A 57,671-nucleotide genomic window follows, 5' to 3' on the forward strand; every position below is an offset into this window, starting at 1 on the left:
CTTCACCAATAGTTAGCGAGCAACCATCTAAACCGATGTAACCTTTCGCTAATACATATTTCATTGATTCTTGCGGCAGTTGGAACCAAGTCGTGCGGTTATTGGGCGTATCGATGATATCGACAATATCTGCCGTCAAACTAATATGACCAGACATGCTATGCCCGCCTATTTCGTCACCAAACTTAGCCGCGCGCTCAATGTTTACGCTATCCCCTTCCACCAGCTGACCTAAATTAGTAAGAGCCAATGTCGCTTGCATTAAATCAAAACTGATAAGGTTGCCTTCGATCTTAGTCACAGTTAGACAACATCCGTTGTGTGCAACGGATGCACCAATTTCTAACCCTTTACAAAGTTCATCGCTTAACTCGACAACGTGCGTTTGAAAGCGTTCTTTTTTATCAATTTTAACGACCTTCGCCGTACCCTGAACTATTCCTGTAAACATTTCTTTTTACCTATTGATTTAATACCAACTGTAGTCGAAGACTAAGCCCTAAACACTGCGCTACAGGTCGGAAATAAAGACCGCAGACGATAAAGCAACGGCTTAATGAACACTGGTTTGTTCTCATGCATGCTTCAACATTACCATGATTCGCTGCTGTTCTCAGTAAAAGCGTATCCTTAGCGTGGAGAGCGTCCAGTCACTGTTATCGACTATTCACTACCTAGCTATGGAATATAAACATACAATTGTTTATCATTTGCGCGGAGTTTCTCCGAGGCATTTTTTCACCTTATCGTGACTAAAATCAACCATCAGATCCGTTCACCACATCTTTTGCCCTCGAGTACTCTCATTCTTTCAACTTATTGTTCCGCTCTGGAGTATTTTTCGTGCATCGCTATAAAGAAGAAGCATCAAGTCTTATCAAATTGGCGACCCCGGTATTGATCGCATCTGTCGCTCAAACTGGTATGGGGTTTGTTGATACCGTAATGGCTGGCGGCGTTAGCGCCACCGACATGGCTGCGGTTTCTGTCGCTTCAAGTATTTGGCTACCATCCATTTTGTTTGGGGTGGGTTTATTAATGGCATTGGTCCCTGTTGTCGCACAGTTAAATGGCTCTGGTCGTCGAGTGAAAATACCGTTTGAAATTCAGCAAGGCGTCGTTTTGGCATTGCTGATCAGTGTGCCGATAATTGCAGTCCTGCTTCAAACCCAGTTTATTCTCGGGCTGATGGATGTTGAAGCACTGATGGCTGAAAAAACGGTGGGATACATTCATGCCGTTATATTAGCAGTACCCGCTTTTTTACTTTTCCAAACGCTTAGAAGCTTTACGGATGGTATGTCATTGACGAAACCGGGAATGGTTATTGGCTTTATCGGTTTGCTGCTCAACATTCCTCTAAACTGGATTTTCGTGTACGGCAAGTTTGGTGCACCTGAATTAGGCGGTGTTGGCTGTGGTGTAGCAACCACGATTGTTTACTGGGTCATGTTTGCCATGCTATTGCTGTATGTGATGACATCAGAGCGATTGAAAAGCATCAACCTATTTGGAGAATGGCATCGCCCACAATGGAAAGCGCAAGTTCGTCTATTCAAGCTCGGCTTTCCTGTTGCAGCAGCGCTGTTTTTTGAAGTGACATTGTTTGCTGTTGTTGCACTGCTCGTTTCACCACTGGGTCCTATCATTGTGGCAGCGCATCAAGTCGCGATTAACTTCTCCTCGTTGGTATTTATGCTACCAATGAGTATTGGTGCAGCAGTAAGCATTCGTGTCGGCCATCGACTTGGTGAAGAAAACGTAGATGGCGCGCGCGTAGCGTCACGAGTCGGCATTATGGTTGGTCTAGCATTGTCCGTTCTCACAGCGATTTTAACCGTCTTGTCTCGTGAGTGGATCGCCGAGCTTTATACTAGCAACCCAGAGGTAATCACTCTAGCGATGCACCTGCTCGTGTTTGCCGCTGTTTATCAATGTACGGATGCGGTTCAAGTGATCGCAGCTGGTGCATTACGCGGCTATAAAGACATGCGAGCCATCTTCAACCGTACTTTTATTGCTTATTGGATTCTTGGGCTGCCAATTGGTTACGTCCTTGGCCGTACAGACTGGATTGTCGAGCCAATGGGAGCACAAGGCTTCTGGCTTGGTTTTATCATCGGCCTATCTTCTGCGGCCTTTATGTTAGGCGTCAGAATGCGTTGGATGCATCGCCAAGAGCCAGAAGTGCAATTGAACTTTTCAGTTCAATAAAAAGTAAAAAAAGCCAGCATCCGCTGGCTTTTTTGATCGAATAATCACACGGTTGAGTATACTTATAACAAGATTGCGAAGTGGTTGATTTTGCTCTCTAGACAACGGATACGAAGTTATAAAAAAGGATATTTGTGCGGTCTATTTTATTGTTCTTAATCTTGATTCTTAATGGTTGTGATAACTGGTTCAATCCAGAGAACGCCATGTTTGATAAGTATCATCAACGTGTAGCCAATGTATTGGACGTTCCTGCTATTCCAATAGAATTACAGTCTACGGTAACGATTCCTGCGAAACGCGTTTTGTTCGAGCCATTGCCAAGGCTATCTATTGGCCTGCTAGAGAGCTATCAATTACGACAATGCGGACTCTTTAATTTACTTGCCGAGAAAAACTCACAACTTGGAAAGGTGCAGGATGCCTTTCATGATTTTGATTATCAAACTGCCCTTTTAAGAGTCATAAATCGATGTTTATCCGAATTTCCACTTAGCGATGAAGAACGCGCGACATTGACAGAGCTTTACTCAACCAAGTGGCAACATCTAGACATTCATCTCGACAACTTACTACTCGTAAGTGATGCCATGCAAAAGCAACTAACAGCCTCTGATTGGCTATCTCAAAATACGACGAATGATATTGCACGCATTAACGATGTCTATCGTATTTTCAGCGAAATGTATGATTTACCCCACCGCGCGGTCTCACGTCTACCCGATGTGGAAGTTACTCAATATCAAGAAGAGTTAGAGAAATCTCGTTTACTCGGACGACTTTACTATTCAATGGTAAATACATCCCTTTGGTTAAAAGCGACAACTCAGCTACTTGAGCAGAACCAGAGCAATGTATTGTGCGGGCCGAACAGAGACACCACCCAGTTCCGCTACTTAAGAAATGTCTTTCAATCCATTTACGTTGAAGAAGTGCAACCTTATTTGGCTTATTTAGACAGCACCTATCAACAACTTAATGATGGTGCCACTTTGGTGGAGAACCGTATGCAACTCCATGGTCACCAGTATGGCATCATTGAGGCACATAGGACATTTAGGCAAGAAACCCTAAACCACGTTCAGTTTTGGCAGGGTCTCTTCAAACGATGTGGCGTAACCGTTGGCAACTAGTAAGTGCAGAGCGTTCTATTCCTTCAACCTTTCACGCAAGAATCGAGCAAAACGTGGTTTACCAGTATGTGTAAAACCGTTATATCTAAATGTAATGGTTGAACCAATTTTCGGAGGCTGGCGACGCACTTCATCGGTAAATCCGCTACCGATGTAAAACTCAATGCCATTTGGTAAGCGAACTAACATTGCTCCCATCATACCTAATAAGCGCCCTGTTCCTGGCTTATAACCCACAACTAACGCTTCATCATCTGCGTATCGTTTAAGTTTAAGCAAATCACTACCGCGTCCAGCCTGATAGCGGCTTGATACCTTCCGCAACATCACCCCTTCACCGTCGGATATTGAAATTTTATCCAACTGTGTAAACAGATGAGCTTCATTTTGAATGGCTCGGTGCTCGACATATTTGATATGAGGCTGGTCGACTTCAAGCACTAAATCTTTGATGTTGTAATAACGCTTCCGATAATCACCAGCGGAATATGGCATATCAAAGATCATAAAGTCGATGTGTCGCCAAGCAGACTCTACAGGAGTTTTATCTAATACCGTTTGCTGAACAAGATGGAAGTTACCTCTCCCAGCCCAAAGTTCACCGTCCAACGGATAATCAGGCAAAGGTCCTGTAAACCAATCTGGGGCGTAGATTCGATTACCATTTCTCGTCACGAGATGTTGCCCAGTCCAATAAGCGCGAACACCATCAAGTTTTTCGCTATACCAATATTCAGACACATCAATGCCATCCTGATAGCTTTGTGCAAGAGAAACTGGTGGTGCGAAAGACGTATCCGCTTGAGGCTGTGAAGACGCTGCCATAACAGCCAGCGCAATTAATGTCATTTTTAATGGCATAAGAAGACCTTGTACAAAAAATCGCCTTTATTGAAACGTAAGTCCTCTCGATGACCTATTTATTACTAGTTATTCTTCGACTCATAACAATCAACATTAGTAATAATTTGCAAAGATAATCATAAACTTTAGACAGGTTTTGCATTTAGTCGTTACACATTATTCTCGTATGGCGGATGGTTCGTCAATCGAGTTGGAATCTAATCATGACGTGCCTCCCCCGGTCTAACGACTTCTTTCGGCTCAAAACCTCTTATAAGCAAACCATTTCTCTGTGCGTTTTTGATTCTCAATTTGAGAATCAGTCCTTTCTCAAATTGAACAATATAATTAACAATATTTAACTGTTTGATTTTTCATTAATTTCAAATTGGCACGTTACCTGCTCTATATCCAATTAGAAAAACAAACGGAGACAGAGTCATGGAATTACGCAAACTAGAAATCAATCAAGACAAGTTAGCCATTGAGTTTTTTGGTGACTTAGACGCAAGTGGCTGTCGACAAGCACAACATCACATTGATGAAGTAATTCACAACAATCATCACAAAGAAGTCGAAATTAACCTACAGCACGTCCAATTTCTTGATTCTTCAGGGATTGGTGCCATTGTTTACTTATATAAGCGTCTAGTTGAACGTGAAAGAAGCATGAGTATTGAAAACGTATCAGGCCAACCTTTAGAAATCATGAGCTTGCTTCGTATCAACCATGCCATTCCCGTTAACTCAAAAGGACACTAAAAATACCGGTTTAAACGGAGGTTGGCATGGTAAATCTTTTACGACGATATGCAGTAAGCGGTCTTGTTGTCGGCATGTTTGGTTGTTCGTCGTTTGACTACCCAGAACACGGGAAAGGTGGCTTGGCGGAAAGCTATCAAGATATCTCGATCGAGAATTATCAGTTTTCCCCAGTAATGCCTGACGAGCCTTTAGGTCCAGAACATGGGTTAAGGTTTGATTGGCAATTGACCAAGTTACATCTAGACGCACTAATCCAAGAGGGCGCGCGCTGGTGTTTTCCTGCGGCAGTTGTTCAGGCCCTTGAAAAACAAAATAGAATTGCGCGCGAGTTAGAAGGTGGGCTTTTACTCGACGCTGCCAACGACCTTGTGATTCAGCGTCGACGCTTAAACCAGCTCGAACAACAACTCGACTACGTACTGAGCCAAACAACTTGCACACCGCCCGATGATATTGAAGCACTACGTAGCGACCTAAACATAGTCTCGGATATCTATGCACTACTTAATATCGACAACCAGTTTGCTGTCGATTCAGCAGAAATCAACCCGAAGTACATGGGACATTTGGCAGAAGCAGCCTACATTTTACGTGACCACCCCAACCTATCTCTTGTAGTAACGGGGCATGCGGATGCAACTGGAACACCCGATTACAACCAGAAACTTGCTCAAGCGCGTGCGGAACAAGTAAAGCGTTACCTAACCGTATTTGGTATCACTTCAGAGAGAGTCACTACCAAATCTGTCGGAGATAACCTGCCACTCTATGAAGGTGAAACATCCGCCGTGCGTTTAACTAATCGTCGAGTAAGCATCGAGGTTATTAGCCCTAATTCAGATAGCGATACCTCAATAAACCGCAACTCAACGGCAGGAGGCGCGCTATGAACACGATGAAACCATTTATCCTCTTAATGTTGTTGTGTCTGGTTGCGTGGGTACCTTCTTCCATAGCGGATGAGAGCAATACTGTTAAGGTCGGTGATTTAATACAGATTAACTTACCCGGAGAGGCGTCGTTAAACCAAGGGTTTCAGGTCGATCGTCGTGGACGAATTAATTTACCAGAAGTCGGCCCTGTATTAGTGGCCGGCTACAATGAACAACAACTCCAAGACGTGATTATCGACAGGCTAAAGACCGTTTATCGTGACGTTAACAACGCTCGAGTTTTTATTAAACAGCAACAGTTGTTAGTGTCCGTTCAAGGCTACGTGGTCAAACCCGGTGAATATACCTTACCTTCTGGGTCCAACATTCAAATGTTTGTGTACGAAGCTGGCGGCCTGCGCGCAGGGGCTCAGCTTGATAAAATGATCGTGAAACGTGGAAATAAAAACATTGAATTTGACTACAAACGCTTCCTTGATACGGGGGACAATAGCCAACTGCCAAAACTAGAATCACTGGATGTCTTATTTGTCCCCGCTTCCCCACTCGTAGGGAATATTGAGCAAGAGTTTGATGCAGCAAAACTCGCGAATTCAGGTGACAGCGCAGATTCCGCTCGTGCAATCAAAGTCTTTGGTGAAGTCAACGCACCTGGCTCGTTCTCATACAAGCCAAACACCACGCTAGTTGATGTCGTAATGCGAGCTGGCGGCGTGACACGATATGCCAGTGTTGAGCAAATTCGCGTGATAACAAACAATAACCCAACCATGTTTAACCTGAAAAAGTACCTTGATACTGGAGACCAAAGCCTACTGCCGGAGATCCTGCCAGGTGCCACCATCTTTGTCCCAAAACAGGAAGAAGAAATCAAAGCAGGTGCAAATGTGGTTTACGTGATGGGTGAAGTCGCCCATCCTGGGGCATACGAAGGCAAGCAAGGCGCTAGCTTCATGGATATCCTCGCCAACGCTGGCGGGCCCACTCGCTACGCAGAATCTCGCCAAATTCGCGTTATAAAAGCCGATGGCAAAGTCATCAAATTCGATCTTACCGCGCATACAGAAGGACTATCTTCAGCCAGACCACCAAATGTTGGACCAGGAGACGCGATTTTCGTGCCGGAGAAAACCGATTTCAATGAGAAGTCTTGGTTAAAAGTAGCACCTAGTCGAGCGGTCGCAGTGATGGGAGAAGTTGTTCGCCCTGGACGCATCGAGTGGTCAGACGAAATGGATTTGATTGATCTGCTTGCACACGTTGGTGGCCCAACTCGACGAGCTGATACCACCAAAATTGAAGTCGCCAATAACGGTCAAATGACACAATTTGACTTAGACCAATACATTCTGGATGGCTCGCCAACATCAAGCCTACCTCGAGTTTCCGCTGGTACAGTCGTAAGGGTACATGCATTGCCTGACGACCCATCCGATAATAAATCGCAATGGGTAAGCCAAAGCTCTGACGCATCAATATACGTTTTCGGGCAAATCAATGCACCTGGGCGCTATCGTTTCACCGAAGATATGCATTTTCTGGATATTTTGTCTGCCGCCGACGGACCGACAATGGATGCAGATATTCACAACATCCGTGTCACACACCGAGGCCTAGGTTATGCCAAAGTGAGTAAATTGAATTTATCGATGTACTTTGAAACAGGCGATGAGTCAATTCTGCCCCACGTTCGTCCTGGTGATACCATTTACATTCCAGAAAAAAACAAAAACTGGTTAGACCGTTCAAAAGAGTCCACGGTACGCGTATTAGGTGAAGTAAGAGACCCAGGGCGATACGTATTCAATGACAACATGACTGTGCTTGATCTGTTAGCGGAAGCAGGAGGACCAACTGACAATGCCTACCTTGAAAAGATCAGTGTGGTCAATATGTCTTGCTGCCAGGGCCAAGCCCGAACATTTGATTTGGTGAACTTTAGTAAAACAGCCAACATTTATGAGCTGCCAGTCATTCGCGCAGGCGACACGATTTACATTCCCCATAAAGACGAAAGCTTTGTTGAAAAAGCGAGGGCCGGATTAAGAGATATTTTACAAATCACCACAACCATCGTGTTAATAGGAGCGTTGTAATGACTATTCCTGCAACTCACGCTGAGATTGAGCAAATTTATCTTCAGAGTGAACAGAAAGGCCACAAAACGATTTGTGTTGTGGGTTGTAAATCTGAAGATGGTGTCACTTCCGTGGCGTCATCTCTTGCAGAGCGCTTGGTTTTAGCAGGCCACAATACTTTGTATGTAGACCTTAACTTATTCAAACCCGCTTATCACACTGTTCACGAATTTGATGATGACGAGAAGGTTGGCCATTTGATCACACGAGAGAATACACATCAAACTTTAGTCGGCCTCCCAGCTCCATCTCTCGCCAGCACTCAGTTAGCGTACCGAGACCCAACAATGCTGAAACGAAACATTGCACAATGGTTAACGCAGTACGAGCGCGTCGTGATAGATACATCACCACTTCTCAGTGTCAACCGAAGCAATATTGCGCCTCAAGTGATTGCTGGCGTATGTGATGCTACTTTGTTAGTAGCGCATTATGGTTCTACGACTGCAACCCAGCTCGAGCAAGCCAAAAAGATACTCGATGCTAGCGATGCGAGCTTGATTGGTTCTGTACTGAACATGAAGCACACTCCAAGCCTGAAAGATGAGTTAATCCGCCAAGTTTCCAAGCTGCGTTTCTTACCAAAAAAGTGGAAAGAAAAACTGTCTCAGCAAATTAAAAAAAGCGAACTGTTTATGTTATAGGGAGCGCTATTATGACGATAAATAATACATTGACTATCGAGCAAGAATTAGTGGATGAGCATATTCTTCAGCAAATGATCAAAGATACGTGCGCCGAAATCATCCCTACCTTGATTGATCACTATGTCGAAGAGTCACGCGATCGCATGGAGAAAATAGAGCAAGCATTAAGCACAAAAGACCTTCAAACATTAGAGTTCGAGGTTCACACACTGGGCAGTTCTGCTCTCGCTTTAGGCAATCGAACGCTTTCAAGACAAGCAAGAATGATTGAGAAGTACTGTGTCGAAGGAAAAATACCAAAAGCATTGGAGCTTTGTGAAACACTTCCGCAACTCGCCAATGAATCGTTTGATGCGTTAGAAAAGCGAAAAGCTCAAGGGTTTGAGTAGTATCAGTGTCTTACTCCCTAGCGAAGCATCGCGTTTGATAAAGCGCGATGCCGACATCATCTCAGAAATTTAGGCTCCAAATTCAATCACCCTCGCCAAGCCACACACCTTTAAATTATTTGGGCATAACTTAATCAATTAAAAAGTATGGATTTTTCGCAAATTTCCTACCTTGTGCTAATACTTAAATAACGCTTTTCTCAAATTGAGAATTTTCAGCACTAGAGAGCTATAAACCACTCATAATGCCAAATAGTAGTGCTGACAAAAATCATAAAAAATGAAACAAACTACGTTGGGATGGGACTATGAGACCAAGGGTGTTACTGGTAGAGGACTCTACTTCACTAGCCATACTTTATAAGCAGTATGTGAAAGACGAACCTTATGACATTTTTCATGTCGAGACAGGTCGCGAAGCGATTCAATTTATTGAAAGAAGCAAACCTCAGCTCATCATTCTCGATTTGAAACTGCCCGACATGTCTGGCGAAGACGTGTTGGATTGGATCAACCAGAATGACATTCCTACGTCCGTTATTATTGCTACGGCACACGGCAGCGTCGACTTAGCCGTTAATCTAATTCAAAAAGGTGCGGAAGATTTCTTAGAAAAGCCCATAAACGCTGATCGCCTAAAAACATCAGTCGCATTGCACCTCAAACGCGCCAAATTGGAAGATTTGGTGGAAAATATTCAGTCCAAGTTTGATCGCCACAACTATCACGGATTCATCGGTTCAAGCCTCCCGATGCAGGCGGTATACAAGACCATTGATGCTGTTGCGCCAACTTCTGCCAGTGTGTTTATTGTGGGAGAAAGCGGCACAGGTAAAGAAGTTTGTGCTGAAGCCGTCCACCGCCAGAGCGACCGTAAAGACAAGCCTTTTATTGCAATTAACTGTGGGGCTATTCCACGAGATTTGATGGAAAGTGAGATTTTTGGTCACGTTAAAGGGGCCTTTACTGGAGCAACAACAGATCGAAAAGGTGCGGCGACGCTGGCACATGGTGGTACGCTTTTTCTTGATGAGCTGTGTGAAATGGAACTTGAGATGCAAAAGAAGTTGCTCCGTTTTCTACAAACGGGCACTTACACCCCTCTTGGTGGCACTCGAGAAATGAAAGTAGATGTGAGAATCATTTGTGCCACTAACCGAGATCCATTAACAGAAGTAGAAGAAGGTCGTTTTCGTGAAGACTTATACTACCGTGTGCACGTTATACCTATCGATATGCCCCCATTACGTGAACGAGGAAGTGACATCGTCACGCTTGCCAAGCACTTCTTGACCACTTACGCCAAACAGGACAAAAAGAAATTCTCAACAATCGACAGTGAAGCTCAACATATCATCAAGCATTACGAATGGCCGGGTAATGTAAGGCAACTACAAAACATCATACGTAACATTGTGGTGCTTAATAACGACGAAAAAGTCACGGTGAGCCACCTACCCGCTCAACTTACTAAAAAGTCTAAAGTGACGAAAACAACGACGCCTGCGCATGTTGCTCAAGAGTCAACAAACATTGCACCAATCACACCACCACCTGTTTATACTGAGGAACTTTCACCTTCTGCGGTCGAACCGTCGATTACCGCAGCGGAGCTGCCTGGTACACCGTCCTCTGCTGCTACCTCACCGTACTTTAACGCTGATGGAACCATTCGTCCTATGTGGCAAGTAGAGCGTGAAGCAATTCAAAACGCAATCGCGTACTGTGATGGCAACGTCCTCAACGCCGCTGTCATGCTGGAGTTAAGCCCATCTACGGTTTACCGAAAAAAACAAGCGTGGGAAGCGGATGAAATTAATCTCGAACAATCTTGATAAACCTGCCATTGGTGAAATTTGGATCTTGCTTGATAGCCGTCTATTCGGCGGCATTGAAAGTCACGTTATCGAGCTAGCTCGGGGATTAATCGCCTTTGGAAACAAAGCTCGAGTTGTGCTAACCACTGAGTATTCGCCAGCCGCTCAGATTGTACAGAAGGCAAAAGAAGCCGCGATCCCTGTGAGTTACTTAAACTATTTGTCTGGCGAGCCCAATAAAGCTTTAAAAATTAAACACCTAACAAGCGCCGTCGCCAATCACCAACCCTCAGTGGTTCACTCCCATGGTTATAAAGCGTCGATTTTGTCGCGCTGCGCCAAACTGCTCACCCGTACGTTTCCTCGTTTGATTTCAACTTATCATGCTGGTGAATCGTCCTCAGGGAAACTATGGCTATACGATTGGCTTGATAGAAGCTCAGGCAGCCTATCTGACTATTGCTCTGCTGTCAGTCCAAGTATTCAGCGCAAAGTTTTTTGTTCTTCAGAACTGCTGAATAACTTTGTTTCGATTCCCAACAGTCAACTCAACTATCAGGAGATCGCTTTTGTCGGCCGATTGAGCCAGGAAAAAGGTGCCGATCAATTTATTGAGGTAGCGAGGCTCTGTCCAACATTACAGTTTAGTGTGTACGGTGATGGCCCGGAAAAAGAGTCGCTTAATCAAGCTGCCCCTCCAAATGTGACTTTCTTCGGCCATCAAACCGATATGGAAGGTGTTTGGGAAAATATCAGCGTACTTATTATCTCTTCTCGTTATGAGGGTCTTCCAATGGCGGCGCTTGAAGCCATGTCGAGAGGCATTGCCGTGATGAGCTTACGTGTAGGTCGTCTTCCAGATATTATCCAAACGGGTAAAAATGGTTTTATCGTCGAAGACATTCCCTCTCTTGCTAAATGTCTTCATGACTGGATGTCGATTGGTGAAGCGCAACAATCACTCATTCGCCAGAATGCTCGACAAACCATCATTGATGATTTCTCAGCGCAAAGTGTGATTCCCGTATTGCTACAAAAATATCAAATTGAAACGGATCACTAATCCATATTGGTTCTCAATATGAGAATGATGAGTTCCAAACATAAATATCATATAAGATTCAATCACATAAACTAATGGCATATTTTGGCATCTCTATTGCAGCTCAGCAGTTAACGCAGATTAATGATGAGACAGAGGTGACTTATGACTACGCCAAAACGCATTCTATATGTTCATTATGGTGATAATTGGATTCGCGGCAGTGAAGTGGTACTTCTGGATCTCATCTCAGGGATTGACCGTGATAAGTTTGAGCCATTCGTGTGGTCAAACTGCCAGCCACTAATCGATAAGTGTCAATCGCTCGGAATTGAAGCGGAACATTCTGTTTTCAATCTCGTTGGTGGCTGGAGTGCACCTCGCTGGGATATTAGCGGGTGGAATAGCCTTATCAAACAAGGCTCAGCTTTGATCGAAAAGCACAGCATCGACTTGGTACACGTCAATAGCGGCGGCCCTTGTCAATGGATGTGTTTGGCTGCTCGCATGAATCATATACCACTTGTCACGCAACTTCATTGCCATTATACATTGCGCGATCGCTTCTCTCTCGGACTTCACCTCGCTCCAAAATTGATTTGCGTTAGCAAAGATGTTGGACGCGAAATTCTTCAGGACGGCTACCCACAAAACCAACTTCATGTCGTACACAACGGCGTGTCACTTCAAGGCGTGGATACACCCATCGACATTAAAGATCGCCTCGGAATCCCATCACAGGCCTTTACCTTTCTGTCGGTGGGTTCGCTGATTAAGCGCAAAGGATTCGACCGCCTTATTCGCGCAATGCGCATGCACAACTACCACCACCACAACCCTCACCTTGTTATTGTTGGTGACGGCGAAGAAAGAGAAGCATTGCAACAGCTTGCCGCGGATCTTGGTATCCAAGAACGAGTGCACTTTGTCGGGGAGCAACACAATGCCGGAGCGTGGATGTGTGGTAATGCAGACGCTTTTATTAGCGGCGCCTATGAAGAGGCCTTTGGTCTCGTACTCGGGGAAGCGGCTTTAGCTCAACTGCCTATCGTGGCTCCTAAAACGGGAGGCATTCCTGAGTTGTTCGAGCATAATCACTCTGCATTGCTGTACCAGAACAGTGGAATGGCGAGCCTGTTAAACGCGATTCAACAAGTCATGCAAGACGCGGCATTAAGAAACAAGCTGGCGGAAAACGCTTACCTACATGCTAGCCAGAACTTAACGACGACTGCATCTATCAACGCTATTGAACGTATTTACGAAGGTGAACTTAATAACAACGCCATTACACCAATGCCAATGACTCACTGCATGAAGCCTCTTTCACGCTGGTTGAGCATCAATTGAGGAGCCCGGTCATGAAACGTGTATTGATGTTCGACGCCATCCCAATGCAAGGTGGATCCAAAATCGCGAATGCAGAGCTCCTTAAGCAGTGCGATAAGCTGAACGTGATTGGTTATCTACTCACTACAAATCCAGAGCATTGGGCGTCACTGCTTAGTGATACACCGCGTGTGCAAGTTATAAAAATAAAACCATCACCATTTAACTCGACTCATGGACTGACCTACTGGTTGATGAACGCTTACTACTTTCTCCAACTTCTCTACGCGTGCATGAAGCTGCCAAAAATAGATAGCTTTTTGGGCCTATCTTGCCCAAGTAATGATATGCCTTTGTACTTACTACGATTAATTTGCAAAAAGCCTGTGGTACAGATGGTTCATGGCCCTATTGGACGATCGAGATCTGCTGGCTACTGCTTAGTAAAAGCATCGGCAATTTACTACTTGGCAAACACCCGCGAATCAATGGTAGAAGCATTACAGGCCTACCTCAAAACAGAGAAGCCAGCCACCGAACGCTATTGGTGTGGTTTGAATACATCTACGTTTGTTAATGGATTATCGAAAGATCGCTGGCCAAAACAAGCGAATCCGATTTCAAGCCGCGTTTTCTGGGCAGCTAGCTTACTAAAATGGAAGAACATCGATCTTTTGCTTGATGCTTTAACACTTGATGAGTCGAAAAAGATCAAATCCACCGTGTGTTACATCAAACCTAACGTGGCAGGTGTGGAATATTCAACACCGGACTTCAACACACAAGGTGTTGAATGGCATGAGTGCCCAAACAACTTAGATGAATTGCGTTCACAGTGTGGTGTGTTTGTTTCCACCAGTCTCAACGAACCTTTTGGGTTATCTATTTTGGAGGCGCTCGCTGCAGGTATGTGTGTCGTCATTCCACATGATGATAGTTATTGGGACCGCGTGTTAACTCACGGCCGAAATTGTATTAAATACACGCCTAACAATGTGGCTTCGTTACACAACGCAATTCGCCTTTTGAATGAATCGCCGTGGATGAAAGTAACGATGGGTATCGAAGCACTCAATGTTTCTCAACTATACACAGCCGAACGTTGTTATTTGCCAATCGCCCAGCACCTTGCTGCCGAAATTGCTACCAACAATGATTGCACACTCAAGACACCGCGAGACATCAAAGGATATGATCATGTCTAAAGCAATGACCAACATGACGCTATTTGCTATCGCCTTAGTGATCAATAAAAGCATCAGCCTAATCATGCTGCCTGTATTGCCCCACTTTCTCTCACCAGAGCAAATGGGCAAGCTTGAGCTTCTAACAACCTTTGGTGTTGTTACGACCTTGTTTGTCAGTTTCTCTTTGCATGAAGCGCTGTATCGATTCGTCGGCGTTGAAAAGGATCAAAATACGCGCACAAGCCTACTAAACCAGCTGTACTCACTTGCTTTACTCATCGCTGGCGTCGTCGCTCTTAGCTTGCTCACTATCATTTTAATCGCCCCCATTCCCGCGCCTTTTACGCGAGTCGAATTCGCTATTGTTATGTTTGCTATCGTTCTAGAAGGCAGCATTGCAATCGGCACCGCCTGGTTAAGAACACAAGACGACAAAGCAAGAACACTGCTTAACGTCATGGTCACTACCACCATTTTTCAGGTCATTTTTATCGTCGCGGCGCTGTCTGTTCATCCCCATGTTATTTCTGTTTTGTGGGGGGGGTTGTTAGCTGCTATTACTCAATTTGTTTGGCTGCACATCGTTAACCGTTACAATGTCACCCTTCCTAAGCTGGCATTGGCAAAACAATACCTAAACTACTGCCTACCAATGATGATGGCCGGTTTAGTAGCATTTTGTCTCAATGGCGCTGAACGCTGGTTCATTGGTGCCAACACTTCTCTTGAGACGTTAGGGATTTACGCGATAGCGGTAAAATTTGCAGTGGGCATGTGTATTTTAGTGCAGCCGTTTGGCATGTGGTGGATGCCACGTCGATTTAACTACTTAGAAGGGCGCAAGAACACTGAGGCAGTGCGCATCACACACTTAGGTATGATTTACATTACAGGTTTGAGTGTAGTGGTTGGCACATTAGCAATGGTGATGATCACCCACTTACTGCCAGAAACCTATCATGAGGCGGTACTATTCAGCTTATTCTTGCTACCTATCGCCATGTTAAAAGAATGGAGCGAGCTGATTAACATCTCCATTTTGTACAAGCGTCGTACTCGCTGGCTACTGGGTATAAATGTCGTCTCTGCGTGCGTTGCGATTGCTTTGCTGTTTGGCTTATCTTCTCTGGGCATTTATGGCGTATTCATTGCGCTTTATTACGCACAACTGTGTAAGTTGGGCCTGACTTATGTAGTAGGCCAACAATGTATGACGTTGCCTTTCCACCTCAGTCTGATGGTTTTATTACAGATTGTATCCGGTGTGGCACTGTTCCTGCTTCACTCTTCACAATCAATAGGCATCGCCATCGCAATTTGCATTTTGACATGCAGTTTGCTGGCAGGGATAGCCACTCGCTACATGAGTAAAGAGACGCTCAATGCTCTCACTCGATACATAGTGAAACGGCGTGGACAGGTGAAGAGATACTCGTTATGAATGAAACCAAGGTGAGAACAAAACAGTCCATCGCAGCACTGACGATTACAGTCTGTATCGGCCTGCTTTGGATTGTTATGCCTCATCCCATTTTGATTGTTGCGTTGTGTTTCGCACCACTCGCGTTACTGTTTGTTCTCAATCAAACGTTTTGGCTTGTCACACTGTTCGTTATTTTTTCATTCTTTCGTATTCACGAAGCCTTTCCTGTTATCTATAACTTCAAGATCCCATTACTGTTATCACTGGGGGCACTCGCCGCACTCGCCTTTCACCTTCTTATAAGCCGCCAGATTACAGCTTTTTGGCACCCTTCATTAAAGTGGCTGTGTATATTTTGGGGTCTGGTGATCATCGGAATAATATTCGCTTCCAGTCGTGATATCGCAATAACGGTGTTCAAAAATACCTATTGGAAAATCATCATTATGACGTTGGCCATCACCTGGCTTATTACTAAACCTTCACAGCTCGCTCAGATGTCAAAAGCAATTATTTTCGCCGGATTATTGATTGGCTTAGTGGCATTACAAAACGCTGCGAATGGCATTGATTTAGTCGAAGGAACGCGCGTGTCAATAGGACGATCCATAGGTTCAGTACTTGGCGATCCTAACGATTTGGCACTAGTGCTGATGTTTCCCCTTGCCTTTACCGTTAGTCAATTGATGGAGAAGCATTCCCCCAAGCATCTCAGGCTCTTTGCCCTTATCACCTGTTTGGTTTTGTTCTTTGCGATCATTGAGACTCAGAGCCGCGGTGGGTTACTCGGTTCACTGTCTGTATTTGCCTACTTTGCTTTTAAACACATCAAAAGCAAAACATTAGTCTTGGTACTAGGCGCCGTAGCAGCCATCGTACTCTACGCATTCGCTGGTATTTCAGGACGAGAATCGGGGGGAGCCGCTGAGGATGGTATAGATGCCTCTGCGATGGGGCGACTTTATGCGTGGGAAGCGGCATTTAAAATGGCACTGCATCACCCGTTGACTGGCGTAGGTCTAGATAACTTTTACTTTAATTACTATTTCTACAGCCCACACTGGGATGGTATCAACCACGCGGTCCATAGTACTTGGTTTGGCGTGTTGGCAGAAACGGGTTTTGTCGGACTCGCGGTGTTCATTACTTTAATTGTGTCATTGATCCGCACCTCCTTGCATTCCATCTCATTGTTGACACCAAAATCAGATTACACCCTCTCTGTTGGAGCAAACGCCGTGTTAAGTGGGCTTATCGGTACCATCGTATCAGGCACGTTTCTGACTCAAGGTTTCACTTGGCCAATTTACATTCTAGCGGCGTTAACAGTTGTCGTTAGCCGAATTGTTCAAAGTGACTGTCAAAATGAGAAATCCTAGTTTCAAACATAAACAAAACCCATAACTCACTGTTTTAAAATGGCTAATTCCTTGGCACGCATTGTGATTACTCACTTAATTAGTAATCAAATAACCAAGACTCAAGGAGAGCCACATGACAGACATCGTAGTATTTGGAGAAGATTTTGGTGGGTTACCCTCTTCCACTCAGCATATTGTCAAGCGACTAGCAGCGAACCATCGCATCCTTTGGGTGAACTCCATTGGCCTTCGTCAACCTAAGCTGGATTCTAAAGACATACAACGTGCGTTAAACAAACTCACTCGTGTATTTCATAACGTAGGCTCACACAAGCCAACATTGGACTCTGAAACAAACCCAAACATTCACATCATCAACTTGCTCACCATTCCTGCCCCTAGTTCTGCATTAGCAAGAAAAGTGGCCGCTAAGATGATGAAACACCAACTCAATAAACAATTACAAGCTCTTGGTTTTGATAAGCCTGTATTTTGGACGTCGCTCCCGACTGCTGCCGATCTTTGTGCAGAAATGAACCCACGTGGACTGATTTACTATTGTGGCGATGACTTTAGCGCTTTAGCTGGTGTTGACCACGACACGGTGGCCAAGCACGAACGTACTCTTGTTAATGCGGCCAGCGTTATCTTTACGGCAAGCGAAACACTCTCCACCAAATTTCCATCTGGTAAAACCGTCACTTTGCCTCATGGTGTCGACTTTAGTCTGTTTTCTGAGCCAGCACCTAAGGCTGAAGATTTTCCTAATAATGGTCGCAAAGTGCTGGGCTTTTATGGCAGTTTGTCTGAATGGTTAGACTACGACTTAATTGCCCAAGTCGCAGACCAAGCGCCTGACTGGGATCTCGTGTTCATCGGCCCTAACGAGTTCAGTGATAATCCACTTCCACAAAGATGCAACGTATACTACCTGGGCCCGAGAGCGCATCACACTCTGCCACGTTACTCCCAACACTGGGATGCCAGTTGGTTGCCCTTTGTTGATAACGCTCAAATCAAGGCATGTAATCCGCTTAAACTTCTTGAGTACTTGGCAACAGGAACCCCTGTTATCAGCACACCGTTTCCTGCATTAATGCCCTACAAACATATGCTCCATGTAGTTCAAAATTTAGAAGACGTATGTGCCAGTCTCGATCACTTGATCCCCCCCCCAGCAAACTCAAAGCAATATGTTCAACAGCAAAGCTGGGAAGCAAGAGCCAACCAAGTTGAGAAATTAGTGAGGACGCTATGAACGATTTGAGAGAGAACCTTAGTGTATTACTACATGGCGCTTGGCGACGTCGTTACATGATCGTTATCCCTATGCTTGTCTTGCCGGTGCTGGGTTTCATCGTAAGTAAGCTGGTTCCGACGACTTATGTTGCTCACACCAGCATGCTTATTCAAGAGACAGCGAAAATGAACCCGTTCCTTCAAGACCTTGCCGTCTCAACAATGCTTAAAGACCGATTGAGCGCACTCAGTACTCTGCTAAAAAGCCGACACGTTTTGTATTCTGTCGCAAAAGAACAATCGCTGATCAATGACGAGATGAGTGCAAAAGAGCAAGAGTTCATCATAAAAGATCTTGCGTCGCGCCTGTCTGTTCAGCCACTCGGTAAAGACTTCATTCAAATTCAATTGCAAAGTGGTAAATCAGAAGGAATGGAGTCGATGCTGCTCTCTGTCAGAGAGCATTTTGTCGAACAGCTTTTGGCTCCTGAGCGTTCTTCGATTAAATATTCGAGTCATTTTTTGACTATCCATATCAACAAACGCAGGGAAGAACTAGACAAGGCTGAACAAGCTTTTGCAGAGTATAAAAATACTTACTCAGACGCGACGCCCGAAATGCAAGCTCAAAGCCTTACTCGCCTTGCTAGCCTCAAACAAACGCTAGCCGAAAAGGAGGCGGAGCTTGCTGGTGTTTCACGAAGTCTAGGCAGTTTGGATCAACAACTATCCAAAACGAACCCGGTTATCGGTAAACTGGAAGAGCAAATCATCGACATTCGTAGTGAACTTACCCTGCTTCGCGCTAAATACACAGAGGCGCATAGTTTGGTGCAAGGTAAGTTGCGAGAATTAAACCGGTTGGAGCAGGAACGCTCGGTACTCTTGAACTCTAAACAACCAGAACTAAACAGTGCTCAACTATGGGATATCGCGAGCAATACCACAGTAAACAGTCTTGGCGAAGCACAGCCTCTACTTGTCTCCCAACTACATCAATTACAAATGATGCGCGGACGTTTTGAAGCACTTACGGAAGAAACCAACAGCTTGCGAGACATGATCCAAGAATTAGAGCGAAATGCGCACCAATTTGGGAGCACAGCAACAGAAATCAACCGCTTAGCTCGTGACGTCGCAGTGAAGAGAGAAATGTATGATGAACTCGTCGAACGCTATGAGATGGCCCAACTAACGGGTTCTTTGGGAGAGTTTGAAGAGAATAAGCGCGTAAAAATCATTGATGAACCGTTCACGCCAACGATTCCAACTAACTTACCTAGTTTTGTATTTGTCATTTTAGGATTTATTGGTGGCGCTGGTTTAGGCATTGGATTAGCGACGATACTAGAGTTAGCCGATAACTCTATCCGCTCTAAAAGAGCATTAGAAAAACACCTTGGTGTTCCTGTCATCACCACTTTACCTAACGTAGTGTACGGAAACTAACCGCCATAAGAACTCATTTACAAGCACTCGGTCGGCGAGTGCTTTTCTTTTACTACTGCCTTATACAGCCTCATAGCATGTCCACTAATATGAATCTCAAATTGAGAATAAACATAGAACTTCACACGAGCTGAAATTAACCTATTGTTTTTAAGTGTTTAATTTCTTGGCACGCTGTCTGCAATTCCTAAATAAACAAAGAACTCAACGAGGGTTTGAAAATGGAATTCAGACAAAAACACAATAACACTAAGCACAGCAAAAAAGTGATATTACACGTCGTGCAACACTTAGCTCCTGGCGGTTTAGAAACGCTCGTGCTAGAAATGCTTCGTTTTGCGCCGCCAAACCATTCCGTTTTTGTCGTGAGCTTAGAAGGAAGCAAAGAACATGCACTACAAGGCTGGCAAAAACTGTTGCCCTACCAAGGCCAACTACACTTTCTTAATAAAAGACCTGGATTCAGCGGGAAGACCATCGCTACGCTGACTTCAATGATAAAAAGAATGCGACCAGACGTGGTCCACACCCATCATATCGGCCCACTTCTGTATGGTGGTATTGCTGCACGTTTAGCGCACGTACCTGTAGTGATTCATACCGAGCACGACGCATGGCACCTTAATAACAAAAAATCAGCTCGACTACAGTCCCTTTTGCTAACGATGATTCGCCCGCAAGTAGTTGCCGATGCTAACTTTGTCGCCCATCAAATACAGACTAAGTTAAAGTATCGCAAAGTTTGTACTATCCATAACGGGATTGACTGTCAGAAGTTTAAAAGCGGTGACCAAACGGCAACAAGACACTTGTTTGAACTTCCAACCGACAAAATCGTGATTGGCGTTGCCGGGCGTCTAGAAGCAGTTAAAGGCCATAAAGTGCTTATCGAAGCATTCTCTCATCTTGCGCCAAACACACACCTAGCAATAGCCGGTGATGGTTCTCAGCGAACTCAATTGGAAGCACAAGTTAGAACGTTAAAACTTGAAGATCGAGTAACCTTTTTAGGTTTGGTAGACGATATGCCCAGCTTTTACCAAAGCCTAGATTTGTTTTGCTTACCATCACTTCAAGAGGGCTTTCCTCTCTCAACCCTCGAGGCTCAAGCATGTGACATTCCTTGCGTCGCGACGGATGTTGGCGGCGTGAAAGAGACGCTCTGTCCGAACAACAGCACACTGGTTGAAGCAAATCGCGTGTTTTTGTTGGCCGAAGCGTTATCACAACAACTGGAATCATCACACCATTCTCCTCGAACTTTTATTCTCAAACACTTTGATATCAGAGACATGGTGAGTCGCTACTCACGTTTGGCCAAGGAGGCTAGCTATGAATGATTTACTTTGGATTATAGGGTTTGGTTTATCCGCATTTTTGATTGTCTATCATCACGTTGGGTACCCACTGCTCCTTAAATGGCTTCCTTTAAAACAGCAAGACGAAACCAAAGCACCATTTGTAGAGCGAGCTTACAAAGCCTCCAAAACAGACAGCCAGCTACCCTCTATTACTGTCATCGTGCCCGCCTACAATGAAGAACAATGGATAGCAGAGAAGATCCGTAACCTTGCGAGCCTAGACTACCCGAGGGATAAATTAAGAGTAGTGATCGCATGTGATGGCTGCACAGATAACACAGCCGAGATTGCTCAAGCGACAATTCAAGAAGCAATCTGCTCTGATACTCTGTTCATTATTAATGATCACCAAGTCAATCGCGGTAAAGTTGCCCTACTCAACGAAGAAATGCGTCATGTTAGCTCGGACATTACCGCACTGAGTGACACGTCGGCATTGATTTCTTGCGATTCTCTGTTGCTAGCTAGTCAGCATTATCAAAATGAGAACGTTGGAGTGGTTAACGCAACATATCAAATAATGAGTACTGATAACCAAGGTGAAGCGGCGTATTGGCAATACCAGTCTCGAGTAAAGCACCAAGAATCCTTGTTAGGTTCAACGATTGGTTCCCACGGTGCGTTTTACACTTTCAGAACTCACTTATTTGAACCACTGGAAGTTAGCACCATTAATGACGACTTTATTCTCCCTATGAGAATCGTTTTGCGAGGCTATAGCGCTATTTACGAGCCAAACATGCTGGCGCTTGAGCTCGAACAAAGCTCAGATGACGCAGATTTCAAACGACGCCTAAGAATTTCAGCAGGTAACATGCAGCAGCTCATGCAATTAAAGAAATTACTGCTACCTCGCTATCGTGGCACTGCCTTTGCATTTCTATCGGGAAAGGTCCTGCGCTTAGCAACACCCTATTTGATGATTGTTTGCTTTATTTGCTCACTACTACTGGCACACAATCCGCTGTTTCAAGTAATGCTGTTCGCACAAGTTGGTATTTATAGCATCGCGCTTATCACTTACTTGATGCCAGCACTTAACACAATTAAACCTTTTAAGCTGATTAGTTACATCGTCATTGGTCATCTCGCCAACTTTATCGGCGGTATGAAATATTTACTCGGAATGGAAAATAGACGTTGGAAACGCGTCAACCAATAAGGAAAGCATCATGAAAAACTCACGCTACGATTCAAATGTATGCCACGCGAAAAGAACGTTTGATGTACTGGTTGCAATGCTTATTTTGGTCGTCACTGCACCACTTTTCCCATTTATCGCGCTAGCGATCAAAACCACATCGAAAGGCCCTGTGATTTATCGCCAATTGCGAGTAGGACGCTGCACACCAGAAAAAATGGATCTTTTTCAAATCATGAAGTTTCGCACCATGTATATTGATGCAGAGCAACGCTCTGGCGCAGTATGGGCAACTGAAAATGATCCCCGCATCACGCCAGTAGGACGCTTTTTACGCAAAACGCGTTTAGATGAACTACCTCAACTGTTTAATGTGTTGAAAGGTGAAATGTCGATGATTGGGCCGCGCCCAGAACGCCCAGCTTTCTACCAGAAATTGGAAGATGAAATCCCCTACTTTGTAGAGCGCACATATGGCGTGTTACCGGGTATCACAGGCTTAGCTCAGGTTAACCAAGGCTATGATGCATGCATTGAAGATGTAAGACGCAAAGTTGGGTTTGACCACAGTTACGCACTAAGCTTAGGTTCGTTTTACTCTTGGATTTCAATGGACCTTTCAATCATGAGCAAAACATTCGTTGTGATGATTGACGGACGAGGTCAATAACTTCCGGTTCTGGTAACGGTCACTCTTGCCACTGGCGGCGCATCTTTTCTATCGTCGCTGGTGGCACGTCATGAATGCTTTGATACGCTCCGTGACACACTTTAATTTCCACCTCGATGCGCTTCTTCATGCAGTAGTCCATGTAACGCTTCATCTCCCAATGTCGAACAAACGTATTGCTCACAATCACGACTCTCCCTTTGTTCAACCACTTTCTAGTTTGCTGAAAACACCACTCATGCGCTTGAGGTAATTGAACCGGTTCAAAGTGATAATCACCTTCATCATTTTCAAAATACATGTCAGCTTCAAAATGCTTAGCACCAAGCTCTATTGCCAGTTGTTTTGCTAAGGTTGTTTTACCTGACCCCGGAAGTCCACGAATAAGAATGAGTTTAGCCAGTGACATAATGCAGTTTAATGAGGTGGGAATAAGCCTAAACTGTAACGAAATTATTGGAAAAGAAAAGTAGAAATAAAAAATGCCGAGCACATTAGGCTCGGCATTTAAACTCAATCATGGATCGTGTTGTATTTATTTGTAAGCTGGCAGTTCTGTTCTTAACCCTTTCACCAAACTTACGCACATCAACAGCAGAACAAAAGTAAACGGTAACCCTGTTGCAACAACGCCTGATTGCAATGCTTGCAAGGCTTCTTTACCGCCAACCCACAGCATTACGGCTGCAATTGCGCCTTCAATACACGCCCAGAAAATGCGTTGCGGTACTGGTGCATCAATCTTACCACCGGCGGTAATACTATCGATAACCAGCGAGCCAGAGTCTGACGATGTAATAAAGAATACCAGAATCAGCACGATAGAAAGCATTGAAATCACTGAGCTATACGGAAGCGCATCGTAAACATGGAACAGAGTCAATGAAATATCAGTTAGGCCATTTGCACCTAGCTCACCAACTTTATTCACCACTTGGTCAAGCGCGATACCACCAAACACAGACATCCAAATCAAAGTAACAACTGTAGGAATAACGATGACTGCGAATAAGAATTCTCGAACCGTACGACCTTTAGACACACGCGCGATAAACATACCAACAAACGGTGACCAAGATACCCACCAAGCCCAGTAGAATACCGTCCAGCCGTGCATCCAAGTTTCATCTTCACGACCGTGAGGGTTACTCAATGGAATAATATTTTCAATGTAAGCCATTGTTGTGTCGCGTAGCGAGCTCCACGCCGTATCAAACGTGATGAAGGTAATGAAAATAAGCAGCGCAAACGCAACCACCATATTGACGTTACTCAGTAGCTTAACACCACCATCAATACCACGAATCACTGATAGCACCGCGATAAAGGTAACGAAGGTGATCACAATCATTTGTGTACCAATGCCGCCTTCTAGACCAAAGACATGATTAATACCACTGGTCGCCTGCTGAGCACCCAGACCTAGCGACGTTGCAAGACCAAATAGCGTCGACAAAACGGCAAGGATATCAATAACGTGACCTAACCAGCCCCATGCACGGTCACCAAAAATTGGATAGAACGCCGCGCGCAATGAAAGTGGTAAACCTTTGTTAAAGGCAAAAAACGCTAATGCTAGTGCAACGAGTGCGTAAATACTCCAACCATGTACACCCCAGTGGAACATAGTGGCACCCATCGCGAGGGATTTTGCTTCTTCGGTGTATGGTACTGCGTTAAGTGGCATTCCCCACCAATCAGTGAAATACGCGGTCGGCTCAGCCACACTCCAGAACAGAAGACCAATACCCATACCCGCGGCGAAAAGCATCGACAACCAAGAAACGGTTGAGTGATCCGGCGTTGCTTCTTTGCCTCCTAAGCGGATTTTACCTAGCGGAGAAAAAAGAAGAGCAACGGCGAACAATAAGAAGAAGTTTGTCGACCACATAAAGAACGCATCAAACTGTTCGATAATTCCGTTTTTTAGACCGTTTAATACGTCTCGAGCAGTGGTTGGCTCAACAAGAAGAAGTGAAATCAGACAGAAAACAACGAGCCCCGCACTAATGCCAAAAACCGGGTTATGTATATCGAATCCCCACTTTTGAACGTTATCCTGTCCAACCTGATAATCGGTTGTATCAATACTATATTTTTTAAATGCATTATCCATAAATACAAATTTAACGTGAATTTGAAACGCCCCTCAGGTGAGAAGAACTCCAATACCGCCCTCCATTAATTTGAACTCTAAAGTTTTAAAGCGGGACGAATTTTAGCAGCAATCACATATTTTTGCAAAAAGTCGTGGTTTATTGCATTTTAGGCTCAATTCGAGACAGATGAAGGGGGAATAATATCAACACAAAAATTATGAGGTCTAACGATTGATTTTGTCGTAGGTTGTAGACTAGAAAAGACACAAGAAATACTTAAGTTCATAGCCAGTCACTGCGCAAATAGAGAAGACCTGCGCTGATTTGGTTTCACAATTAACGACGAAACCAAATCAGCAAACCTTTCATCCAGCGAGCGTTATAAGAAATGGAAGGTGATGTTCCCTGTTACGCTGCTAACGGTATCGCTATCGCCTTCAATATCCACGCCAAACGCTTGATAACTCGCGCCCACAGACACATTGTCAAGCAAGAAGTATTCGGCACCAACACCATACATGTAAGAGACGCCATCATCTTTGTCTAAGTTTCTCAGTCCGCCGTCATAATCAACGTTGAATGCATTGATGCCGCCTTTTGCGTAAACGTGTAACGGGCCGAAGTCGATACTAGGTTTCGCCGCTAAATAGAATGAATCAAAATCAGCACTACCCCTGCTGCCACTCAAAGATAAATCCACTTTGCCGTGATTAAAGTAGCCTGCTTCAATGCCAATGAACGGCAAAATACCAGTACCGACATGAATACCGTAGGTTGTATCATTTTCGCTGTCGATATCGGACTGACCAATTTGGCCACCAGCGTAAATCCAAGAGTCAGCCATTGCTGACGTTGAGCACAACGTTAGAGCGAATAACGAGAGTGTTTTTTTCATACTATCCCTTCCTGATCGATTCCTAAGCGAAACATTACGCAAATATGCGCATTTAATCGCCACTATATATTGGAAAGCATAGGCATTTTAAGACTCTAAAAGTGAATAATTTATGTTCAACTTTTGTTTTGTGACTTCCAGACAAAAAAACACCGACATAAAGCCGGTGTGTTTCATATGGTGTTAGAAAGCTTGACGCTTATAGGAAATGTAGTGTTGCGTTAACAGAGAACGTGCTGATATCGTCTTTACCAGCAGTGTAGTTCATGTAGCTAGCACCAACAGACATCGGGCCAAAAATGAAGTACTCAGCACCCACACCGTACATTAGGTCCAAATCGTCATCGTCTTTGCCGCCTTTCACTTTTTTGTCCCACTGATGGAAACCACCTTTTGCGTACACGTGTAGCGGACCGAAGTCGATGCTTGGCTTAAGTGCTGCGTAGTAAGAAGTTAGCTTAGTGTCTTGACCATTTACGTTGAACTCACCGTGTTGTGTTACACCAGCTTCAACACCAATGATAGGTAGAATGCCTGTACCAACGTGAACAGAGTATGATGTGTCCGTCTCACCTTTGTAGTCAGACTGACCTACTGTTGCACCACCGTAAATCCAAGAATCCGCCATTGCCGCAGAAGATGCGCCAAGTAGCGCCACTGCTAATAGAGTTTTTTTCATCATCTACCTTTACTCTTTATTATTCCCACGTCTGCATAACTCAGTCGTTGGTACTACAAATAAAGGGAGGCGAACTATTGCCTCCCAGAACTAAAAAATAATGCTTATTGAGTTACTAGCAATTAGTGTACCAGCAACTTCTTAAGCGATAATTACAAATCTGACACTATTTTACTGGTTGATTAGCAAGCATCAATCGCGTTTTTGACTCGTTTATCAGAAACAGGACAAGGAGTGCCTAATTGTTGAGCAAAGTAACTCACGCGAAGTTCTTCAATCATCCAACGCACTTCTTTTACATTTTCAGGAATGGCCACACCTTTCGGGATCTTGTTCAGCAACTCTTTATAGTCTTGAGTCACAGATTCAATCTTCAGCATATGTAAACGATCTTTGTTTGGATCGATAGGCAACTTCTCCATACGGCGCTCTATCGCACGCATGTAGCGAAGAATATCCGGCAAGCGTTTCCAGCCACATTCCGTTGCAAAGCCTTTGAAGATCAAGCCTTCAATTTGTGCTTTGATATCGGACAGAGCAAACGCCATTGTGAAGTCGATCTTGCCTTTTAGCTTCTTATTGATGCTAAACGCCGTGGTCAGAATAGTCTCAACCTGTTGAGCAATCTCTACAACGGTGTCACCCAATTCAGCACGAACGTGTTCTTTCAACGCTTCGAACTTCTCTGGCTCCCAAACTAAACCACCCTGATCTTCAATAAGCTTATCGACACCACAGGCAATGCAGTCATCTATCAGATCAAGCACTTTGCCGTATGGATTAAAGTACAGACCCAGCTTCGATTTGTTCGGTAAGTTGGCGTGCAAATATTTAATTGGCGACGGTACGTTCAATAAAATTAGGCGACGCTGACCAGCACGCATTGCCGTTATCTGCTCGTACTCTGTTTCGTAGAGTTTGATTTCAACGCTGTCTTTGGTATCAACAAGCGCCGGATACGCTTTTACATCGTAGCCGCCACGTTTTTGTTGATACACTTTCGGCAATTCTCCAAAACTCCACGTATGCAGACCTTGCTGTTCGATATCGTCATCCGCAACTTTGGAAAGCGTTTCTTGAACTTTGTCTTTCAAACTTTCTTTCAGTTCATGAAGGTCTTTGTTTTCCTTCAGTTTACGATTTCGGTGATCAACCGCACGAAACGTGACTTTCAAGTGCTCAGGTAATTGTTCCAAGTTCCAGTCTTCACGCAGTACCTCTACGCCCGTCATGCGTCGCAACTCTTTCTCTAATGAATCTAGCAGCGGCGCTTCCATTGGCGTGACGCGTGCTAAGAATGCATCGGCATAGTTCGGCGCAGGTACAAAGTTCTTACGAATTGTCTTTGGCAACGATTTAATCAAGCTAACCACAAGCTCATGGCGCAAACCAGGGATTTGCCAATCAAAGCCCGCTGGTTCAACTTGGTTTAAAATCGGCAACGGCAAATGCACTGTGACACCGTCACTATCATCGCCTGGTTCAAATTGGTAACTCAATTTGAGCTTCAAACCATTTTGATGCCAGAAGTTCGGGTAATCCAAATCGGTCACATGGCTAGCATCACCCTTGAACAGCATCTCTTTTTCAAAGTTCAGCAGTTCCGGATTTTCTTTAGATGCCTTTTTCCACCACGTATCGAAATGCTTACCAGACACCACTTCGGTGCCAACGCGTTGGTCATAGAAATCAAACAGCTCATCATCATCCACTAAGATGTCTCGACGACGAGATTTATGCTCAAGCTCTTCCACTTCTTGCAGAAGCTTACGGTTTTGCTTAAAGAACGCGTGTTTGGTTTCCCATTCACCCTCAACCAATGCACTACGAATGAAGATTTCGCGACTTACGGTCGAATCGATACTGCCGTAGTTGACCAAGCGTTTCGGTACGATTGGTACGCCGTAAAGCATCACTTTTTCGTGCGCCATCACCGCAGCGCGTTTCTTCGACCAATGTGGTTCGCTGTAACTGCGTTTAATAAGGTGTTTAGCTAACGGCTCAATCCATTCTGGCTGAATCTTTGCGATGATACGACCCCAAAGTTTTGAGGTTTCCACCAACTCAGCAGACATGATCCACTTAGGCTGTTTCTTGAATAGACCTGATGCAGGGAAGATATGGAAACGAGCATTACGCGCGCCTTGATATTCATTCTTTTCTTGGTCTTTCATGCCGATGTGCGACAGCAAACCAACCAAAATGGCACTGTGTACGCCATGGTAAGAAGCGGGCTCGTCGTTAAGCTTGAATTCCATCTCACGCATCGACTGATGAATTTGGAAGTACACATCTTGCCACTCGCGAACGCGCAAGTAGTTCAAATAGTCTTGCTTACACTGTTTGCGGAACTGATTGCTAGACAAGGCTTTTTGCTGCTTTTGGATGTATTCCCACAAATTCACAAATGTCAGGAAGTCCGACTCTTCATGGAAGAAGCGACGATGTTTATCGTCTGACGATTGTTGTTTGTCTGAAGGACGTTCGCGTGGATCTTGAATCGACAAGGCAGCTGCGATGATCATCACTTCTTTAAGCGCACCATATTTTGGCGCTTCCAATACCATACGCGCCAAGCGCGGATCGATTGGCAAACGCGCTAATTGGCGACCAATGGAAGTCAGGCGTTTTTTCGGATCTTTTACCTCAGAGTTAATCGCACCAAGCTCTTCCAGCAAACGCACGCCGTCTTGGATGTTACGTTTATCCGGTGCTTCCACAAACGGAAACGCTTGAATATCACCCAAACCAAGTGCCGTCATTTGCAAGATAACCGACGCTAGATTGGTACGCAGGATTTCAGGATCAGTAAACTCTGGGCGTGACTCAAAATCTTCCTCTGAGTACAGACGAATACAAATACCCTCTTCCACACGACCACAACGACCTTTACGCTGGTTCGCACTCGCCTGAGAAACTGGCTCAATTGGAAGACGCTGAACCTTAGTACGGTAACTGTATCGACTGATACGCGCCGTACCCGGGTCGATAACGTACTTAATACCCGGAACAGTTAGCGAGGTTTCTGCCACGTTGGTTGCCAGTACAATTCGGCGACCAGTATGAGGTTGGAAAATCTTATTCTGCTCACCTGCCGACAAACGCGCGTAAAGCGGCACAATTTCCGTGCTCTTCAGATTACGTTTGGACAATGCATCTGCGGTATCACGGATTTCACGTTCACCATTCATGAAAATCAGGATGTCACCTAAACCTTCATCGCACAGTTCATCTACCGCTTCGAAGATGCCTTCAAGCTGGTCACGATCATTGTCGTCATCACCGCTTAGTGGGCGGTAACGTGTTTCTACCGGGTAAGTACGACCCGATACTTCAATGATTGGTGCATTGTTGAAGTGTTTTGAGAAGCGTTCTGGGTCGATGGTTGCCGACGTGATGATCACTTTCAAATCAGGACGACGTGGCAGCAACTCTTTCAAGTAACCCAAGATGAAATCGATGTTGAGGCTGCGCTCGTGCGCTTCATCGATAATGATGGTGTCGTATTGATTCAAGAAACGGTCATGCTGAATTTCAGCCAACAAGATACCGTCCGTCATCAATTTGATTTGGGTATTTTCAGAGATCTGATCGTTGAATCGAACCTTGTAACCAACAAACTCACCAAGCTTGGTTTCCATCTCTTCGGCAATACGGTTAGCAACCGAACGCGCTGCAAGACGACGAGGCTGAGTATGACCAATCAGACCAAATTTACCGCGACCAAGCTCAGCACAGATTTTTGGTAGCTGAGTGGTTTTACCAGAACCGGTTTCACCCGCGACGATAACCACTTGGTTTTCTTCGATCGCTTTCGCAATATCGTCACGTTTTTGGCTTACAGGCAGGATTTCTGGGTACTCAATCGTTGGTTTGTAGTTGCTGCGCTGCTCTGCAACCATCATGGATTTTGCGATGTCTAATGCGATTTCGTCGAACACAGCATTACGCGCTGCGTCCTTCTTAATTTTGCTTGCACCAGAAATACGTTTACTCAAGCGGAAACGGTCGCGCATCATGCACTGATTCAGCGCTTTACGCAGAGATGCAGCACTATTCACTTGAGCCTGAGGTGTTTGAGCTTGTTTCGCTGTCGCTTTTTGCGCACCATTTGACGGTGTCGCTTGCTCTTCAGCTAGATTCTTTTTTGGGGGCTGTGACGAAGTCAAAGCGTTTCCTATTCTTTTCATTACAAAAACTGCGCGGATTGTATCACACAAGATCTGTAACAAGATAACCGAAAGCTCATTCAATTTTTTCGAACATGTTCAGCGAATCGCTAGGCTTTTGAACTCACTTACGTTGCTTATAATGGCTCCCATAGTCGAAAGCACTTATTTAAGGAATAACCATTATGTCTCGTGTACTAGCTCTAAAATCAAGCATCCTTGGCGATTACTCTCAATCAAACAAATTGGTTGAAGACTTCATCAAAAATGTAGACCAAGACAAGCTTACTGTTCGTGATTTGGCTGCAAACCCGCTACCTGTTTTGGACTTCGCCGTTGCGACTGCACTGCGCGCTACGGAAGATCTTTCACAAGAACAGCAAGCGGTAGTCGACTTGTCTGACACCCTTATTGAAGAAGTAAAGGCCGCAGACACTTTGGTTATTGCCGCTCCAATGTACAACTTCACCATCCCGACTCAGCTTAAAAACTGGATTGATTTGATTCCTCGTGCAGGCGTGACATTCAAATACACAGAAAACGGTGTTCAAGGTTTGATTGAAGGTAAAAAGGCGATTGTAGTAACGACTCGTGGTGGTATTCATAAAGATTCACCAACTGACAACGTTACGCCGTACCTACGCACTGTACTGGGTTTTGTAGGAATCACTGATGTGGAATTTGTTTACGCAGAAGCGCTAAACATGGGTGAAGATGCAGCTGCAAAAGGCATTTCAGAAGCGCAAAGCCAACTTGCAACAATGGCGTAAGTTAGAATAAACCAGAATACAAAAGGGATTGGTTCGCGCCAATCCCTTTTTAGATCAAGATGCCTTGATCGTGTTTATAGGGTCGCTTACATCGTCAAAAACGATTCACTTTCTCCAAGTTACGTATTGCATCGAGGTAGACTTTTTCTAAAGACCGCTCAGCTTCGCATATCATGTTCTCGATCATCGCATTAAACGCGACATCGCTACGGACTTCTATATTGTCTCCCGCCTTAACGTCAAGAGAGTTGACGTACAACACCAACCATTCATCGCCCTCCAAATGCCCTTCTCCGTGAATGGCAAAAAAGCGTTTGGCAAATTCAGCGTTGGTACAATTTATCGCTTCAATTTGAAGATTGAATGAGGAGTCGATACTCATGGTGCTCATGCCATCCGACTCATCAGATGCATCACAAACAGCCTTAACTCTGGCACGATATACGAAATTTCTCGTTGAAAGCAGCATAGTATTATTCATCATTACTCATAATGGGCGATAAATAAGTCAGTTGCAAATCCGACTTATATGCATCTCGCGATGCGCTAAAACTCGAACTGGAAATAAATAGTATTGTAGTTACTCCCACCTTTAATTCGCCCAAACTGGGAAGCGCTTTCAAAAATCGCCGAGCGGTGATGCAATGAATAGCCCACCCACATATTGTTCCAGCTCTTTTGGTTGAAGAGATCGCCTACATTGACATCAAACGAGAAATCTAAGTAATTGAGCAACTTGCTTGGTGTATAACCCTTGTCTTCCATTTCTGTGCCTTCAATATAGGTAATGCTATCAATGTATGACACACCTTCCGCTACACCAAATCGCCAAGTCGTAGGCCAATTAACCGTATAATAAGCCTTAATCGCCATGACGTATTCTGTGCTCGCAGACTGAACACTGGACGACCAGTGATGAACCAACCCTGGCGTTAAATAAATATCAAGAGGAAAACCAAACAGCTCATCCGTTAATGGATGCCCATAAAACAATGAAGTAAGTTGATTGTCGTATGGGTCTTTTTCTCTCTCAAAGCTAAATATTTCACCGATGTTCGAAGGCGTCGCCCAACCATGCGCAATACGTAGATATGCTTTATTGCTCAGTGTCGGTTTCGGAGCTTTGCTTTTATCGTTGAAAAAGCCAAAACCGACAAACACTTCTCCCTGATATCGATCTTCTACAAGCTGACTGTTGTAGGCGTTATCATCTAAGCGAGTAACACTCGTCTCACCCAATAAATACAAATTTGAAGTTACATGGTAACGCGCTTTAATACCAAGATTGGTGTCAAGCCCAGCTCCAATTCTCTCGCCAGTAATATCCTTAAAGGAATAATATTCACTATTGAAATCAGCGTCTTTGTATCGAATCGTAATCGATGGCTCTAATTCCCAATCCCCAAATACATAATTGGCAGCATGGCGGTAATTAGAGTGAAACTGGAGTTCGTCGTCCGCCATCAACTCTACTTCTGCGCGCCAATTGTCGTTAATGCTATAACGCACTTGCCCACCGAAATCGACTCTGTCCCCTTCATTAGCATTTTGTAGTGACATGGGAATATCGACAAATCTCAATCGCATGAGTGCGCTCGCACGCCAGTCAGAATCACTCTCGTTATACAAAAAAGCGCCACCTTCAATGCCATTGATATACACATGTTCGTTTTCAAAGAACATCATTGGTACAAATGTACTCACCGTAGAGTCATTATCGGCGGTATAAAACGGAATCGATGCTGTGCGATACATCGCAGCAATCCCCCAAGTTGGTTCTTCTGAACCATGCGCAGAAGAAACTGCCGCAGCTAAAGGTAAAGCGAGTGTTGTTAGAATTAATCTCTTCATGAGTTCGAAAAATGTTGGTTGAGAAGCAGGCAAACATCAATGATTTGCCATTAAAAGCTTATGTTCTGCTGATGATAGCCGTTACAATGGCAAATGTTGTCATCCTCGTGACAGTTTGAGTCCCAAGATCATATTAATATTGCACGACTAGGTGAGCTTGTTTGCGAATATTTTACCATCACAACAAGCGCTTAAACTCTAGCTTAGTTCTAAATCAAACATAATGAAGTAAAAAGTGAAAGCATCAGAACTCATCTCTACCTTGAATCATTTACCCGCAGATACAGACCCAGACATTGTGATGGGAGAAGCATGGCTGCCAGAGAGGTTGATAGGGACTCAACTCGATGGTGACATGTTGTTTTTGCACTTTGATAATGCACCAGAAGATGGTCAAGGTGACGAAGAAGGGCGTGGCTTCGTCGAACACGAAATCGACCTAATTAGAACTCGGCTTCAGCAAATTTTGGATGAAGACAGTGATAACGCGTCAAAAGCCGATGCGATGCTTGGTTTGTTCCTTATGGGACATGAACTTAGTAGCTCGCAAGTTATCGAAATATTAGAAGAAGAAGCTGACACATAAGGAGCCGTTTTGCCAGCATTGATGAACACGACTGAAATTTCTTCACTTCCTCTTGTCGTTGCAGGTCCGATCCTACGTAAAGTGACCGCAACTGAAATCAATATTTGGCTAGTCACCACCCAACGCTTGGAGGGTATGGTGCAAATTACGGATGAAAATGCCTCCATCCTTTATCAAGCCCCTTTAAGTGAACAAAAAGAACAGCTTCAAATCGGCCTCAATGCGTGGTGTTGCTTACTTAAATTAGAAGGCGAGTTTCCAACCCATCAAGCGTTACGCTATCAAATAAAAACGCAATATGGATTAGTGACGGAACTGCTCCCTCACCTGACTTATGAGCGAGATAATACGCCAAACTTGGGTATTGAGTTCCTCGTTAGTGAAAAAGCGGATTATCTCCTACATGGCTCTTGCCGTAATCCCCATCACTTCAGTGATGATACATTGGTCGCTGCGGATCATAAAATCGCGTCTCAATCCATTGAAGAGAGACCGGATATGCTCATCATGAGTGGTGATCAAATCTATGCAGACCATGTTGCAGGCCCCACTCTCGATGCCATTGAGCAAGTCATAGCTTTATTGGGTTTGCCAGGCGAAGAATTCGATCAAGCTCCGATAAAAAATACCAATGAGCTCTACCAACACCCTGCTTGCTATTATGGTCGAGATAAATTGTTGCCTCATTATGTGAGTGATGACAGTTTACTAAGTAAGTTTTTTCCACACCGAGGGACACCAATATTCAGCGCCAAAGAGTGTGAGAATCACCTAATAAGCTTTGCTGAGTGCTTTGCAATGTACTTATTGGTTTGGTCTCCGACCTTGTGGAAGCTTGTTCGAACGGATCGTTTATTAGAAAACGAATTTACTGTCGGCGGAGAAGTTCTTGAACCCAAATGGCAGCAGCAATGGCGCGAAGAAAAAAAACAAATTGATAAATTCGTCGCAGGTCTGGACAAGGTTCAACGCTTACTCGCTCACATTCCAACCTATATGATTTTTGATGATCACGATGTCACCGACGATTGGAATCTCACCATAGGCTGGGAACAAGCCGCATACAGCAACACGTTTGCAAAACGCATTATCGGTAATAGCTTGATTGCTTACTGGCTTTGCCAAGGTTGGGGAAATGCGCCAGAAAAATTCAATGATGAATTTATGAGCCTCGCTCAACGCTTTATCGATGAGCGAACCTCGCAAACCCAAGATGCATTTATTCAATATTTGTATCGCTTTGAGAATTGGCACTACACCATTCCTACGACACCAAAAGTTGTCGTGCTAGATACACGAACCAGACGCTGGCGTTCTGAGTCTAAAATGAACAAACCTTCTGGCTTAATGGACTGGGAAGCGATGATTGAGTTCCATCAGGAGCTCGTGCATCAAGACAAGGTTGTTATTGTTTCTGCCGCGCCAATGTTTGGTGTGAAATTTATCGAAGCACTACAACGTGTGGTGACCATACTTGGTAAACCATTGATGGTTGATGCTGAAAACTGGATGGCTCACCCCGGAAGTGCGAATACTCTTATTAGTATTTTCACACACACAAAGACACCAACTAACTTTGTTATTCTCTCTGGCGACGTGCACTACTCTTTTGCATACGATATTAAGCTCCGCTATCGAAAAAACAGTCCGAATATCTATCAAATCACCTGTAGTGGAATTAAAAATCAGTTCCCTACACAACTGCTCAATATTTGTGATGGCCTAGATAGACTGCTATACAGCCCTCGCTCACCTTTAAACTGGTTCACAAAACGTAAACGACTCAAGATTTACAAACGCGCACCAAGTACGCACAACTTTTATCGCTTGGTTAACCATAGTGCCATTGGTGAGCTACGCCTTGATGATGAAGGCAAACCAAGTCAAATTAGTATTCTGACGAGTGATGGTGACGAAGTTCATTTTCCACCGACACGTGCTGAAAGCTGAGTATCAATCCCAAAATGACTTGCCCTTTGTAAGAGGCAAGTCACCTTGAACTAACTCAGGAGTTTAGGTTTTTTGGAGAGAAAGTGGCCGTTCTTAAATGTCAACGGCGTGCTAAATTTGGTATCGCACCTTGAGATCTTCCGTATTTATTACCATGTTAACCAAATAAACAATAGCTCGGTGTTCATTATGTTTAATTCTCTCACATCATTATTTAAACAACTCATTGATGGCTCTGATTTAAGCCAAACCAACACACTTTCCCCTAACATGGCTATCGCGTGTTTGCTTTGTGAAGTTTCTGGCGCAGACCATAGTGTCGATGATAGAGAACAAGAAACAAAGCGCTCTTTATTGATGAAACTGCTTTCGTTAAATGAAGAAGAATCAAATACTTTGTTAGAGCAAGCGCAACAGAAAATAAAAGATTCCGCTTCGCTGTACGACTTTACCTCTCAACTAAGAGAACTGACTCAAGAAACTCGTTACAACTTAATCAAAAGCATGTGGGAAGTCGCTTACGCAGACGGCGAAATTGACCCGCTAGAAGACGCGGTGATCCGTAAAACAGCAGAGCTACTCTATGTTGATCACAGCGAGTTCATTCGAGCAAAGTTACAGTCTCAGTAAAGTAACGAGATGAGTATATAGGTCTCTGGCTAGCTCCAGCCTACCCCTATAATGACAACAGATATCGCTTCTGTAGCCATAAAAAAACGCGCACTCTGCGCGTTTTTCAATAAGCCAACGACATTGTTATTTAAAGTACTGGTCAAGGTATGTGTTTAGCTCTTTCCACACTAAACAGACTGCATGACAAAACAACAATGGTTGGATGATAATTTAATTACAAGCTAGCTAGGTTCGAATAACTAAAACATGGTCAAAGCAAGCTTAGCTAAGTTGTATGCATCTACATAGCCAGAGTGTTGACGCCCTTCCCAGTCTATTCCTTTTGCTTCTTGAGCGGCTCGATGGCCTATACGTTTATCTTTAAGACGATTTTGAATACGGTAGAGTGTCGCTAAGTTGATGAACTCTGTGAACGGTGCTTCAATACCTTTTTGCTTACACTCTTCTAGAAGAATGAGGTCATCTCGCCCCCAAGATGCAAAGATTTTGTTGCGACCACCGAAGTTCTTAACCATGGATTTAAGCACTTCTTCTAGTGGGCGTCCTTGTTTTTCAATCTTACGTGGTGTGATGCCCGTTAACTCAGCGCAAAACAGAGACACTTCATCGTGTTCTGGTTTCACGTAGTATTGAGCACGCTTGACTATCTCACCTTTAGACAAATCTATTTCAGCTAACCCCACTTCGATAATTTCACCCGTGCTGCCGACGCCATTTTCGTTCCAGCAACACATTTCTAAATCGAAGCATACAATACGGTTATGGTTCATAGTTTGCCTTGGTTCCTAACATAAAAATTTAAAGCGTGCGATTCTATCGTAACACGGCGTAAAACTCGAATTTGTGCGCCCATTTAATCGCCGATCGACACATTATTACGGCCGTTTTTTTTACTCAAATAGAGTTGACTGTCCATTTTGTGATACAAGCTCTCAGGATCTTCTTCTTTATGGATAACCGCACCGATACTCAACGTACAGATGATTGACGCATCACCATAATCAAAAGCCGTACTTGCCACAACACTCCGTAACTTTTCTAGGTAAGCTTCTAGCACTGCTCTATCAATGACTTTAGAAATAATACAAAACTCGTCACCACCAGCGCGGTAAAACTTATCTCCCGGTTTTAAATTAGCACTGACCAGCTTAGTGACATGTTGCAACGCTTCATCTCCACCTAAATGGCCGTGTTTGTCATTAATCACTTTGAAGTGGTCGATATCAAAACCAACCAAGGCGAAGTTAACACCTTTGTTTATCTGATTAAGCAAGTGATCGTTGAATGCTCGGCGATTCAGTAGTTGAGTTAGAGGGTCTCGCTCTGCCATTCTTTTTAATTCAACGGTTTTGAGCTCCAACATGACCGCTAAGCGCTCTTTTTCTCGAGACTGTAAATTCACAATCCAACTGATCAAAAAGGCGATTACCAATCCGGCTAGCGTCGTGCCCGCTAAAATAGAACGCTCCCAAGCTGAGACTGCGTCAGAAAGTTTAAAGTCAATACGCCATTCACGGTTAGGCAGTTGAATGGTTCGGCTTATAACGGTTCCTCGAATGTTATCCCAGCTAGCACTTTGAAAGAGAACAGGGTCATCTGCTGCGTCGAATCCCAAATCTTCTACGCGCACCGACATATCGAGCTCCGTCGCGGTTTTCGTAATCAAATCCTCAAAGTAAACCGTACTTCGGATAACACCGGTCACTACTCCTAATAAATATTTGTTCTCGAAGTCGAACACTGGATGGAACACCAGCAACCCAGTCTTAGGTATGGACTTGTCATAACCATCTTGCAGTAAGCGAACTTTATCCGAGACATTCGCTCGCCCATTTTCGGAAATATCATCCAAGATTAAATCGAAGCGTTTGCGCGAAAAATAGAAACCCAATAGAGAAAGGTTTTCCGGTGTTCTTGGGTAGATATCCGACGCGATAAAAATTGGCTCATTGTGTTCAAAAATGTACCCGTAGGTTTTGGGACCATCTTTAGGAACGGTAAACGGTTGGAAGTTTGGAAATTTTTGACGGGTCTTTAAAATATGTTCATCAAGATCTTCGAATTCGACCTTTTGCATCCATTGAAGTCCAATGAGACTTCGCGAGCTGTTAATCACTTGTTCCGCATACATGGGAAACGATGGCCAATAGCTTCGCTCAATCGAATGGAAAAAGTTTGCGCCCGCACCAATGAACTTTAGATCATTCTCGACGTTTGCTTTAAGTGATTCTGCTTGTCGGTCGGCTAAAGTATCAAACGTCGTCTGTGTATACCGTTGCTGCATTGTATAAGCAGCACCAACTACACCAGCAGTGACACATAAAGTCGCCAAAAAAGCTAAGATAGAGTCTGAATGTCGTTTTATAAAGCTCTTATGAGCGGTGCTTTGTGTCATATCGTAATTTTTGATACTTCCGTAAGTTAAACTTCGGGATCTATTGAAATACTGCGTTAGCAATGCACAAACATCAAGCAACAACCTATATTGGGGAGTCTGATCGTCGATTTTTCACGCTGTTCGTACGGTATAGTCACGAATTATTACAGCCTTAAGCCTTGAATATGCTACCATCCGTCATCATTTTAATGTCTAAACTTGGTGCAAGATCGCAAAGACGATCGTTTTAGTGAACAAATATGAGCCAATACTGAGCACCAATAAATCAATAGAAAGAGAAAAAACGTCATGAACATTGATTTGAACCTAATTCCTCAAACGTTCGATATGCTTCACGCTGGCCTAACCGCATCGAGCGTTTTGCTTCTTCTAGTTGCAGTGTCGCGCAAATCAAAAGTGGTCGAGAAAGTGGTAGAAAAACCAGTCGAGAAAATCGTCGAGGTTGAGAAACCAGTTGAGAAGATCGTTGAAGTAGAAAAAGTAGTGGAAGTAGAGAAAGTCGTAGAGCGTGTTGTAGAAGTTGAATCAAAACTTGCAACCGCATCAACGGACTCTGCAATGCAGCTGCTTTCTATCATGCAACAAGAAGCTCGTCTGATTGACTTCCTAAAAGAAGACCTAACGTCATTCTCTGATGAAGAAGTAGGCGCAGCTGCTCGCGTAATCCACACTGGCGGTCAGAAAGTACTGAACGACTACGTGACGCTAGCGCACGTTCGTAACGAAGACGAAGAAACTCGCATTACGGTTGAAGAAGGCTTCAACCCACAAGAAATCCGCCTAACTGGCAACGTAACAGGCAGCGCGCCATTTAACGGCACGCTAGTTCACAAAGGTTGGAAGGCAACATCAATGACGTTGCCTAAACTGGCTGAGAACTACGACGCATCTGTGATCGCTCCAGCTGAGGTTGAGCTGTAATGGAACACATGAACCAAGAAAACCATTCTCAAGAAGCGTCTGTTGAAACTCAACAGACGCCTAAATTCAGTGTTGGTATCGACTTAGGTACAACACACTGTGTGATGTCTTTTGTTGATACTCACGACGAAGACGCTCGCGTTGAAGTGATGCCTATCCCGCAGTTGACTGCGCCGGGTACGGTAGAGACTCGCAGCCAATTAGGCTCTTTCCTTTACCAGCCGCACGAACACGAAATGAACCCGCAATCACGCGTTCTTCCGTGGTCGAGCGAGCCAAAAGCTCTAGTTGGTGCAATTGCACGTAACCTAGGTTCAAAAACACCGATTCGCCTTGTTGCAAGTGCGAAATCTTGGCTTTGCCACGCAGGTGTGAATCGTCGTGATGCTTTCCTACCAGCAGGTAGCCCAGAAGAAGTGGAAAAAGTATCCCCTCTTCGTGCGACAGAGCTTTACCTAGAGCACCTAAAAGATGCTTGGAATCACACCAATCCAAATCACAACCTTGCCGATCAAGACGTGACTATCACGGTACCTGCTTCTTTTGATCCTGCTGCTCGCGATCTAACTGCAGAAGCAGCACGCAACGTTGGCTTTGTGCACCTAACGCTTCTAGAAGAGCCACAAGCTGCACTTTACAACTGGATCGATAACAGCAACGACAAATGGCGCGACGAAGTTGAAGTTGGCGACATCGTACTTGTGGTCGATATCGGTGGTGGTACAACCGACCTTTCTTTGGTTGAAGTAACTGAAGACGACGGCAACCTAACTCTGAACCGTATCGCGGTAGGTGAACACATCCTACTTGGCGGTGACAACATGGATCTTGCACTTGCGTACCGCTTGAAGATGAAGCTAGCCCAAGAAGGTAAAGAGCTACAGCCATGGCAAGTTCAGGCAATGACACACGCATGTCGCGACGCGAAAGAAGCGCTATTGAACGACAGCGAACTTCAGTCAGTGCCAATCGTAGTACCAAGCCGTGGTTCTAAACTGCTTGGCGCAACGCTGAAAACAGAACTGACTCAAGAAGAAGTACAACAAACACTGGTTGATGGCTTCTTCCCTCAAGTTACAATTACTGACCACCCTGTTCAACGTAACCGTGGTGCACTAACGCAAATGGGTCTGCCTTACGCACAAGATGCAGGCATTACTCGTCACATTGCAGCGTTCTTGTCTAAGCAAGCCAATGCTCTTTCTGCTTCAGGAAATGGCGCAGAAGCAGCAGCTCAAGATTTCAACCCATTCGCTAACATGCCTGGTATGCCAGGTTCGGATGCAGCGCAATCGGATGACTTCATCAAGCCAACGGCAATCCTATTCAACGGTGGTGTTCTGAAATCGAAACTTCTAGCAACTCGTCTAGAAGACACGATCAACGAATGGTTAATTGAAGCAGATGCAGAAATGGCGAAGCGCCTAACAGGTGTGGATCTAGACCTTGCGGTTGCTAGCGGTGCGGCTTACTACGGCTCTGTACGTCGTGGTCAAGGCGTTCGTATCCGTGGTGGTATTGCTTCGGCGTACTACGTGGGTATCGAAAGTGCGATGCCTGCGATTCCTGGCATGGCGCCTCCAATGGAAGCACTTTGCGTTGCACCATTTGGTATGGAAGAAGGTTCCAGCGTTGACGTACCAAGCCAAGAGTTTGGTTTGATCATCGGTCAGCCGGTTAACTTCCAATTCTTTGGCTCAACGGTTCGTCGTGATGACCTAGCAGGTACTCACCTAGACTACTGGGCACCAGAAGAGCTTGAAGAGCTTCCAGAAATCCAAGTAACGCTACCTGTATCTGAAGGTCGTCGTGAAGGTGAAGTGGTTCCGGTAACCCTAGCCTCTCGCGTCACAGAGCTTGGTACGCTTTACTTAGAAGCCATTGCCGCTGATAACGGTCAAAAATGGCATGTTGAGTTCGATGTGCGCGAAGACGCGAAAAGCAACTCAAACGAAGAAGAATAAATAGAAATCAAACGGCATCCAATCGGGTGCCGTTTTTAAATACACGAAGGTTTGTATGGCATCTCCTCGTTTTCTTGTTGGTATTGACCTTGGCACCACAAACACTGTGGTGGCGTATTGTGAAATCACCGACAACCTTGAACAATCCGAAGTATCCCTATTTGACATCGACCAACTGATTGGTCCCGGTGAAGTGGTTCGTAAACCCTTACTGCCCTCTTTCCGCTATCACCCTGCGGTTGGTCAAATCTCCCCTTCTGACCTAACACTCCCTTGGGAAAACGAACCTGTCTCTGGCGACATTAGTAATGTGATCGTGGGTGAATGGGCTCGTGAATTAGGCGCTAAGGTGGAAGGACGTCAGGTATCCAGTGCTAAAAGCTGGCTATCGCACCAAGCAGTGGATCGTAGTTCAGACATTCTTCCTTGGGCCGGTGCGCAAGACGTAGATAAAGTCTCACCCGTTATTGCCAGCGCAAGCTACCTCAACCACATTCGTCAAGCATGGAACTACCGTCATCCTAGCAATAAGTTAGAAGACCAAGATGTGGTTGTGACCGTTCCAGCTTCGTTCGATGAAACCGCTCGTAAGCTCACGCTTGAAGCTGCACAGCTGGCAGGTTTAAAGAAAATCGTCCTGCTCGAAGAGCCACAAGCCGTATGTTACGACTGGTACGCACGCCACCAGCAGACCGCTGCTGATGAACTCAAAGAGTTGCCGCTGATTCTGGTGTGTGATGTGGGCGGTGGTACTACCGACTTGAGCTTGATTGAAGCCAGTTTCTCTTCTCAAGATGAGCTAGCCCTTGACCGCATTGGCGTTGGCGAACACTTGATGCTGGGTGGTGATAACCTCGATTTAGCATTAGCACACCTTGCAGAAAGCCGCTTCAACCAAAGTAAGAAGCTCACTGCCGCAAGCCTGACTAAGTTGATTCAGCAAACTCGCAAGGCGAAAGAAAACCTACTTTCATCGAGCGCACCTGAAGAAGTAAAAATCACCATGCTGGGCAGCGGCTCGAAACTTCTTGGCGGAACAAAGAGTATTGGGCTGAGCAAACAAGAAGTGCACCAAATCGCTTTAGATGGCTTCTTCCCGCTTTCTGATTTCAGTGAAGTGCCGGACAAACGCCGCAGCGCGGTTGTCGAGTTTGGTCTTCCATACGTTGCTGACCCAGCGGTGAGCAAGCACGTAGCCGAGTTCTTAACTCAGCACCAACAAGTTGCTCGTGCCGCTCTTCGCATTGAAGACGACAAACAAAATGCAATTCCAGTCGGTTTGCTACTCAACGGTGGTGTGTTCAATAGTGAACTTGTGACTGAGCGAGTGACTACCCTACTGTCCGATTGGCGAGGCGCTCCGGTTACGGTATTGGATAACCCACATCCAGATTGGTCTGTTGCACTAGGTGCTGTTGCGTTTGGTAAAGCACGTCGTGGTGCACAACTAAAAATTGGTGGTGGTGCAGCGCGTTCTTACTTCTTGCATCTTCAAGAAAAGAACAAGATGGGCAAAGCGCTCTGTTTGCTTGCAAAAGGTACAGAAGAAGGTCATGAGATCCGCTTAAGTGGTCGTCGTTTCTCGCTTACCCTAGGTGAACCTGTTCGCTTTAACCTGCTGACTTCTACCCACGACACCTTAACCAATAACACCGCTATTCAAAACGGCGTGATGGTTGACGTTGACCCCGACTTATTTGCTCCTCTGCCACCTTATATCACCACCCTTGAAGGTGAAGGTGCCGAACTGCAAGCCAACCAAAAAGAGCGCGTAGAAGTACAACTCGCGTGTCAGTTGACCGAAGTCGGTACGCTTAAGATGGAATGTGTCAGCGCAGAAGATGACAGCAAACGTTGGGAGCTGGAATTCGAAGTTCGTAACAAGCAAACCGACGACAGCGAGCAAGTTAAGCTTCACCCTAAACTGAACGAATGTAAGGAGCTGATCGCTCGCCTTTACAGCGGTAATAAAAAAAGCGCGGAAAGCAAAGAGATCAAAACCTTAGCCAAAGATCTTGAGAAGAAACTTGGCAAACGCGATGAATGGGATTTCACGACCCTACGTCAACTGTTCGATACCTTTGCACAAGGTCGTAAGCGTCGCCGCCGTTCAGAACAACACGAGAAAAACTGGCTTCGTTTGGCTGGCTTTGCACTGCGTCCGGGCTTTGGCGATCCAACCGACTCATGGCGTATTGAGCAAGTTTGGGGTCTCTACCAACAAAACATTCAGTTTAAGAACCATCAAGGTTGGACCGACTGGTGGGTGTTCTGGCGTCGTATTGCCGGTGGTTTAAGCCAAGAGCAACAAGAGACCATCTTGGCGGACATCGCGAAATACCTACATCCTGGTGCGATGAAAAACCCACAATCCGCCAAAGCGGCACAAGATATGGGTTACGAGTCGATGGTGCGCTTGTCTGCCTCTCTGGAGCATTTAGAAGTCGAAGACAAAGTTCTATTGGCAACGTGGTTCTTGAGCAAAGCCATCAACCATAACCAGTTCGAACAAGCACACTGGTGGGCAATGGGTCGCTTGGCATCACGTACGCCTTTATATGGCAGTCAGCATAACGTCGTTCCTCGTGAACAAGCGGAACAGTGGTTGCCTAAGCTGCTAGAGCAGAACTGGCAGAAAGAGCCAATGATCGCTTTCGCAGCCGTAATGATTTGTCGTAAGACGGGCGACCGCCTATTCGATATCTCAGACGACTACCGTGAGCAGGTACTGGCTAAGTTGAAGCAAAGCAAGGTACCTGAATCTTGGGTATCACTGGTTGAAGAAGTCAAAGAGCTATCTGAGAGCGAATCGAAACGTATCTTCGGTGATGCACTCCCAAGCGGTCTGACACTGGTAAATAACTAGGCTCTCACGCTTATAAACGCAACAAAGCCCTTCTCGTGAAGGGCTTTGTTTTATCTGATTCTAATAGCTGACGAAAGACGACTCGTTAGTTCATTTCCGTATTGATCACCACATCACGCGTTTCATTATCCATATCACTAATGCCGACAACTGAGATTTCACGGTCAGATAAATTCTCAATCATGCTGTCTTCTAACCCACCGTCCGTCATCCACGCATAGAATTTTTCTGCAATACGATCCGAACCTTCCCCGACAAACGTTAATGTGACCTTCTTCATTTGTGACACTCCATCAATTTAACGATTCAGCCACTTAAGCGTAGTATGTTTCACAAATATCGACATAAACTAGGACTAACTTCTTTTATGAGTATCGAAAAATTTGACGCGATTTATCAGCGCGCTGCCGAGCGTAAAGGTGGTGAAGATCAACTTGAAGCGCTTTTGTCTCATCCACTAAGCAAAGAAGAATTGGCAGCGATTCCCGACGACCGTTGGCTAGCCGCTTTTTCGATGAAGGTATTCCAAAGTGGGATTTCGTGGAGCGTGGTTCGCAACAAGTGGCCGAACTTCGAAGAAGTGTTCTTTGGGTTTAAGATTGAGCCGCTATTGATGCTGTCAGATGAGCAATGGGAAACCAAAGCAACCGACAAACGCATCATTCGCCACCTCACTAAAGTCATGTCGATTCCTGCCAACGCTCGTATGATCCACGAAGCAAAAATCGAATATGGCTCGTTTGGCAAAATGGTTGCCGATTGGCCGCAAGAGAAAATCACCGACCTATGGGCGTATTTGAAGAAACGCGGCAATCGCCTAGGCGGAAATACTGGCCCTTACACACTTCGTCAAATGGGCGTTGATACCTTTATCTTGTCTAGCGACGTGGAAGCTTACCTGCGTAATTGCAAGATCATTGAAGGTGGCAAAGATACGAAAAAATCGCTCGATGCAACCAACAAAGCGTTTGTTCAATGGCAGCAAGAAAGTGGTAGAAGCCTGTCTGAGATCAGCCAAATCATTGCGTTCAGTACCGGCGATAATCGCATTTAATCCAGACTGAACCCAAAATACAAACGGCGCACTGATCATTGGATTTAGTGCGCCGTTTTTATGTTCATTGGTTCAAGTACACACTTACTTTGAAGCCAGTGATTCCCACTCAGTCAGTAGCTGCATAATACGGTGAGAGTCTTCCCATGTTGCACAAGGGTTTTCTAACGAGGTACGCCCCTCTTCAACCGCTTGGCGAATATTGCGCACTTGATAGAAGAAAGCGTCCCCAGTTGCCGGTACAGACACCTCGCGCTTCGACGTCTCGTAAATTTCCACACTAAACTGGTTATCTTGCGTTGGTAGCCATGGGTTTGAATCTAAGGTAATACAGCCTTTGCTACCCAGAATGGTGAACTGGTGTTTCAATCCATGATCTTCGGCAGTATGTACGCTCACCGTTTGTTGCTCACCAAATTGCATCATCAAGCTCGACTCGCAGATATTCCCATCATTACCTCGTCGGCCAATCGCTTTCATTGAACGGTTCTCAAAGGTTTGTTCACCCAACATGGTTTTAACCACCAAATGCACTAATGACATTGGATAGCAACCTAAGTTATACAAAGCACCTTTGCTGTCTGGATTAACAAACTGCGCAATCGACGCAATATAAGACGTATGGATGGAGCGAAGTTCACCAATCTCTCCCGATTTAAGCACCGAAACCAACTCACTGATAAATGGGTGATGCAAGTACATTAAGCCTTCAGCAAAGAATACCTTGTGCGCTTCTACGGCTTGAAGTGCCAGCTCGGTTTTTTCCATATCTACCGAAAGTGACTTTTCACACAGGATCGCTTTGCCCTGCTCAGCCGCTTTGACGATAAAGTCATGATGAAGGTGATTTGGCAATGCGATATAAATAATGTCGACTTGCTCATCAGCAATCAACGCATCGTAATCGTTGAACGTATTCTCGATGCCATATTGCTCAGCGAATGCCTGTAAGTTCTGCTCCGAACGCCCAGCAACCGCGTACAGTTCACTCTTGTCATCGCCTTGGATTGCCTCAGCCATGACTCCTGAGATAAAGCTTGTGCCTAAAATGCCCCATTTCATGTTCACGTCTCCTATTGAGCTTGGGTTTCGAATGCTTGAACTAACTCTGCCATTTCAGCCGCAATAAACGCTTGTGTATGCGGCATAGCAAAATGCGCTTCAATCGCGGCGCGGTTTTCATATCGCTCCCAAAGAATCACACGTTGTGGAGCTTTAGAATCGTAGGTCGCATTCGCTTGCAAGCACCCCGCTTCGCTTTGCATATCAAGGCAAAATTGTTCAATGGCTTCAACCACTTGTTGTCTTGGCTTATCGGCATTCATTTTCAGTTCGGCGGTAACAAAAATCGTCTCGCTCATGATGGCTCTCTTTCTCCATTCTTAATCATACGCCCACTGTAATTAACCTCATTTGATTGATAAACTCTGCTTTAGTTATTTCTTTATCAACTCTGGGTGTGCAATGGATAAATTAACAAGCATGAAAGTTTTCGCTTACGTGGTCGAACACGGCAGCTTTCGTAATGCAGCACACCACTTTGATATTTCACCGACCATGGTTGGCAAGCACGTGAGCTTTCTTGAGCAAAGCTTAGGTACACAGCTAATTCATCGCACCACGCGCAAACAGTCCCTGACCGAAGCTGGCAGACTCTACTATCAAGAGTGCCACCGCATTATTGAAGACATCACCAACGCAGAGAACCTGATCCAGACGCTGATCAACCGTCCAACCGGAACTGTAAAAGTTAACTGCCCTGTCACGTATGGCAAAAAGGTCATTGCTCCTATCGTGGCTGACTTCTTAGCTGAATTTCCCGATTTGAACGTTGAGCTAATGTTGGACAACAATTTGATTGACCCATATCGAAGCGAAGCTGACGTGATTATTCGAATCGGTGAGTTGGTCGATTCGTCGTTAGTCGCGAGAAAATTGGGTGAATACCACATGACTTACTGCGCCTCACCCTCTTACCTTGAGCAACATGCCCCTATCCAATCACTTGATGACTTAGCACACCATCATTGTTTGGGGTTTCAGTATCACCAAGGAGAAAGCCAACAAGTGGTGAACATGCCATCTAATACCTTTGGAAACAGCAACACCCGATTAACGTCTAACAATGGCGATGTACTTAAGTTCGCCGCGTTAAAAAGCTCTGGTGTTCTTATGCAACCAAAGATCTTAGTTGAGCAGGAAATCCAATCTGGTGCCTTGGTAGAAATTCTCCAGCAACATGCTCCCAAGCCAAAACCGATCCACCTGCTTTACCGTTCAAAACAGCTTTCCCTTAAAAACCGTACCTTGGTCGATTTTATTCTTTCTCATGTGAATCCATAACGTCACCCCATAAAGCGGCGACAATTTAACCATTTAATTAACTTTTATTGTCGATATGACAAATATTATTGCTTGTTAATTGTCTTTATTTTTCATGTTGTTAGTCAGAGACACCCATTAACTAGGCATAATTTATTGATTCACACCAATTGCATTGCTCTGACAAAGTGACTAGGATTGCCGCCTTTCCTGAGTGAACTATCAAAAAAATATCGAGAAATTTAATCTAATTTCTCTTCCTGTTCGTGTGCAATCACAACATTTACACTCATTTCAAATTGCATAAGCACATTCCTTTGCTTATGAAAACGACATTGATTTCTCAACGCTTTTAGTCACGTATGTGACTTTTTGGCTTGAGAGAGATTTTTATTCAAGGTAGGTCACAAGGACGCTACCCCTTGACTGCATTTACTGGAGGATAAGATGCCTAAAGGTCTAATGCTGACTGACTTAGCCATCGCTGGCTTACTATTGATTTTGGCAAAAGTCATTCGCGTTCACGCGCCATTACTACAGCGTATGTACATTCCATCGGCGGTTCTCGCAGGATTATTCGGTCTATTTTTTGGACCAGCCCTGTTAGACGTACTGCCTTGGACCGATACGTTTACCGCTAACGCAAGCCTATTAACTGCTGCACTTTTTTCTGCGTTAGGTCTGGCAACGGATGTTCCATCACCTAAAACCGTCGCACAGCGTGCTGGCTCATTGTGGGCGTTTAACCAAATCGCTTCTGTTTCTCAGTGGTTGTTTGCAGCAATGTTTGGTCTAGTTCTCACAACCTTCTTCTGGCCAGAGATTAATCCTGGCTTTGGTGTGACAATGTCTGCGGGCTTTATGGGCGGACATGGCTCTGCATCTGTTGTTGGTGAAATCTTCACGGGGCTTGGCTGGGAAGATGGCTTCACACTTGGCTTAACGTTCGCAACCGTGGGTATTTTCATCTCGATTTCTGTCGGCATGCTCATGCTGCAATTCGCATTGAAGATGGGTTGGATTCGTAGCTTTACGACCTTCGACAGCATGGACGAACACGAACGCAAAGGCCTTGTTAAGCCTGATGATCAAGAACCGGTAATGAAAGACACCATGTCTTCCCTGTCGGTTGATTCTTTCGCGATTCACGCTGCGTTAGTGGTTGTCGTAACCGCTTTCTCTTATGTCGCCGCCAACTACTTGTCTTCTTTCCACGATAAGGTGCAGATCCCGACGTTTGTAACTGGCTTCCTTGGCGGCATGCTTGTGCGAATCATCGCGAAACAAACGAAAGCTTCACGCTATCTTTGTGACGGTGCATTCAAACACGCTGCGGGCATCAGTACCGATTATTTGATTATCTTTGGTATCTCAGCCATCAAGATTACCGTCTTAGCCCAGTATTTAATGCCGATGGTAGTGCTTGCAATCGGCGGTATCGCCTTCACACTATGGCTAATCTTCTGGGTTGCCCCACGTATCATGGGCGAAGATTGGTTCGAGAAAGGCATTTTCTCTTGGGGTTGGTTAACCGGTACGGTTGCCATGGGTATTGCGTTACTTCGTATTGTTGATCCCAAAATGCGTAGCAAAGTACTTGATGATTACGCCATAGCTTATGTCCCTGGCTCAATCACTGACATCTTCATCATCTCTTTGATGCCAATCGCGATGTATAACGGCATGCACTGGCAATCGCTTGGTGTAGGATTAGGTTACATCGCAATTGTCTTATTTATTTGGCGATTCATTTTTAAACGTAACAGCAGTGCTCTGACACACGAATCTTAGTCGCTTTACTCGGGAGGATTTTATCCTCTCGAGTTCATTCCTTGGTTTTTATCAAAATCACTCCTCATCTCGAAAATAAGCAACTTGTTTTATATTTGAGATTTGCAATCCCGATCTCTTATTATCATTCTTTTTTAATACTTGACCTGAACGTTTCTATATCAGAATAGCCGCCTATTCGTTTCTAAAACATGGAGAAAGGCTGTGCGTCGCTCTCAAGGATTTACTCTTATTGAACTCATTGTGTGCATCATCATTCTTGGTATTGTAAGCGTCGTTGCATTTCCTAAATTTCTTGGCTTACAAAAAGATGCCAGAGTGGCGGTTCTATATGGAGCCAGAGAAGCACTCATGACCGCCAACAACTTTGTCTACACCAAAGCAGTGATTCAATCTCAAGAGACAGTAGATGGCGGCATACAATATAACATTGATCTAGATAATGACGGCCATAACGACCTAATTGGTTACTTTGGATTTATCAAAAATGTTATTCCAGCAAAAGAGCTAGCAGGCTTTGATCCGCAACTCACTATCAACACTTGGTATGGGGTAGACAGCCCAGACGAGCCCTACTTCCTTATTGGTTTTGCAAACAAGCCTGTTGGTAGAGAACATATGTGCTATGTCGAAGTTTACTACCCAGAAACTCCAGGTGGCCAAGTGAAATACAAAATACAAACTGACGATTGCTAATTCCCATATAGAGTGGCAGTAACACTTTTACTTTTGGTGTCTTCATCGTTATTGCAAGGTAATGGCTCCAAAACAACCATTAACAACTATTTCACATAATGTCGTCGCACAGTTAGCTCATAGAGATAAAACCAGTAATTTGCGCCGACACATGGCTATAATTGAAACAATCTATCGTTTTTAAACCCGCCTATAACTTGTGCTTGTAAACTCATCATTTCGCTCAATAATAGTTCTATAACAAATTCAATAATTTAAAGCGGGAGGCGTAATGAGAATATTCTGGCAGCTACGTTGGTATTTCCAACAAAAGTGGAGGCACTATGTCGGATCCATTCTGCTTTTCGCTGTGATATCAGCACTACAGCTTGTTCCGCCCAAAGCAGTTGGCATCATAGTTGACGGCGTCGTAGACAACACTTTAGATACAAATACGCTGATTCTATGGCTGTCAGGGTTAACTGTACTGATCTTTACCATTTATGGGTGTCGCATCTTATGGCGAATTTGGCTTTTCGGCGCAAGCTGGGAGCTCGGGACCATTCTACGTAACCGTCTATATAGGCATTTATCGACACAGCCACCTCGTTTTTTTGAACGTTACAAGACGGGGGATCTGATGGCTCGTGGCACTAATGATGTGCGTAATATCGTTATGACAGCCGGCGAAGGGGTTTTAACCGCCGCAGACTCTTTGATCACTGGTATTGCGGTTTTAATCATTATGGTAACGCAAGTAAGCTGGAAGCTCACCGTAATGGCGCTTCTTCCAATGCCATTTCTTGCCATCATCATCTTCTTTATTGTGCGCATCCTACATCAACGCTTTCGTGTCGCTCAGGAAGCCTTTTCTACCATGTCAGACATGACACAAGAGTCACTTAATGGCGTGCGAATGCTGCGTGCTTTCGGATTAGAAAACCAAGAGCAGCAACGTTTTGAAGAGGTTGTGGATGATACTGGCGAAAAGAACATCGCTGTTGCAAGAGTCGATGCTAGATTTGACCCGGCAATTCAGTTAACCATCGGTCTTTCTTTCCTTCTTAGTGTCGCTGCTGGTGCTTACCTTGTTGATAAAGGTGAGATCACGCTTGGTGATCTGACCGCATTTACGATGTATTTAGGGTTGATGATATGGCCGATGCTGGCATTCGCATTCCTATTTAACATTTTAGAAAGAGGCTCAGCTGCATGGAACCGACTACAAGAGATCTTTGATGAAAAGCCAGAAATTATCAGTGGTAATAAGCCAATAGAAAATAAACCACTTCCGTTAAAAATTGATATCGACGATTTCCACTGGTCTAGTGATTTACCGCCCGCTTTGACGGAAGTAAACATCGAACTTGAACCCGGAAAAATGTTGGGAGTTGCAGGGCCGGTAGGAAGCGGAAAATCGACCCTGTTAACACTACTTTTGCGTCAACATGATTTAGAAAACGGCTCAATTAAATTCGGGGGTGTCGAGATCAAGGATGCCCTACTACCGCAGTGGCGCAACCGTTTTGCTGTCGTTAACCAAAGTCCGTTTCTATTCTCCAAATCTATCTTCGAAAATATTGCCTTAGGCAACCCTAATGCAAAGAAAGAAGAAGTCTATAGAGCAGCAAAGTTAGCCTGTATACATGACGATATTGAAAAGTTTCCTGAAGGCTATCAAACAGAAGTTGGTGAAAAAGGCATTACACTCTCCGGCGGGCAAAAACAACGTATTGCGATAGCACGCGCTATGCTGCTGAATGCTCAAGTGTTGGTTTTGGACGATGCACTTTCCGCTGTTGATGGACGGACCGAACATCAAATCCTTAAGAATTTGGAAACATACTACCGTAATCAGGCCCTAATCGTTATTGCGCACCGCCTCACCGCTTTGGAAGCAGCAGACGAGATCATTGTATTGAATCACGGACACATTACTGAACGTGGGCAACATAGCGCGTTATTAGCGCATAAAGGCTGGTACGCCGAGATGTTCGAGTATCAGAAACTAGAGCAGGCGATGGAGGAATAATGAATGAACCAGACCAGCACGTTTAAACGGTTAATGTCTTACCCATTATCTCAACCAAAGCCAATGATTAAAGGACTCGCCTTGCTGTTTATTGCAGCGTTAGCTAGCGCCGGCGGCCCTTGGTTGATTCAATATTTCATTGATGAGCACATCGCTAAAGGTGACTATTCACAAAGTGTTCTGATTTCGCTAGCAGTAGGTTATATCGCTCTTCAGATCGTATCGGCAACATTCCAGTATTTTCAGTCATTGCAATTTAGCATTGTCGCGGCTAACACGATCAAAGCGATTCGTAAGCAAGTATTTTCTGGCGTGATTAAGCAGCCGTTATCTGCGTTTGATTACACTCCTGCTGGAAAATTGGTGTCGCGAATCACCAACGATACGGAATCTTTACAGCAATTTTATGAGCTTTTGATCGCGACCGTGGTGAAAAACGTGGTCATGATTGTCGTAATGCTTGGCGTTATGTTTTTCATGAGCTGGAAGCTCACACTCGTTGTGCTTGTATTGCTGCCGATCGTCATCGGCTTTATGTACTTGTTTAAGCAGCTAAGTACAGAAAGCTACCGAAAGATGCGTGACCTATTGACCGATATAAATGCGAATCTGAGTGAATCCATTCAAGGGATGAGTGTCATTCAATTAATGCAACAAGAAGAGCGTTTTAATAAACAGTTCAACGAGCTAACCGCAGAGCATCTGGTGGCATCTAAACGAGTGATTCGGCTAAACGGCTATCTGCTAAGACCATTAATGGACTTACTCGCTGGTCTTGCGTTGCTTTGCTTGGTTGCGATCTTTGGTTTTAATGGTATTGAGTTGATTGGTGTGGGGGTACTGTATGCATTTATCAGTTATCTTGCGCGAGTTACTGAACCACTAATTGAGATGACTCAGCAACTTGCTCTACTTCAGCAGGCGTTAGTGTCAAGCGAACGTGTTTTTGAATTGATTGACGCGAAAGAACAAACTTACGGGGACGATCATCAACCATTAAGGTCAGGTGCTATCGAACTTAAAGACCTCACATTTAGCTACGATGGTAAACAGGACGTCCTAAAAGACATTTCGTTGAAGGCCAACCACCAAGACTTTATCGCGCTTGTCGGGCATACAGGAAGCGGTAAAAGCACATTAGCGTCACTGTTAATGGGCTTTTATCCAACGCAATGTGGTGAACTGCTCATAGATAGTCGTCCACTTAAAACATTAGGGAAAGACGTACTTCGCAAAGATGTGGCAATGGTTCAACAAGATCCACATATTCTCCCTGCTTCAGTCAGAGAAAACATCTCTCTCAGTCGGGCGGTTGATGACAATCAAATATGGGATGCGTTAGACAAGGTAGGTTTGGCAGAACAAATTCATCGTTACCCTAACGGGCTAGACACGCAATTAGGTCAAGGCGAAACTAATTTATCTGCAGGTCAGAAACAGCTTTTGGCGTTAGCACGTGTGCTTGTGGTAAAACCTAAGATATTGATATTAGATGAAGCAACCGCAAATATTGACTCAGGAACAGAGGCTTTAATCCAAAAGAGCTTGGCGGTACTCAGACAAGACATGACGCTCGTTGTTATTGCTCATCGGCTTTCAACTATCCTAGATGCAGACCAAATCATTGTTCTTCATCATGGGGAGTTAGTCGAGAAAGGCACACACAAAGCACTCTTAACGCAAAATGGTCGTTATGCTCAAATGTATCAGTTACAGCAAGCAAACCGACATCTACAACAGATTGAAGAAGACACCAAGCAACTCGAAGAAGCGGTGTGATTTTATGCCCGTGCCTTCTTTTTATTTAGTTGGTATGGGCATAATTGGTGTAACTTCAAAATTTAGCCTTGTTAGCTTCCAATTTCTTCATAATGTGAACTAATTTTCTATTTCTTACCTATTATTGACATAACCCCTCGCTATATCACGCAAGGTCGTTGTAAAATCGTACGGTACTTAAGTCTACTGCCTGTGGCATTGGGCCGAATTCCGCTTTCTAATTATGCACATTAATCTCATGACACAAGTCCATGGACAAAGATAAGTTTACTAACATCTATCGCTTGCCTGGTTCGATTCAAATTCGTATCGGTAAATGGCAAAAGACGTTCCGCGGCACCTCTGATTTAGTTTTACATCAGGCGCTAATGGAGCGTAATAAGCAATTTAAGAAGCCAGACTTTTTACCTAAAGGCTGGTGTGTCACTCCTATTGATGAAAACGACATTACCATTACGCATCACGGTAAATATATCCAAACCGTTATGCGCACAATGCTGGACAGAAAGGTCTCATACAAGCGACTGTTCCTATCTCGAATGAGTCTCGAAGATGGTGAAAAAGTGCTCCACAATTACAAGCTGGAGTGGGTAAGAAAACATAACCAGATCGCCAAAAAGTACAATCAAATTAAAAAGAAACAATATATGAATTTTGCAAGAGAAGAAGAGGAAACCCTCTACCCTTCGATTCCAAAGGGTGAGTTTGACAAAACATTATGGAACAAACTTGTCGTATCATCGTTTGGTCCGCAGAAAAAGTACAAAAACCCGCACTTTGTCCGTAAAGCCGATTTCTAAATAAACACCCCTAAAGTTAGGGGTGTTTATTTATACGTTAACTCACCAGTCGTAAGTTAAACTTGCAATAACATTTTGTCGGTCGCCATACCAACAAAAGCCATCACATGTCGCTATGTACTTTTTATCCGCGATGTTTTTAGCTGCGACTTGTAACTTGTAGTCGCCGATTCGATAACTGACCGTCGCATCCATTAAGAAATAACTTGGTACTTTTAGTCTCTCTTCATTGTCTCCGTATGACTCACCTGTATAGCGCGCGCCTAAGCCAACAGCAAAGCCATCAAGAGGTCCATCAAAGAAACGATAATGTGCCCAAGCTGATGATACGGTATTAGCCACTTGGGAAGGTGTTTTGCCAACCCATGCCTTATTGATGTCTTCTTTTATCTCTGCATCAACGTACGCAATGTTCCCGATCAATGTTAAGGATGGTGTCACATTAGCTACAGCTTCAAACTCAACGCCGTTATTTTCTATTTTTCCTATTTGCGTTAATTCACTCAAGTAGATACGAGCCAAGTTTTCTTTTGTTGCCCGATACGTTGCAATATTGAAATAACCATCAAATGAATCCGGTTGGTATTTCATACCGATTTCAAATTGATCACCGCTTTCAGGCTTCGCTGGCTTACCATTGCTGTCTTCTTGAATAATTGGATCAAAGTACTGAGAGTAACTAAAGTATGGCGTGAAGCCAGAATCAGAAATATAAGCCGTTCCCACGCTAAACGTCCACTCTCCATTATCGACTTTCGTGCGAGCACCCGTGGTAACATTATGTACTTCATTACTTGTATCGTCGTAACGTGCGCCCAATAACATCGCCCATTTATCGTTGATCAGCATATGATCTTGAAAGTAGACGCCGAGCTGCTGATTATCGATTTTCGTTCTTTGCTTATCGGTTTCGCTCAATGGTTGTAGCGTATTCGGATCGAGTAACATTATGTTATCCGAATAAGTAGGATTAAATACATTAAACCTAGGATCGGGCAAAGCTCCCATTGGTGTGTTTAATAATGCATTACCATTAGCAACTATAGGGTCATTGGCAAAATCTTTACCATCGATACTGATCATTTGAAAATCTATGCCCAACATCAAGTTATGCTCAACACTTCCCCAATTTACTTGGTGCATCAAACGATTATCGATATTAAAAGCATCAGATGACCCATCTTCTGTTGAAGCACCCCGAAGTATGGTTTTGCGTTCATTTGATGGGTCCAAAACCGGCCCCAACGCAGGCACATCAGCCGAGTAAACGTACGAATACATTTGTCTTAGCTTAACATCCATTTCGCTGTAACGAGCTGCTTGAATAAATGAAGTGGTATCATTAAATGCATGAGAAAACTCATAGCCTAAAGACACCTGCTCACGCTCAAACGTCTCCCAGTTAGGATTGCCTATCGCTAAACTATCACTGATCTTTCCATTTTTGTTTGGCGTTAACGTTCCTTCAACTGGCAAAAATTGCAGATAAGGATCTGAGTCGTCTTTTTGATAGCTCGTTAGAAAGGTAATTTCAGACGCCTCATTAAATTTGTACGTCATCGATGGAGAGAGAAGAATGCGCTCTGCTTCTACCCCACTAATTCTCGTCCCATTTTTTCTCGCTAACCCTTGAAAGCGGAAAGCTAGCTGCTCACTCACCTCAGAGTTTACGTCAAGAGAAAGTTGTTTACGGTCTTCAGAACCGTACTCCAAAGATACAAGTCCTGACCCCCCATCAAATTGAGGTCGCTTACTGACAACATTGATGACCCCACCAGGAGGGTTTTGCCCATAAAGAACAGACGCTGCACCACGTAAAACTTCAACCCTCTCTAACGCAAACGGATCTATTTGCCAACTATAGAAGCCAGAAGAATATAAACGGGTACCATCTTGATACAACCCACTGTTCGCCTGTTTAAAACCACGAATAATAAACCAATCTTGCTTGTTATCTTCGCCGAAATAATTAGTTTGAATGCTTGGTGTGTACTGTAGTGCGTCAGAAATGCTAATAGAGGCACGATCATCCATTTGCTCTCGCGTAACAACAGACACCGCTCTTGGAGTCTCATTGATGGCAATATCAGTTTTCGTCGCTGCCCGACTCTTCGCTCCAAGATAACTAAAATCAGGACCAACTGCACTGTCTTGCTGCTGTCCAATCACAACTATATTTTCATCTTCCTGAGCCAAGACATTTGGCGTTGATAAAGCTAATACAACCGCCATCGACGTTGGTGTCAGCATAAACTGCCGAGTCATATTCTTCTCCTTTTTGTCGGCAGCCAAACCAACCCTTCATGACTTCAGCGACCGCTGAAAGAAAAGCGAGTTACGGCATCGCCAGTTGTTTCCGTAAAAGACAAACCAGAGGTTTTGCATAAAGCACTCGC

General features: G+C 44.6%; 47 protein-coding genes (1 of these 47 only partly in view). 32 read left to right on the top strand and 15 right to left on the bottom strand.

Translation table 11 applies throughout. From position 1 onward, the window contains the following. Positions 1-451 carry the 5' portion of a riboflavin synthase subunit alpha gene (locus R7Q39_RS15510; RefSeq protein WP_318076424.1) on the bottom strand. Its footprint begins 161 nt before the window's first position, so 451 of the gene's 612 nt are visible here — the first part of the coding sequence; it begins with the start codon at positions 449-451; the stop codon falls past the left edge of the window. A 392-nt stretch (positions 452-843) separates the two neighbouring features. Here R7Q39_RS15510 and R7Q39_RS15515 point away from each other — a divergent pair, with 392 nt between their 5' ends. Further along, on the top strand, positions 844-2,214 hold the full coding sequence (locus R7Q39_RS15515; protein WP_318076426.1) for an MATE family efflux transporter: 1,371 nt from the start codon (positions 844-846) through the stop codon (positions 2,212-2,214). A gap of 134 nt (positions 2,215-2,348) precedes the next feature. After that, positions 2,349-3,347 (top strand): DUF3080 domain-containing protein, encoded by a 999-nt coding sequence (locus tag R7Q39_RS15520; protein WP_042522941.1) that lies wholly within the window; start codon positions 2,349-2,351, stop codon positions 3,345-3,347. A 15-nt stretch (positions 3,348-3,362) separates the two neighbouring features. Here R7Q39_RS15520 and R7Q39_RS15525 read toward each other — a convergent pair whose 3' ends face one another. Beyond that, positions 3,363-4,208, bottom strand: coding sequence for a DNA ligase (locus R7Q39_RS15525; protein ID WP_053307085.1), 846 nt, complete (start codon positions 4,206-4,208; stop codon positions 3,363-3,365). A gap of 423 nt (positions 4,209-4,631) precedes the next feature. Between R7Q39_RS15525 and R7Q39_RS15530 the strand changes: the two genes are divergently transcribed. The 16 genes from R7Q39_RS15530 (at position 4,632) to R7Q39_RS15605 (ending at position 23,041) form a co-directional block, all read left to right on the top strand. Further along, positions 4,632-4,952 (top strand): STAS domain-containing protein, encoded by a 321-nt coding sequence (locus tag R7Q39_RS15530; RefSeq protein WP_017634929.1) that lies wholly within the window; start codon positions 4,632-4,634, stop codon positions 4,950-4,952. Between the two features lie 26 nt (positions 4,953-4,978). Then, entirely contained in the window at positions 4,979-5,845 is an 867-nt protein-coding gene (locus R7Q39_RS15535; RefSeq protein ID WP_017820663.1) for an OmpA family protein, read from the top strand. Continuing rightward, on the top strand, positions 5,842-7,944 hold the full coding sequence (locus R7Q39_RS15540) for an SLBB domain-containing protein (RefSeq protein ID WP_064353904.1): 2,103 nt from the start codon (positions 5,842-5,844) through the stop codon (positions 7,942-7,944). Before R7Q39_RS15535 ends, R7Q39_RS15540 begins: the two co-directional genes overlap by 4 nt. After that, positions 7,944-8,630, top strand: coding sequence for an AAA family ATPase (locus R7Q39_RS15545; RefSeq protein WP_318076427.1), 687 nt, complete (start codon positions 7,944-7,946; stop codon positions 8,628-8,630). Before R7Q39_RS15540 ends, R7Q39_RS15545 begins: the two co-directional genes overlap by 1 nt. A gap of 11 nt (positions 8,631-8,641) precedes the next feature. Beyond that, positions 8,642-9,022 (top strand): Hpt domain-containing protein, encoded by a 381-nt coding sequence (locus R7Q39_RS15550; protein ID WP_005377636.1) that lies wholly within the window; start codon positions 8,642-8,644, stop codon positions 9,020-9,022. A gap of 308 nt (positions 9,023-9,330) precedes the next feature. Then, on the top strand, positions 9,331-10,857 hold the full coding sequence (locus R7Q39_RS15555; protein ID WP_065274521.1) for a sigma-54-dependent transcriptional regulator: 1,527 nt from the start codon (positions 9,331-9,333) through the stop codon (positions 10,855-10,857). Next, positions 10,832-11,902, top strand: coding sequence for a glycosyltransferase family 4 protein (locus R7Q39_RS15560; protein WP_318076428.1), 1,071 nt, complete (start codon positions 10,832-10,834; stop codon positions 11,900-11,902). The genes R7Q39_RS15555 and R7Q39_RS15560 overlap by 26 nt, the downstream gene beginning before the upstream one ends. 144 nt (positions 11,903-12,046) lie before the next feature. Next, the gene (locus R7Q39_RS15565) at positions 12,047-13,231 is read left to right on the top strand and encodes a glycosyltransferase (protein ID WP_225491403.1); all 1,185 of its coding nucleotides are present in this window, start codon (positions 12,047-12,049) and stop codon (positions 13,229-13,231) included. 11 nt (positions 13,232-13,242) lie between these two features. Next, positions 13,243-14,415: a glycosyltransferase gene (locus R7Q39_RS15570; RefSeq protein ID WP_115385966.1), complete on the top strand. Its 1,173-nt coding sequence runs from the start codon at positions 13,243-13,245 to the stop codon at positions 14,413-14,415. Beyond that, positions 14,408-15,838, top strand: a complete 1,431-nt coding sequence (locus R7Q39_RS15575) for a lipopolysaccharide biosynthesis protein (protein WP_225491404.1) — start codon at positions 14,408-14,410, stop codon at positions 15,836-15,838. Before R7Q39_RS15570 ends, R7Q39_RS15575 begins: the two co-directional genes overlap by 8 nt. Further along, a complete protein-coding gene (locus tag R7Q39_RS15580) occupies positions 15,835-17,199 on the top strand; it encodes an O-antigen ligase family protein (RefSeq protein ID WP_167415198.1) in 1,365 nt (454 codons plus the stop codon). The genes R7Q39_RS15575 and R7Q39_RS15580 overlap by 4 nt, the downstream gene beginning before the upstream one ends. 115 nt (positions 17,200-17,314) lie before the next feature. Then, on the top strand, positions 17,315-18,439 hold the full coding sequence (locus R7Q39_RS15585; RefSeq protein WP_213962561.1) for a glycosyltransferase: 1,125 nt from the start codon (positions 17,315-17,317) through the stop codon (positions 18,437-18,439). Then, positions 18,436-19,869, top strand: a complete 1,434-nt coding sequence (locus tag R7Q39_RS15590; protein WP_318076429.1) for a chain-length determining protein — start codon at positions 18,436-18,438, stop codon at positions 19,867-19,869. The genes R7Q39_RS15585 and R7Q39_RS15590 overlap by 4 nt, the downstream gene beginning before the upstream one ends. A 221-nt stretch (positions 19,870-20,090) precedes the next feature. Further along, positions 20,091-21,209, top strand: a complete 1,119-nt coding sequence (locus R7Q39_RS15595) for a glycosyltransferase (protein ID WP_213885319.1) — start codon at positions 20,091-20,093, stop codon at positions 21,207-21,209. After that, on the top strand, positions 21,202-22,392 hold the full coding sequence (locus R7Q39_RS15600; protein ID WP_318076430.1) for a glycosyltransferase family 2 protein: 1,191 nt from the start codon (positions 21,202-21,204) through the stop codon (positions 22,390-22,392). Before R7Q39_RS15595 ends, R7Q39_RS15600 begins: the two co-directional genes overlap by 8 nt. Positions 22,393-22,402: 10 nt before the next feature. Further along, on the top strand, positions 22,403-23,041 hold the full coding sequence (locus tag R7Q39_RS15605) for a sugar transferase (RefSeq protein WP_205390866.1): 639 nt from the start codon (positions 22,403-22,405) through the stop codon (positions 23,039-23,041). Positions 23,042-23,060: 19 nt separating this feature from the next. Here R7Q39_RS15605 and R7Q39_RS15610 read toward each other — a convergent pair whose 3' ends face one another. The 5 genes from R7Q39_RS15610 to hrpA form a co-directional block, all read right to left on the bottom strand. Then, positions 23,061-23,450 (bottom strand): ATP-binding protein, encoded by a 390-nt coding sequence (locus R7Q39_RS15610; protein WP_005377656.1) that lies wholly within the window; start codon positions 23,448-23,450, stop codon positions 23,061-23,063. A 126-nt stretch (positions 23,451-23,576) separates the two neighbouring features. Next, positions 23,577-25,157 carry a BCCT family transporter gene (locus R7Q39_RS15615; RefSeq protein ID WP_005377659.1) on the bottom strand — a complete coding sequence of 527 codons (1,581 nt, stop codon included), beginning with the start codon at positions 25,155-25,157 and terminating at the stop codon, positions 23,577-23,579. A gap of 362 nt (positions 25,158-25,519) precedes the next feature. After that, on the bottom strand, positions 25,520-26,035 hold the full coding sequence (locus R7Q39_RS15620) for an outer membrane beta-barrel protein (RefSeq protein ID WP_005377661.1): 516 nt from the start codon (positions 26,033-26,035) through the stop codon (positions 25,520-25,522). Positions 26,036-26,234: 199 nt separating this feature from the next. Continuing rightward, positions 26,235-26,714 carry an outer membrane beta-barrel protein gene (locus R7Q39_RS15625; protein WP_021033871.1) on the bottom strand — a complete coding sequence of 160 codons (480 nt, stop codon included), beginning with the start codon at positions 26,712-26,714 and terminating at the stop codon, positions 26,235-26,237. Between the two features lie 182 nt (positions 26,715-26,896). Continuing rightward, positions 26,897-30,883, bottom strand: a complete 3,987-nt coding sequence (hrpA, locus tag R7Q39_RS15630) for an ATP-dependent RNA helicase HrpA (protein WP_318076435.1) — start codon at positions 30,881-30,883, stop codon at positions 26,897-26,899. 185 nt (positions 30,884-31,068) lie between these two features. Here hrpA and R7Q39_RS15635 point away from each other — a divergent pair, with 185 nt between their 5' ends. Then, on the top strand, positions 31,069-31,653 hold the full coding sequence (locus R7Q39_RS15635) for an FMN-dependent NADH-azoreductase (RefSeq protein WP_318076431.1): 585 nt from the start codon (positions 31,069-31,071) through the stop codon (positions 31,651-31,653). Between the two features lie 94 nt (positions 31,654-31,747). On the opposite strand, the gene R7Q39_RS15640 is transcribed toward R7Q39_RS15635, so the two are convergent. Further along, the gene (locus R7Q39_RS15640) at positions 31,748-32,137 is read right to left on the bottom strand and encodes a hypothetical protein (protein ID WP_225452445.1); all 390 of its coding nucleotides are present in this window, start codon (positions 32,135-32,137) and stop codon (positions 31,748-31,750) included. 62 nt (positions 32,138-32,199) lie between these two features. Further along, positions 32,200-33,504: a MipA/OmpV family protein gene (locus tag R7Q39_RS15645; RefSeq protein WP_318076432.1), complete on the bottom strand. Its 1,305-nt coding sequence runs from the start codon at positions 33,502-33,504 to the stop codon at positions 32,200-32,202. 235 nt (positions 33,505-33,739) lie between these two features. Between R7Q39_RS15645 and R7Q39_RS15650 the strand changes: the two genes are divergently transcribed. The 3 genes from R7Q39_RS15650 to R7Q39_RS15660 all read left to right on the top strand — a co-directional run bounded on the left by R7Q39_RS15650 (position 33,740) and on the right by R7Q39_RS15660 (position 36,670). Then, positions 33,740-34,090: a hypothetical protein gene (locus R7Q39_RS15650; protein ID WP_005377676.1), complete on the top strand. Its 351-nt coding sequence runs from the start codon at positions 33,740-33,742 to the stop codon at positions 34,088-34,090. 9 nt (positions 34,091-34,099) lie between these two features. Further along, entirely contained in the window at positions 34,100-36,040 is a 1,941-nt protein-coding gene (locus R7Q39_RS15655) for an alkaline phosphatase D family protein (RefSeq protein WP_170897095.1), read from the top strand. 189 nt (positions 36,041-36,229) lie between these two features. After that, the gene (locus R7Q39_RS15660; RefSeq protein WP_017820644.1) at positions 36,230-36,670 is read left to right on the top strand and encodes a TerB family tellurite resistance protein; all 441 of its coding nucleotides are present in this window, start codon (positions 36,230-36,232) and stop codon (positions 36,668-36,670) included. Positions 36,671-36,912: 242 nt separating this feature from the next. On the opposite strand, the gene R7Q39_RS15665 is transcribed toward R7Q39_RS15660, so the two are convergent. Both R7Q39_RS15665 and R7Q39_RS15670 read right to left on the bottom strand, forming a co-directional pair. Beyond that, positions 36,913-37,443, bottom strand: a complete 531-nt coding sequence (locus tag R7Q39_RS15665) for a 3'-5' exonuclease (RefSeq protein ID WP_005377684.1) — start codon at positions 37,441-37,443, stop codon at positions 36,913-36,915. Between the two features lie 83 nt (positions 37,444-37,526). Continuing rightward, positions 37,527-39,068 carry a sensor domain-containing diguanylate cyclase gene (locus tag R7Q39_RS15670; protein WP_005377686.1) on the bottom strand — a complete coding sequence of 514 codons (1,542 nt, stop codon included), beginning with the start codon at positions 39,066-39,068 and terminating at the stop codon, positions 37,527-37,529. 291 nt (positions 39,069-39,359) lie between these two features. On the opposite strand from R7Q39_RS15670, the gene R7Q39_RS15675 reads away from it, so the two are divergent. The 3 genes from R7Q39_RS15675 to R7Q39_RS15685 are packed head-to-tail and all read left to right on the top strand — an operon-like array spanning position 39,360 to position 44,822. Further along, positions 39,360-39,992, top strand: a complete 633-nt coding sequence (locus R7Q39_RS15675; RefSeq protein ID WP_017634945.1) for a DUF2760 domain-containing protein — start codon at positions 39,360-39,362, stop codon at positions 39,990-39,992. Beyond that, a complete protein-coding gene (locus R7Q39_RS15680; RefSeq protein ID WP_147289562.1) occupies positions 39,992-41,956 on the top strand; it encodes an Hsp70 family protein in 1,965 nt (654 codons plus the stop codon). The genes R7Q39_RS15675 and R7Q39_RS15680 overlap by 1 nt, the downstream gene beginning before the upstream one ends. 55 nt (positions 41,957-42,011) lie before the next feature. Then, on the top strand, positions 42,012-44,822 hold the full coding sequence (locus R7Q39_RS15685; protein ID WP_262596301.1) for an Hsp70 family protein: 2,811 nt from the start codon (positions 42,012-42,014) through the stop codon (positions 44,820-44,822). An 85-nt stretch (positions 44,823-44,907) separates the two neighbouring features. Here R7Q39_RS15685 and R7Q39_RS15690 read toward each other — a convergent pair whose 3' ends face one another. Beyond that, the gene (locus R7Q39_RS15690) at positions 44,908-45,102 is read right to left on the bottom strand and encodes a hypothetical protein (protein ID WP_005377692.1); all 195 of its coding nucleotides are present in this window, start codon (positions 45,100-45,102) and stop codon (positions 44,908-44,910) included. An 87-nt stretch (positions 45,103-45,189) separates the two neighbouring features. On the opposite strand from R7Q39_RS15690, the gene R7Q39_RS15695 reads away from it, so the two are divergent. Further along, positions 45,190-45,876: a DNA-3-methyladenine glycosylase I gene (locus R7Q39_RS15695; protein WP_005377694.1), complete on the top strand. Its 687-nt coding sequence runs from the start codon at positions 45,190-45,192 to the stop codon at positions 45,874-45,876. A gap of 84 nt (positions 45,877-45,960) precedes the next feature. Here R7Q39_RS15695 and R7Q39_RS15700 read toward each other — a convergent pair whose 3' ends face one another. Beyond that, the gene (locus R7Q39_RS15700) at positions 45,961-46,938 is read right to left on the bottom strand and encodes a Gfo/Idh/MocA family protein (RefSeq protein ID WP_213905945.1); all 978 of its coding nucleotides are present in this window, start codon (positions 46,936-46,938) and stop codon (positions 45,961-45,963) included. Positions 46,939-46,949: 11 nt separating this feature from the next. Continuing rightward, positions 46,950-47,237, bottom strand: a complete 288-nt coding sequence (locus R7Q39_RS15705) for a putative quinol monooxygenase (RefSeq protein ID WP_025766691.1) — start codon at positions 47,235-47,237, stop codon at positions 46,950-46,952. Between the two features lie 103 nt (positions 47,238-47,340). Here R7Q39_RS15705 and R7Q39_RS15710 point away from each other — a divergent pair, with 103 nt between their 5' ends. The 6 genes from R7Q39_RS15710 (at position 47,341) to R7Q39_RS15735 (ending at position 55,275) form a co-directional block, all read left to right on the top strand. Continuing rightward, positions 47,341-48,219: a LysR family transcriptional regulator gene (locus R7Q39_RS15710; protein WP_005377700.1), complete on the top strand. Its 879-nt coding sequence runs from the start codon at positions 47,341-47,343 to the stop codon at positions 48,217-48,219. A 426-nt stretch (positions 48,220-48,645) separates the two neighbouring features. Beyond that, positions 48,646-49,989 (top strand): sodium/glutamate symporter, encoded by a 1,344-nt coding sequence (locus R7Q39_RS15715; protein ID WP_191116126.1) that lies wholly within the window; start codon positions 48,646-48,648, stop codon positions 49,987-49,989. 204 nt (positions 49,990-50,193) lie between these two features. Continuing rightward, positions 50,194-50,685 (top strand): type II secretion system protein, encoded by a 492-nt coding sequence (locus R7Q39_RS15720; RefSeq protein WP_318076433.1) that lies wholly within the window; start codon positions 50,194-50,196, stop codon positions 50,683-50,685. A 271-nt stretch (positions 50,686-50,956) separates the two neighbouring features. After that, positions 50,957-52,696 (top strand): ABC transporter transmembrane domain-containing protein, encoded by a 1,740-nt coding sequence (locus R7Q39_RS15725; RefSeq protein WP_262627687.1) that lies wholly within the window; start codon positions 50,957-50,959, stop codon positions 52,694-52,696. Between the two features lie 3 nt (positions 52,697-52,699). Continuing rightward, positions 52,700-54,475 carry an ABC transporter transmembrane domain-containing protein gene (locus R7Q39_RS15730; protein WP_005377709.1) on the top strand — a complete coding sequence of 592 codons (1,776 nt, stop codon included), beginning with the start codon at positions 52,700-52,702 and terminating at the stop codon, positions 54,473-54,475. A 251-nt stretch (positions 54,476-54,726) separates the two neighbouring features. Then, positions 54,727-55,275: a hypothetical protein gene (locus tag R7Q39_RS15735; RefSeq protein ID WP_005377712.1), complete on the top strand. Its 549-nt coding sequence runs from the start codon at positions 54,727-54,729 to the stop codon at positions 55,273-55,275. A 42-nt stretch (positions 55,276-55,317) separates the two neighbouring features. On the opposite strand, the gene R7Q39_RS15740 is transcribed toward R7Q39_RS15735, so the two are convergent. After that, entirely contained in the window at positions 55,318-57,540 is a 2,223-nt protein-coding gene (locus R7Q39_RS15740; protein WP_213904930.1) for a TonB-dependent siderophore receptor, read from the bottom strand. Positions 57,541-57,671: the final 131 nt, after the last annotated feature.

Origin of the sequence: Vibrio sp. 947 (assembly GCF_033339115.1) — a bacterium.
In the GTDB taxonomy this organism is placed as follows: domain Bacteria; phylum Pseudomonadota; class Gammaproteobacteria; order Enterobacterales; family Vibrionaceae; genus Vibrio; species Vibrio alginolyticus.

Bases quoted from the DNA above. Each gene is read 5' to 3' on its own strand.
- R7Q39_RS15735 (WP_005377712.1), top strand. From the start codon at position 54,727: ATGGACAAAGATAAGTTTACTAACATCTATCGCTTGCCTGGTTCGATT.
- R7Q39_RS15675 (WP_017634945.1), top strand. From the start codon at position 39,360: ATGAACATTGATTTGAACCTAATTCCTCAAACGTTCGATATGCTTCAC.
- R7Q39_RS15660 (WP_017820644.1), top strand. From the start codon at position 36,230: ATGTTTAATTCTCTCACATCATTATTTAAACAACTCATTGATGGCTCT.
- R7Q39_RS15555 (WP_065274521.1), top strand. From the start codon at position 9,331: ATGAGACCAAGGGTGTTACTGGTAGAGGACTCTACTTCACTAGCCATA.
- R7Q39_RS15530 (WP_017634929.1), top strand. From the start codon at position 4,632: ATGGAATTACGCAAACTAGAAATCAATCAAGACAAGTTAGCCATTGAG.
- R7Q39_RS15700 (WP_213905945.1), bottom strand. From the start codon at position 46,938: ATGAAATGGGGCATTTTAGGCACAAGCTTTATCTCAGGAGTCATGGCT.
- R7Q39_RS15710 (WP_005377700.1), top strand. From the start codon at position 47,341: ATGGATAAATTAACAAGCATGAAAGTTTTCGCTTACGTGGTCGAACAC.
- R7Q39_RS15525 (WP_053307085.1), bottom strand. From the start codon at position 4,208: ATGCCATTAAAAATGACATTAATTGCGCTGGCTGTTATGGCAGCGTCT.
- R7Q39_RS15740 (WP_213904930.1), bottom strand. From the start codon at position 57,540: ATGACTCGGCAGTTTATGCTGACACCAACGTCGATGGCGGTTGTATTA.
- R7Q39_RS15730 (WP_005377709.1), top strand. From the start codon at position 52,700: ATGAACCAGACCAGCACGTTTAAACGGTTAATGTCTTACCCATTATCT.
- R7Q39_RS15685 (WP_262596301.1), top strand. From the start codon at position 42,012: ATGGCATCTCCTCGTTTTCTTGTTGGTATTGACCTTGGCACCACAAAC.
- R7Q39_RS15725 (WP_262627687.1), top strand. From the start codon at position 50,957: ATGAGAATATTCTGGCAGCTACGTTGGTATTTCCAACAAAAGTGGAGG.
- R7Q39_RS15575 (WP_225491404.1), top strand. From the start codon at position 14,408: ATGTCTAAAGCAATGACCAACATGACGCTATTTGCTATCGCCTTAGTG.
- R7Q39_RS15690 (WP_005377692.1), bottom strand. From the start codon at position 45,102: ATGAAGAAGGTCACATTAACGTTTGTCGGGGAAGGTTCGGATCGTATT.
- R7Q39_RS15645 (WP_318076432.1), bottom strand. From the start codon at position 33,504: ATGAAGAGATTAATTCTAACAACACTCGCTTTACCTTTAGCTGCGGCA.
- R7Q39_RS15600 (WP_318076430.1), top strand. From the start codon at position 21,202: ATGAATGATTTACTTTGGATTATAGGGTTTGGTTTATCCGCATTTTTG.
- R7Q39_RS15580 (WP_167415198.1), top strand. From the start codon at position 15,835: ATGAATGAAACCAAGGTGAGAACAAAACAGTCCATCGCAGCACTGACG.
- R7Q39_RS15545 (WP_318076427.1), top strand. From the start codon at position 7,944: ATGACTATTCCTGCAACTCACGCTGAGATTGAGCAAATTTATCTTCAG.
- R7Q39_RS15625 (WP_021033871.1), bottom strand. From the start codon at position 26,714: ATGAAAAAAACTCTATTAGCAGTGGCGCTACTTGGCGCATCTTCTGCG.
- R7Q39_RS15565 (WP_225491403.1), top strand. From the start codon at position 12,047: ATGACTACGCCAAAACGCATTCTATATGTTCATTATGGTGATAATTGG.
- R7Q39_RS15635 (WP_318076431.1), top strand. From the start codon at position 31,069: ATGTCTCGTGTACTAGCTCTAAAATCAAGCATCCTTGGCGATTACTCT.
- R7Q39_RS15595 (WP_213885319.1), top strand. From the start codon at position 20,091: ATGGAATTCAGACAAAAACACAATAACACTAAGCACAGCAAAAAAGTG.
- R7Q39_RS15640 (WP_225452445.1), bottom strand. From the start codon at position 32,137: ATGATGAATAATACTATGCTGCTTTCAACGAGAAATTTCGTATATCGT.
- R7Q39_RS15620 (WP_005377661.1), bottom strand. From the start codon at position 26,035: ATGAAAAAAACACTCTCGTTATTCGCTCTAACGTTGTGCTCAACGTCA.
- R7Q39_RS15560 (WP_318076428.1), top strand. From the start codon at position 10,832: ATGAAATTAATCTCGAACAATCTTGATAAACCTGCCATTGGTGAAATT.
- R7Q39_RS15705 (WP_025766691.1), bottom strand. From the start codon at position 47,237: ATGAGCGAGACGATTTTTGTTACCGCCGAACTGAAAATGAATGCCGAT.
- R7Q39_RS15715 (WP_191116126.1), top strand. From the start codon at position 48,646: ATGCCTAAAGGTCTAATGCTGACTGACTTAGCCATCGCTGGCTTACTA.
- R7Q39_RS15610 (WP_005377656.1), bottom strand. From the start codon at position 23,450: ATGTCACTGGCTAAACTCATTCTTATTCGTGGACTTCCGGGGTCAGGT.
- R7Q39_RS15665 (WP_005377684.1), bottom strand. From the start codon at position 37,443: ATGAACCATAACCGTATTGTATGCTTCGATTTAGAAATGTGTTGCTGG.
- R7Q39_RS15605 (WP_205390866.1), top strand. From the start codon at position 22,403: ATGAAAAACTCACGCTACGATTCAAATGTATGCCACGCGAAAAGAACG.
- R7Q39_RS15550 (WP_005377636.1), top strand. From the start codon at position 8,642: ATGACGATAAATAATACATTGACTATCGAGCAAGAATTAGTGGATGAG.
- R7Q39_RS15680 (WP_147289562.1), top strand. From the start codon at position 39,992: ATGGAACACATGAACCAAGAAAACCATTCTCAAGAAGCGTCTGTTGAA.
- R7Q39_RS15535 (WP_017820663.1), top strand. From the start codon at position 4,979: ATGGTAAATCTTTTACGACGATATGCAGTAAGCGGTCTTGTTGTCGGC.
- R7Q39_RS15570 (WP_115385966.1), top strand. From the start codon at position 13,243: ATGAAACGTGTATTGATGTTCGACGCCATCCCAATGCAAGGTGGATCC.
- R7Q39_RS15695 (WP_005377694.1), top strand. From the start codon at position 45,190: ATGAGTATCGAAAAATTTGACGCGATTTATCAGCGCGCTGCCGAGCGT.
- R7Q39_RS15590 (WP_318076429.1), top strand. From the start codon at position 18,436: ATGAACGATTTGAGAGAGAACCTTAGTGTATTACTACATGGCGCTTGG.
- R7Q39_RS15615 (WP_005377659.1), bottom strand. From the start codon at position 25,157: ATGGATAATGCATTTAAAAAATATAGTATTGATACAACCGATTATCAG.
- R7Q39_RS15585 (WP_213962561.1), top strand. From the start codon at position 17,315: ATGACAGACATCGTAGTATTTGGAGAAGATTTTGGTGGGTTACCCTCT.
- R7Q39_RS15670 (WP_005377686.1), bottom strand. From the start codon at position 39,068: ATGACACAAAGCACCGCTCATAAGAGCTTTATAAAACGACATTCAGAC.
- R7Q39_RS15540 (WP_064353904.1), top strand. From the start codon at position 5,842: ATGAACACGATGAAACCATTTATCCTCTTAATGTTGTTGTGTCTGGTT.